The 53,856-nt window shown below is 58.6% G+C and carries 50 protein-coding genes, 9 pseudogenes and 1 riboswitch; of the genes and pseudogenes, 28 read left to right on the top strand and 31 right to left on the bottom strand.

Translation table 11 applies throughout. The annotated features are described in order from the left end of the window. Positions 1 to 216: 216 nt before the first annotated feature. From CIT25_RS30380 to CIT25_RS30370, 3 genes are read right to left on the bottom strand one after another with little or no spacing between them, the layout of a single operon-like run. The gene (locus tag CIT25_RS30380; protein ID WP_095488815.1) at positions 217 to 2,109 is read right to left on the bottom strand and encodes a DEAD/DEAH box helicase; all 1,893 of its coding nucleotides are present in this window, start codon (positions 2,107 to 2,109) and stop codon (positions 217 to 219) included. Then, positions 2,106 to 3,425, bottom strand: a complete 1,320-nt coding sequence (locus tag CIT25_RS30375; RefSeq protein WP_095488814.1) for a ParB N-terminal domain-containing protein — start codon at positions 3,423 to 3,425, stop codon at positions 2,106 to 2,108. Before CIT25_RS30375 ends, CIT25_RS30380 begins: the two co-directional genes overlap by 4 nt. Next, entirely contained in the window at positions 3,422 to 4,267 is an 846-nt protein-coding gene (locus CIT25_RS30370) for a hypothetical protein (RefSeq protein WP_158302694.1), read from the bottom strand. Before CIT25_RS30370 ends, CIT25_RS30375 begins: the two co-directional genes overlap by 4 nt. Positions 4,268 to 5,137: 870 nt before the next feature. On the opposite strand from CIT25_RS30370, the gene CIT25_RS37265 reads away from it, so the two are divergent. From CIT25_RS37265 to CIT25_RS30350, 3 genes are all read left to right on the top strand, one after another. Continuing rightward, on the top strand, positions 5,138 to 6,061 hold the full coding sequence (locus CIT25_RS37265) for an HNH endonuclease (RefSeq protein WP_206073020.1): 924 nt from the start codon (positions 5,138 to 5,140) through the stop codon (positions 6,059 to 6,061). A 481-nt stretch (positions 6,062 to 6,542) separates the two neighbouring features. Beyond that, entirely contained in the window at positions 6,543 to 7,061 is a 519-nt protein-coding gene (locus CIT25_RS30355; RefSeq protein ID WP_245330070.1) for an integrase domain-containing protein, read from the top strand. Between the two features lie 719 nt (positions 7,062 to 7,780). After that, positions 7,781 to 9,541: a DEAD/DEAH box-containing ATP-dependent helicase gene (locus CIT25_RS30350; RefSeq protein ID WP_095488811.1), complete on the top strand. Its 1,761-nt coding sequence runs from the start codon at positions 7,781 to 7,783 to the stop codon at positions 9,539 to 9,541. Here CIT25_RS30350 and CIT25_RS30345 read toward each other — a convergent pair. The 8 genes from CIT25_RS30345 to CIT25_RS30310 all read right to left on the bottom strand — a co-directional run bounded on the left by CIT25_RS30345 (position 9,538) and on the right by CIT25_RS30310 (position 18,412). After that, positions 9,538 to 10,245 carry an IS6 family transposase gene (locus tag CIT25_RS30345; protein ID WP_095488810.1) on the bottom strand — a complete coding sequence of 236 codons (708 nt, stop codon included), beginning with the start codon at positions 10,243 to 10,245 and terminating at the stop codon, positions 9,538 to 9,540. The two genes, CIT25_RS30350 and CIT25_RS30345, sit on opposite strands and share 4 nt — an antisense overlap. Before the next feature lie 148 nt (positions 10,246 to 10,393). Next, positions 10,394 to 11,686: a class-III pyridoxal-phosphate-dependent aminotransferase gene (locus CIT25_RS30340; protein ID WP_245330069.1), complete on the bottom strand. Its 1,293-nt coding sequence runs from the start codon at positions 11,684 to 11,686 to the stop codon at positions 10,394 to 10,396. Further along, positions 11,683 to 12,930, bottom strand: coding sequence for an alkaline phosphatase family protein (locus tag CIT25_RS30335; protein ID WP_095488808.1), 1,248 nt, complete (start codon positions 12,928 to 12,930; stop codon positions 11,683 to 11,685). The genes CIT25_RS30340 and CIT25_RS30335 overlap by 4 nt, the downstream gene beginning before the upstream one ends. 45 nt (positions 12,931 to 12,975) lie before the next feature. Further along, positions 12,976 to 13,998 carry an ABC transporter ATP-binding protein gene (locus CIT25_RS30330; protein WP_095488807.1) on the bottom strand — a complete coding sequence of 341 codons (1,023 nt, stop codon included), beginning with the start codon at positions 13,996 to 13,998 and terminating at the stop codon, positions 12,976 to 12,978. Next, on the bottom strand, positions 13,995 to 15,005 hold the full coding sequence (locus tag CIT25_RS30325) for an ABC transporter ATP-binding protein (protein WP_095488806.1): 1,011 nt from the start codon (positions 15,003 to 15,005) through the stop codon (positions 13,995 to 13,997). Before CIT25_RS30325 ends, CIT25_RS30330 begins: the two co-directional genes overlap by 4 nt. Continuing rightward, the gene (locus tag CIT25_RS30320) at positions 15,002 to 16,525 is read right to left on the bottom strand and encodes an ABC transporter substrate-binding protein (protein WP_245330068.1); all 1,524 of its coding nucleotides are present in this window, start codon (positions 16,523 to 16,525) and stop codon (positions 15,002 to 15,004) included. The genes CIT25_RS30325 and CIT25_RS30320 overlap by 4 nt, the downstream gene beginning before the upstream one ends. Before the next feature lie 55 nt (positions 16,526 to 16,580). After that, complete coding sequence (locus CIT25_RS30315; protein WP_095488804.1) at positions 16,581 to 17,495, bottom strand: ABC transporter permease; 915 nt, start codon at positions 17,493 to 17,495, stop codon at positions 16,581 to 16,583. After that, positions 17,492 to 18,412, bottom strand: a complete 921-nt coding sequence (locus tag CIT25_RS30310) for an ABC transporter permease (protein WP_095488803.1) — start codon at positions 18,410 to 18,412, stop codon at positions 17,492 to 17,494. Before CIT25_RS30310 ends, CIT25_RS30315 begins: the two co-directional genes overlap by 4 nt. 295 nt (positions 18,413 to 18,707) lie before the next feature. On the opposite strand from CIT25_RS30310, the gene CIT25_RS30305 reads away from it, so the two are divergent. Next, on the top strand, positions 18,708 to 19,571 hold the full coding sequence (locus CIT25_RS30305) for a DeoR/GlpR family DNA-binding transcription regulator (protein WP_095488802.1): 864 nt from the start codon (positions 18,708 to 18,710) through the stop codon (positions 19,569 to 19,571). A gap of 558 nt (positions 19,572 to 20,129) precedes the next feature. Here the strand turns inward: CIT25_RS30305 and CIT25_RS30300 are convergent. The 3 genes from CIT25_RS30300 to CIT25_RS30290 form a co-directional block, all read right to left on the bottom strand. Further along, positions 20,130 to 21,200 carry a GHMP family kinase ATP-binding protein gene (locus tag CIT25_RS30300; protein WP_095488801.1) on the bottom strand — a complete coding sequence of 357 codons (1,071 nt, stop codon included), beginning with the start codon at positions 21,198 to 21,200 and terminating at the stop codon, positions 20,130 to 20,132. 102 nt (positions 21,201 to 21,302) lie between these two features. Next, on the bottom strand, positions 21,303 to 21,941 hold the full coding sequence (locus tag CIT25_RS30295; RefSeq protein WP_158302693.1) for a CDP-alcohol phosphatidyltransferase family protein: 639 nt from the start codon (positions 21,939 to 21,941) through the stop codon (positions 21,303 to 21,305). Beyond that, the gene (locus CIT25_RS30290; protein ID WP_158302692.1) at positions 21,938 to 22,756 is read right to left on the bottom strand and encodes a phosphocholine cytidylyltransferase family protein; all 819 of its coding nucleotides are present in this window, start codon (positions 22,754 to 22,756) and stop codon (positions 21,938 to 21,940) included. The genes CIT25_RS30295 and CIT25_RS30290 overlap by 4 nt, the downstream gene beginning before the upstream one ends. Before the next feature lie 175 nt (positions 22,757 to 22,931). On the opposite strand from CIT25_RS30290, the gene CIT25_RS30285 reads away from it, so the two are divergent. The 3 genes and pseudogenes from CIT25_RS30285 to CIT25_RS30280 all read left to right on the top strand — a co-directional run bounded on the left by CIT25_RS30285 (position 22,932) and on the right by CIT25_RS30280 (position 25,741). Continuing rightward, the gene (locus tag CIT25_RS30285) at positions 22,932 to 24,752 is read left to right on the top strand and encodes an aminotransferase class I/II-fold pyridoxal phosphate-dependent enzyme (protein WP_245330067.1); all 1,821 of its coding nucleotides are present in this window, start codon (positions 22,932 to 22,934) and stop codon (positions 24,750 to 24,752) included. Positions 24,753 to 24,880: 128 nt separating this feature from the next. Continuing rightward, positions 24,881 to 25,111 (top strand): annotated as a pseudogene (locus CIT25_RS38635) (DeoR family transcriptional regulator); the annotation flags it as partial. An 18-nt stretch (positions 25,112 to 25,129) separates the two neighbouring features. Further along, positions 25,130 to 25,741: a DeoR/GlpR family DNA-binding transcription regulator gene (locus tag CIT25_RS30280; RefSeq protein WP_245330066.1), complete on the top strand. Its 612-nt coding sequence runs from the start codon at positions 25,130 to 25,132 to the stop codon at positions 25,739 to 25,741. Between the two features lie 474 nt (positions 25,742 to 26,215). On the opposite strand, the gene CIT25_RS30270 is transcribed toward CIT25_RS30280, so the two are convergent. Beyond that, positions 26,216 to 27,616 (bottom strand): ISKra4 family transposase, encoded by a 1,401-nt coding sequence (locus CIT25_RS30270; protein ID WP_095488818.1) that lies wholly within the window; start codon positions 27,614 to 27,616, stop codon positions 26,216 to 26,218. A gap of 413 nt (positions 27,617 to 28,029) precedes the next feature. Between CIT25_RS30270 and CIT25_RS30265 the strand changes: the two genes are divergently transcribed. After that, positions 28,030 to 28,335: a tyrosine-type recombinase/integrase gene (locus CIT25_RS30265; protein ID WP_280953401.1), complete on the top strand. Its 306-nt coding sequence runs from the start codon at positions 28,030 to 28,032 to the stop codon at positions 28,333 to 28,335. Positions 28,336 to 28,390: 55 nt separating this feature from the next. Here CIT25_RS30265 and CIT25_RS30260 read toward each other — a convergent pair whose 3' ends face one another. Continuing rightward, positions 28,391 to 29,101 (bottom strand): plasmid pRiA4b ORF-3 family protein, encoded by a 711-nt coding sequence (locus tag CIT25_RS30260; protein ID WP_245330065.1) that lies wholly within the window; start codon positions 29,099 to 29,101, stop codon positions 28,391 to 28,393. Positions 29,102 to 30,004: 903 nt separating this feature from the next. Between CIT25_RS30260 and CIT25_RS30255 the strand changes: the two genes are divergently transcribed. Further along, positions 30,005 to 30,679, top strand: a complete 675-nt coding sequence (locus CIT25_RS30255; protein WP_095488796.1) for a RolB family protein — start codon at positions 30,005 to 30,007, stop codon at positions 30,677 to 30,679. Between the two features lie 785 nt (positions 30,680 to 31,464). On the opposite strand, the gene CIT25_RS30250 is transcribed toward CIT25_RS30255, so the two are convergent. Continuing rightward, positions 31,465 to 31,755, bottom strand: a complete 291-nt coding sequence (locus CIT25_RS30250) for a DDE-type integrase/transposase/recombinase (RefSeq protein WP_425351765.1) — start codon at positions 31,753 to 31,755, stop codon at positions 31,465 to 31,467. Here CIT25_RS30250 and CIT25_RS30245 point away from each other — a divergent pair. After that, entirely contained in the window at positions 31,726 to 31,959 is a 234-nt protein-coding gene (locus CIT25_RS30245; RefSeq protein WP_095488795.1) for a DUF6429 family protein, read from the top strand. The two genes, CIT25_RS30250 and CIT25_RS30245, sit on opposite strands and share 30 nt — an antisense overlap. On the opposite strand, the gene tnpC is transcribed toward CIT25_RS30245, so the two are convergent. Both tnpC and tnpB (CIT25_RS30235) read right to left on the bottom strand, forming a co-directional pair. Next, positions 31,940 to 33,574, bottom strand: a complete 1,635-nt coding sequence (gene tnpC / locus CIT25_RS30240) for an IS66 family transposase (RefSeq protein ID WP_095488794.1) — start codon at positions 33,572 to 33,574, stop codon at positions 31,940 to 31,942. The genes CIT25_RS30245 and tnpC overlap by 20 nt on opposite strands. Before the next feature lie 44 nt (positions 33,575 to 33,618). Further along, positions 33,619 to 33,771, bottom strand: a complete 153-nt coding sequence (tnpB, locus tag CIT25_RS30235; protein ID WP_245330064.1) for an IS66 family insertion sequence element accessory protein TnpB — start codon at positions 33,769 to 33,771, stop codon at positions 33,619 to 33,621. Between the two features lie 38 nt (positions 33,772 to 33,809). Between tnpB (CIT25_RS30235) and CIT25_RS38630 the strand changes: the two genes are divergently transcribed. The 6 genes and pseudogenes from CIT25_RS38630 (at position 33,810) to CIT25_RS30215 (ending at position 37,842) form a co-directional block, all read left to right on the top strand. Beyond that, a complete protein-coding gene (locus CIT25_RS38630) occupies positions 33,810 to 34,085 on the top strand; it encodes a DUF5372 family protein (protein WP_158302690.1) in 276 nt (91 codons plus the stop codon). Positions 34,086 to 34,271: 186 nt separating this feature from the next. Continuing rightward, positions 34,272 to 34,724 (top strand): helix-turn-helix domain-containing protein, encoded by a 453-nt coding sequence (locus CIT25_RS30230; RefSeq protein WP_245330063.1) that lies wholly within the window; start codon positions 34,272 to 34,274, stop codon positions 34,722 to 34,724. Then, positions 34,721 to 35,023, top strand: coding sequence for a hypothetical protein (locus CIT25_RS37260; protein WP_095488791.1), 303 nt, complete (start codon positions 34,721 to 34,723; stop codon positions 35,021 to 35,023). Before CIT25_RS30230 ends, CIT25_RS37260 begins: the two co-directional genes overlap by 4 nt. Then, positions 35,020 to 35,409 (top strand): annotated as a pseudogene (locus CIT25_RS30220) (recombinase family protein); the annotation flags it as partial. The gene CIT25_RS37260 and the pseudogene CIT25_RS30220, both read left to right, overlap by 4 nt. A gap of 82 nt (positions 35,410 to 35,491) precedes the next feature. After that, entirely contained in the window at positions 35,492 to 35,782 is a 291-nt protein-coding gene (locus CIT25_RS36615; protein ID WP_128178335.1) for a hypothetical protein, read from the top strand. Continuing rightward, the gene (locus CIT25_RS30215) at positions 35,779 to 37,842 is read left to right on the top strand and encodes a recombinase family protein (RefSeq protein WP_095488790.1); all 2,064 of its coding nucleotides are present in this window, start codon (positions 35,779 to 35,781) and stop codon (positions 37,840 to 37,842) included. Before CIT25_RS36615 ends, CIT25_RS30215 begins: the two co-directional genes overlap by 4 nt. Positions 37,843 to 37,847: 5 nt before the next feature. On the opposite strand, the gene CIT25_RS37855 is transcribed toward CIT25_RS30215, so the two are convergent. After that, complete coding sequence (locus tag CIT25_RS37855) at positions 37,848 to 38,216, bottom strand: hypothetical protein (RefSeq protein WP_245330072.1); 369 nt, start codon at positions 38,214 to 38,216, stop codon at positions 37,848 to 37,850. Here CIT25_RS37855 and CIT25_RS30210 point away from each other — a divergent pair. Beyond that, positions 38,198 to 39,571 (top strand): recombinase family protein, encoded by a 1,374-nt coding sequence (locus CIT25_RS30210; protein ID WP_245330062.1) that lies wholly within the window; start codon positions 38,198 to 38,200, stop codon positions 39,569 to 39,571. The two genes, CIT25_RS37855 and CIT25_RS30210, sit on opposite strands and share 19 nt — an antisense overlap. Here CIT25_RS30210 and istA (CIT25_RS30205) read toward each other — a convergent pair. The 3 genes from istA (CIT25_RS30205) to CIT25_RS36610 form a co-directional block, all read right to left on the bottom strand. After that, positions 39,566 to 40,348, bottom strand: a complete 783-nt coding sequence (gene istA, locus CIT25_RS30205; protein WP_245330061.1) for an IS21 family transposase — start codon at positions 40,346 to 40,348, stop codon at positions 39,566 to 39,568. The two genes, CIT25_RS30210 and istA (CIT25_RS30205), sit on opposite strands and share 6 nt — an antisense overlap. Positions 40,349 to 40,456: 108 nt before the next feature. After that, entirely contained in the window at positions 40,457 to 40,714 is a 258-nt protein-coding gene (locus tag CIT25_RS30200; RefSeq protein WP_095488789.1) for a hypothetical protein, read from the bottom strand. Between the two features lie 14 nt (positions 40,715 to 40,728). Beyond that, entirely contained in the window at positions 40,729 to 40,902 is a 174-nt protein-coding gene (locus tag CIT25_RS36610; RefSeq protein WP_158302689.1) for a hypothetical protein, read from the bottom strand. Between the two features lie 480 nt (positions 40,903 to 41,382). Here CIT25_RS36610 and CIT25_RS30195 point away from each other — a divergent pair, with 480 nt between their 5' ends. The 4 genes and pseudogenes from CIT25_RS30195 to tnpB (CIT25_RS30180) all read left to right on the top strand — a co-directional run bounded on the left by CIT25_RS30195 (position 41,383) and on the right by tnpB (CIT25_RS30180) (position 43,514). Beyond that, entirely contained in the window at positions 41,383 to 42,132 is a 750-nt protein-coding gene (locus tag CIT25_RS30195) for a response regulator transcription factor (protein ID WP_095488788.1), read from the top strand. A 193-nt stretch (positions 42,133 to 42,325) separates the two neighbouring features. Next, positions 42,326 to 42,824 (top strand): annotated as a pseudogene (locus CIT25_RS30190) (IS6 family transposase); the annotation flags it as partial. A gap of 76 nt (positions 42,825 to 42,900) precedes the next feature. After that, positions 42,901 to 43,272 carry an IS66-like element accessory protein TnpA gene (gene tnpA / locus CIT25_RS30185; RefSeq protein WP_128310051.1) on the top strand — a complete coding sequence of 124 codons (372 nt, stop codon included), beginning with the start codon at positions 42,901 to 42,903 and terminating at the stop codon, positions 43,270 to 43,272. Next, positions 43,269 to 43,514 carry an IS66 family insertion sequence element accessory protein TnpB gene (tnpB, locus tag CIT25_RS30180; RefSeq protein ID WP_095488786.1) on the top strand — a complete coding sequence of 82 codons (246 nt, stop codon included), beginning with the start codon at positions 43,269 to 43,271 and terminating at the stop codon, positions 43,512 to 43,514. Before tnpA ends, tnpB (CIT25_RS30180) begins: the two co-directional genes overlap by 4 nt. Here the strand turns inward: tnpB (CIT25_RS30180) and CIT25_RS30175 are convergent. The 8 genes and pseudogenes from CIT25_RS30175 to istA (CIT25_RS36600) form a co-directional block, all read right to left on the bottom strand. Then, on the bottom strand, positions 43,507 to 44,307 hold the full coding sequence (locus CIT25_RS30175; protein ID WP_245330060.1) for a helix-turn-helix domain-containing protein: 801 nt from the start codon (positions 44,305 to 44,307) through the stop codon (positions 43,507 to 43,509). The genes tnpB (CIT25_RS30180) and CIT25_RS30175 overlap by 8 nt on opposite strands. 195 nt (positions 44,308 to 44,502) lie before the next feature. Beyond that, a complete protein-coding gene (gene istB, locus CIT25_RS30170; protein WP_095488785.1) occupies positions 44,503 to 45,255 on the bottom strand; it encodes an IS21-like element helper ATPase IstB in 753 nt (250 codons plus the stop codon). A gap of 22 nt (positions 45,256 to 45,277) precedes the next feature. Beyond that, positions 45,278 to 45,607: pseudogene (locus CIT25_RS38625) on the bottom strand (IS21 family transposase); the annotation flags it as partial. 45 nt (positions 45,608 to 45,652) lie between these two features. Continuing rightward, positions 45,653 to 45,904: pseudogene (locus CIT25_RS38620) on the bottom strand (Mu transposase domain-containing protein); the annotation flags it as partial. Between the two features lie 137 nt (positions 45,905 to 46,041). Then, the gene (gene istB / locus CIT25_RS30160) at positions 46,042 to 46,815 is read right to left on the bottom strand and encodes an IS21-like element helper ATPase IstB (protein WP_128178206.1); all 774 of its coding nucleotides are present in this window, start codon (positions 46,813 to 46,815) and stop codon (positions 46,042 to 46,044) included. Continuing rightward, on the bottom strand, positions 46,812 to 47,087 hold the full coding sequence (locus CIT25_RS38615; RefSeq protein ID WP_425351764.1) for a Mu transposase domain-containing protein: 276 nt from the start codon (positions 47,085 to 47,087) through the stop codon (positions 46,812 to 46,814). Before CIT25_RS38615 ends, istB (CIT25_RS30160) begins: the two co-directional genes overlap by 4 nt. Beyond that, positions 47,003 to 48,070: an IS21 family transposase gene (gene istA, locus CIT25_RS30155; protein ID WP_095488782.1), complete on the bottom strand. Its 1,068-nt coding sequence runs from the start codon at positions 48,068 to 48,070 to the stop codon at positions 47,003 to 47,005. The genes CIT25_RS38615 and istA (CIT25_RS30155) overlap by 85 nt, the downstream gene beginning before the upstream one ends. A gap of 96 nt (positions 48,071 to 48,166) precedes the next feature. Beyond that, a pseudogene (istA, locus tag CIT25_RS36600) lies at positions 48,167 to 48,709 on the bottom strand (IS21 family transposase); the annotation flags it as partial. Between istA (CIT25_RS36600) and CIT25_RS36595 the strand changes: the two are divergent. The 7 genes and pseudogenes from CIT25_RS36595 to CIT25_RS30120 all read left to right on the top strand — a co-directional run. Then, a pseudogene (locus CIT25_RS36595) lies at positions 48,695 to 49,320 on the top strand (GTP-binding protein); the annotation flags it as partial. The pseudogenes istA (CIT25_RS36600) and CIT25_RS36595 overlap by 15 nt on opposite strands. A gap of 130 nt (positions 49,321 to 49,450) precedes the next feature. Beyond that, positions 49,451 to 49,655, top strand: a riboswitch (cobalamin riboswitch). Between the two features lie 86 nt (positions 49,656 to 49,741). Beyond that, positions 49,742 to 50,140: a DUF1636 family protein gene (locus tag CIT25_RS30140; RefSeq protein WP_095488781.1), complete on the top strand. Its 399-nt coding sequence runs from the start codon at positions 49,742 to 49,744 to the stop codon at positions 50,138 to 50,140. Then, on the top strand, positions 50,140 to 50,931 hold the full coding sequence (locus CIT25_RS30135) for an ABC transporter ATP-binding protein (RefSeq protein WP_095488780.1): 792 nt from the start codon (positions 50,140 to 50,142) through the stop codon (positions 50,929 to 50,931). The genes CIT25_RS30140 and CIT25_RS30135 overlap by 1 nt, the downstream gene beginning before the upstream one ends. A 19-nt stretch (positions 50,932 to 50,950) precedes the next feature. After that, the gene (locus CIT25_RS30130; RefSeq protein ID WP_095488779.1) at positions 50,951 to 51,898 is read left to right on the top strand and encodes an ABC transporter substrate-binding protein; all 948 of its coding nucleotides are present in this window, start codon (positions 50,951 to 50,953) and stop codon (positions 51,896 to 51,898) included. A gap of 23 nt (positions 51,899 to 51,921) precedes the next feature. Then, the gene (locus CIT25_RS30125; protein WP_095488816.1) at positions 51,922 to 52,911 is read left to right on the top strand and encodes a FecCD family ABC transporter permease; all 990 of its coding nucleotides are present in this window, start codon (positions 51,922 to 51,924) and stop codon (positions 52,909 to 52,911) included. Between the two features lie 203 nt (positions 52,912 to 53,114). After that, a pseudogene (locus CIT25_RS37255) lies at positions 53,115 to 53,294 on the top strand (SOS response-associated peptidase family protein); the annotation flags it as partial. Then, positions 53,289 to 53,588: pseudogene (locus CIT25_RS30120) on the top strand (integrase core domain-containing protein); the annotation flags it as partial. The pseudogenes CIT25_RS37255 and CIT25_RS30120, both read left to right, overlap by 6 nt. Between the last annotated feature and the right edge of the window lie 268 nt (positions 53,589 to 53,856).

Below are 53,856 nucleotides of genomic sequence, written 5' to 3'. Positions count from 1 at the left end.
TCATCTGCAAAATCTGGGCAAAAGAGCCCGAACGGTTCCGACTCGATCCCACCCATCAAATGCCGGGACTAAACACCTAGGACGTCAGTTGAGGCGGCCATGATGGTTGACTTCCCGCTCGCGGATATCACCCAAGAGTTGAAGTCACCTGAAGGCCTCAGCCGCGCACTGTAGGCCAGCAGGAAGGCAGCATGACAGCGTCCGCGACTTGGCAACTCATACATCTATGGTTCCGACGTGTGCGGCTACGGCCTGCCAATCATCCTCGAACGCAGGTGCACCGCCTTCGCCCTCATCTGGAGAAGGTAGTGAGATCTGGACTAGGCCGGGATCATCCATCAAACGGGAAAGCGCCCTGACCTTGTCGTGAAGCCTTCCGTCAACCGTATTGTCGATGGTGTTCGAGCTGATGAGTAGCGTGAAGCGCGTTTTTACATCCGCCGACAGCCCAAGCCTGTGAATGCGATCCTGGCTCTGCAGGAAGTGGCCCGCATTGAACGTCCTATCCAGGAACACAGCGTTGTGACACCAGTGATGGAGGCTGATGCCCTCGCCGCAGGCTGCAGGATTTGCCAGGAGCGCAACGCAGTGGGCATCATGTCGGAACCGCCGAAATTCATTCTCGCGCGTTAGGTCGCCAGGGGGAGCACCGTCGTCGGAGGGAACCCCTCCATGCACTATTGCCGGCTGATATTGCGCAAGCATGCGAGCCAACACCTTGAGGTTGCGCACGAAGTTGGACCAGATCAGGACCTTCTCGCCGCGTTCGGCTGCTGCCGCTACAATGGAAAGCACTTGTTGGTATTTCCACGGCGTCTCAAAGTTTTTGTAGCTTTGTAGCAGGTTGACGAGCGGCTCGCTGCTCGACAACTCGAGCGGCGGGTGAAGGAATCCTGGATCATCACTCTCATCCGAACCGGCCGTTAACAGCATGGGGTTTGTCGCGGCCTCGAGCAGGTACATTACTATGCGGCCAAGGCGCTGCATCTCGTGCCGACCGCGGTCGGGAAGCGAAAAAGTGGCGCGGTAGCGACCCACGAGCGCATCATAGATCGCGTTTTGAATGGGTCCCATTTGTCTGCGGATAACCTCGAACGTTGTGGGAGGCAGCTCCAGCTCGCTCTTGGGAGTTCGAACGAAGTACCGCGTAATCGCTGCGTGAGTCTCGCCGAGAACATTCGGATCGCGCCCCAGCCTTTCGATGTAAGCAGACCTCGGAAGAATCTGGCGATCCTGGCCCGGGTATAGGAACTTCACCAGAGCCACTAGATCGTGCGCGCCTTGGGGGGCCGGCGTACCAGTTAGCACGTCTCGGCGATGAGCCGCATAGGCTAAATCCAACACAGCACGACCATGCACCCCCGAAGCGCCGCGCTTCACGCGATGGGCTTCGTCGAGCACAACCTTGGCAGCCCCATTCGCTACGAAGGCTCTGATAATGTCATAATCGCTTGCGACGCGATTGTAATTTGAGAGCAGGATCTCCGTGTCTTGCGGGATAATTGTTTCGGGACCCCCAAAGATTACAACGCGCGGTGGCTTTTTGAAGCAAGCGACTGCATCCTCATCCCAGGCTCCGAAGGCGGCGATTGGCGCAACGACCATAAGACGGTCGATACTTCCTCGAGCGCGACCCAAAGCAAATGCCGCCAGCGCCACCGTCGTCTTACCCGCTCCAGGAACCGAAAAGTCCGCAGCATGCGGCAGACGCATGAGGCGGGCGAGATTTCTCAGTTGAAAGGGCTTCAAATTCCTTTTGAACCCGGCGGCCTCAAGCTCGGCCGCGAGGGCCTCAAGCTCGGTTTCGCTTGCCTCACCGGCTTCGATCGCCACGGAACGGGCACGGCGATCATCAGCCATTAATCGCAACTGTGATGTGAGGGTCGGTCCTAGCTCAACCCGCTCTGCAAACACTGCCCGAATGTCGCGCAGGACATCGAGTTCCGCCATGAACACATCCGGGTGCACCACTGACTGCCGTGCCGATCCAGTGAGGATGCCGCGTGCAAAGGCTTCCTGCAGCCGGGCCCAGGCACCAGGATTCGTATCGTCCAAGCGATCGACGACGACCGTCGGACGGTCCTGCCGATAGAGCTCGGCACGGATCATCCGCGTGCCTCGAGCTTGCTCACTTCGGCCTTGAGCGCGGCCACCTTGGTTTGGAAGTCGGCTTCATTCCATCCGTCAAAGCTACGCGCCCGTTCAAGCGCAGCAGCTGCGCGGCCAACCTGCTCCTTGGCGGCGGCAAGACGGCTCAATGGAGCCACGAGCGCCTTTGCGTCCTTAGAATCCTCATCGGCTTCCTGTGCCGCGACGGCGACGGCAGCCCCTACGGAAGCAATTAGATCGGATACGACAGCGTTCTTGCCATCTGCGAGAGTCACTATCTCTTCGCTGCGCTTGCGCGCGAAGAAGGCGAGGATATCGGAAAGGTCCTCTTCCTGTGCTGCATCACCGAGGGCGTCATCGAGAACATCGCCGCCATTGTTGGGCACATTATGCCTGATGGCACAAAGCAGCGGTGCGATTGTCGGATCCGATTCCAATTCCTGCCTGACTAGTGCGGCGGCATCCGGCCGCTGAAGGTGGCGAAGATCGCGGTAGTTGACCCCGGTCAGCGTGCCAAGGAAGTAGGCGCCCCGAACGGAATTGGCCTCAGCCTTAGGCTTAGTTCGGATGTGCCTAGTGAGTTCCTCAAAAGCCGACTCGTTCTCATCAAAGTCGGCGTGGTGGCGAGTGCCGTCTGACAGTGCCACCAGCTGATGCAGCTGCTGCAGCTTTTCATACTGCGCCCGAACCTTGGGTACATCCTTGTGCATCCTCGCCGCGACTCGATCCCAGTTCTGGGCTTCGCGGTTGAACAGTTCCTCGATCAAGAGCGCTTCATTGACCCACGAATAGTCTTCGCGGAAGTCACGTGCGATCTGCAGCTCAGTCTCGAGATCGACGAGTTCATCCATGGTCGCATCGGCCGGAAGGACGAGGCAGCGGACATATCGAGAAGGCGCATGCTGATCGTCTAAATAGAGGCTACGAAGCGCAGCGGACCTACGGTTGCCGTTTACAAGAACGCCCTCCGCAGTAGCTACGGCCGGCTCCTGCTGACCACGTTCTCTCAGATCAGCCTTGAGATCATCGAAGCCCGGCTGAGATTTCAGGATACGAAGCTGCGCCGCTTGTGCTTCCGACCCCATCGGGTCCGCCGAAAACAGGTCTGGGCGCCCCTTCGTCTCAATCTCTCGCATCTGCTCAGCCTTAGTCCGGTGGTTCAGAGTGGAGAGCCGCACCCACGTCACCTCTAGGTCCACCAGCGGCAGTTCGCGATCTGGCCGCGACCACGCGGCCAGCAGCGCGCGTCGTTTCGACGAGCTCTGGCGCGCGACAAGGTGTTGGACTCGTTCCTGGTCTAACACAGGGTTCATCATTTTGAGCTCCTGAAGGTCGTCAACCGTCCCGGACCAAACCGGGAGGCGACTGTGGTCCTGATGCCGCGGACGCCTTGGTGAAACCCGATGTACCCGGTCAAAACACTTGCATTGCCTGCATCGACATTGAACGCCGAGAGCAGAACTGCCGGGAATCGCCGCTGGCGGCGACCGTCCCAGTTGAAGGCAGGTCCTTGGCCCCGCTCCGGCATGATCCAGATACACGGAGGAGGAATGCGGTTTCCGCCAATCTCCACCGCCCGGCCCATCTTTGGGCACGGTCGAAGGTCTGACCCGCAGAGGTCATTGTGGAAGATGATGCCATCAAGCGTATCTGGTGCATCCGAGAAAAAGCGACGGCGGAGTCGGTTGACCCCTTTGAAAACATGTTCTCCGGGTTCCGAGGCCAGACTCGGGCACAACCACCAAAGGTAGGTCTCGACAGCCCATGAGGGAACAGACCATGCAACGCTGCTGTGAGCGCCATCGGGACACCCCTTCTGTATGATGGCTACGTTACCAATTTCAGGCACGGCCAGTTGGTAAATCGTATCCTTCCCGTAGACTGGGCGAACCACACTGGCTATCGCGCCCACAGCCAACATATGATCGAAAATCATACCCAGAAAGTCACGCCGATCGGCATTGCTGGCGGCCGTGCTGCCGCGAAGCTTCTCGATCGCGGCAGGAAGGGCCAATCTAAACTCGTCCGCCGAAAGTCCTCGCTGATAAAGGTATTGCGGGTCATCGGCGATGCCGCTGACGATTTCGGCAACGCGATTAACCACCTCCTCCGGTGGCGCCCCCCGATGACGACATGGTGCAGCTTCTTCACCAGCCATTAATCACCCCCCCATATCGCCGGTATTTAACGCGCCGGCCGACGCGATGTGTTCAAGCGTTATAATGATGTGAGGGACGGACTGCAAAGAGTCGGCCTCAACAAAACGATGTTCGCGGCTATTATTTGTCAGGAGTTCTGGCTTTCGCGCCCGCCTCTCTCATTGAAAACGGGTACACTCTGAACCGATGCGGGAGAGAGCACTAAGCGCGGGCCGCAGCACTGTCGCTTTGCAGTTAATGATGAGAGTGGCTTGTCAACGATTTCAGTATGTTAGCTATACACCTAATTTGAGAATGTGCACTTAATTTAATGATCGAGCCCGGCCATTGGCATTTAATTTGAGAATCAACGTCAACACCTTATCGGCCTAGTACTTCTCGAAGACGGATCATGGGATTCAATGGATTCACGGCCTTTCAGCAAATACGATTGCATCTAATTCGAGAATCCGAACTTCAATATTCTCAAATTAGATGCCAATCCTGGTCGAAACGACTGCCTTCTTACAGTTAACTGCCAAGCGACAGATTTGATCTGAAGGCGGCAACTGAACTCATGGAACGTCAGATACTATACCCTGCTTGCCAAGTCAATCTTACTCTTCAAATAATGTAATTATTTCAAGTCTATAACAGAATGCGATGTGGTTCTGGACTCAACGTTTACGCGTTCAGAAGCTCACCATTTTTGAGATGGCAGGCTTACAACGGGTGGTTTCTCGGTTAAGCGGAGATTGCAGAATGCGAGGCGGTTCTAAGCTGCCCATATGCACCGACTCCGCGACGACCCTGCGCCAATGCGGAGGCTGAGGGCACTGAGATGGTTCATCTTAGGCTAATCGCAGCAACTACCATTTTGGAGGGATAATTTGGAATACAAGCTACACAGGATCGCACCCAATTCAGAAGGCTGGGTTCGCCCGTCACGCGGCAGATTGAGCCAGAAGGGGGTCGGCAGCTTCGTTCATGAACACGGGTTCGGGCACGAGGACTGGAATTTCAATATTGATTTCGCGATCGATGGACAGGTCCTCGGCTACACGGTAGCGCTTCCTGCCAAGAAATATGAGGGCCAGAGATTTGGCCTTGTCCTAGCGACCTTCGATGCTGGCGGCTGGCGAGCGGCAGGCTATTACGACGGAGCCATATTACTTGATAAACCCGCCGCTCCGTCAGCCTCAGCGGTGGAGCAGATGGCGGTTGATGTTTTCGAACTCGCCAAAATCAATCAGGTTGCCCATCGATACATGAACCAAACACTTACCCAGATAGAGAACTCCATCCGAAGCGATTTTGTGTACTTTCGTTGGGCGGTCCCAAAAGATCGGATTGTCGTATTCCGGGAGTCGCTACCAATACCGCCAAACATTTTCGAGCCCGGCCGGCAAAGGATGGTAACTTCGTACAACTTGTCCGAAGAGCAGTTCAGGGCGATCACGAAGCTAGGAGCAGATGCTAGTGGAAGAGAGGGTGAGCGTTCCGAAGAAGAAGGCGCGCGCAGGCTCAGGCTTCATTGGGCCATTGAACGGAAGCCGCAACTGGTCGCCGCTTTCAAGGCGAGCCTGACTTCATTCGCATGCACGGTTTGCGGCTTTGATTTCGAGAGAACTTATAAGGAGCGCGGCATTGGCTTCATCGAATGCCACCATACGAAGCCCGTGGCAGAAATACGGCCCGGCGAAAAGACGCGATTGAGCGACCTTCGTGCGGTCTGCTCAAACTGTCACCAGATGCTACACCGCAAACCCATGCTCACGGTCGAAGAACTCAGGGATGTAGTGGAAGGGAAATAAGCTGAACGTTCATCCTTTGCCCGACGGCTCAAAGACTATCACGTGGCAGTTGTGCAGGACTATGGCTAAGGCGAGCACCGGCATCGGCTGCCGCTCGATAACCGGGTGAAGTCGGCGCGAATCCGAGGCAGAGAAGGGGGCGCCCAGAGTGTTACTTTTCAGCATGTCGCTTGGCCGCTCGGTCCGCACGTCAACGCGATCCGGGCCGAGAGGTGTTCGTTGACCGCGCTATCGACACCGCCATCACCAGAACGGCCAAGTTGGGCGAGGCCGATGTGCCAACGCAACCGGGACGGCTCTTACGGCACTCAAAACACCGTCGGCGCGGCTTGGCCGCAAATGGCCAACGACCTCGCGGACCTCGGCTACAAGCTGCCGTCCGCCGGTTCCCTCAAACCCAAGCATGTCGAGGCGCTTGTAGAAAGTGGCTCGATTCCGATACCTCGGATGCCAGTATCCGCAACCGCCTCACCTGGCTGCGATGGTGGGCGGAGAAGGTCAACAAGGTCAATGTCGTCAACCGCGACAATGCCGCGTACGGCGTCGCCGAACGTGGCGAAGTCACGCGCAACCGTGCCCCAGACCCTCAACCAGGCCAAGCTTGGCACGATCGAGTGCCCCTCATATCAAGGCGTCGGTTCTCCTCCAAGTGGCGTTTGGCCTGCGGCGCAAAGAGGCCATGATGTTGCAGCCGCAGGCGGCCATTCGTGCCGATCATATCGCCTTGCAGGTAAGCTGGACGAAAGGGGGCCGGGCACGGACCGTGCCCGTCACCACGCTGGAACAGTGGCATGTCCTTGAACCCATCATGCGCCTTGTCCCCGGTGGCGGGTCCCTGATTCCCGCGCAAATGAGTTATGTCGAACACCTCAAGCGGTTCGAGTACCAGACACTCAAGGCGGTCTCCGCAAACAACGGATTCCGCCACGCCTATCCGCGACGGCGTCTGCTACATCGGCCTCGTATTCAAGAGAAAGAACAACCCCGCCGACAACAATGAGGCTTGCTGCGGGGCGCAGATTTTCCTGCATACCGGCGAAGGTATTGTGTTCAAGGGTGCTGTGGCGCATTCGGGTCTGATCGCCTCGGGGAGTTTCACCTCTCTAAGGAAAAGCTGCGGAGATCGTCAGCCGCTGCGCTGACAGCTACATCAGTGGGCACGGCAAGCCGCCGCAGGAGATTTTTATCCACGGCCGCGGTTCAATGGTGCGGAGAGTGAGGGCTTCCGCAGCGCGGTTCCGGCGGGAACAACTATTTCCGGCATCCAGATTACCAAGCCGAATGACCTCAAGCTTTTTCGCGAAGGCGGGCGTGCAGTTTTGCGGGGCCTAGCGCTTGAGATCGACCATCGCAACGCATTTTGAGAGGTTCCAACGCCCTTGAAGGTGCTCATTGTTTTTGGTGACACGCGGCTCCATCAGGTGGCTGGCTGATGTTCTCGCTCTGACGAAGCTGAACTTCAATGCGCGCCTTTTCAGCGACGGTTAGCCGGACACTCTGCGATTTGCCGACGACATCGGGGAAATCTTGACCGCGATACCGGGCGTGGGGTCGAAACCGCTATCGTTTCGGCACTACATTTAGCCAGCAATGACGCCTGCAAAGGTTAGGCGGCACTGGGCGCAGCTTTCCATATTATATTTTATGGTTCTCGCTTCCGTATTTGGTTGCACATAGCAGCCCAATCCAAGAATAAGAACAATCGGCAGGGAGATGGGAATGGTCACGAACTACCAGGATCAGATCGAACGGGTTTCGAGCGAAAGCCTCGACGTTTTCGAGAGAATTTCCAAGGACGCACGTTCGGCGCTTGGCGAGCCATACTCCACCGGCCCGACGGCGCTCGCCAGCGTGAACACCTTTACGTCAGGCGAAGCCGTCAGGGCCCTGGGCAACGTCGACAGCGCAAACCGCCGTGCTCTCGAACTGCTCGCCAAAGAACCGGCCATCGCCAGGGTGGTAGCACGTCAGGACGATGGAAAGATCGTCATCTATTACATTTGCCGTGGAACGGCTTCAGGAAGCCCCGGCGGAGACAAACGCTTCGCTGGACGCAATTCGTTGATGGGCCGGCTGGCGTCCTTGGATGTGGGCGACGATTTCGATATCCGAACCCCTGGTGGCGTTCAGTCTGTCGAGATCATCGAGAAGGCGATCCTTCATCCTCATGAGCGCCAGGGCCAGTGGGACTCGCGTAACTCCATTCTGGAGGGCGAATTCTACGGGCCCATTACCGTCATCTCCATGCTCGATGCACTCGCCGTGCATATTGCCGTCGGGGAAGATAGCTCCATCCTCGACAGTATTTTGGCTATCGATGAGCAAGCAACCAACATCATTGAAGGCATCCGGCGCAGTGTCATCACGAAGATGGGCCTGCGTGACCAACCGATCCTGGATCGCTATCAGGACGAGATTTTCCGGTTGCCCCTCAACAGTCAGTTGCTGATTATAGGACCGCCCGGCACGGGCAAAACCACGACCTTGATCCGGCGTTTGGGACAGAAGGTCGATCGTGTCTATCTTGATGACGATGAACGGCGCTTGACCGACAACAGCAGTGCCGACAATGCCGTGGATCACTCTCACAGTTGGCTGATGTTCACTCCCACGGACCTGCTCAAGCAGTATCTCAAGGAGGCCTTCGCGCGCGAAAACATTGCTGCGCCCGACCAGAAGATCGCGACATGGTCAAGCTTTCGGCAAGGCCTGGCGCGAAACAGGTTTCGCATCCTCAAAGCTTCTGACGGCGGCGGACCTTTCATCATGAAGGAAGGTGAATCCTATGTCCTTCCTGACGTGCTCAACAAGCAAACAGCTTGGTATGAGGATTTTGTAAGCTGGCAGGCCGGCGACTACTGGGAGGATTTAGGCGGTGCAGCCGACCTCCTTGAAAAGAATGGAAACTCGGAAACCGCGCGCCTCGGGCGGAGGCTTAGAGAGGCCGTCGTCGCGGAAACGCCTACCATTTCGCTTCCTCGCGCCTTACTGGAACTGGTGAGCGTTTCCTCTGACGTTGAAGGTCTCCTCTCCAGCATGAGGGAAGAAACCGACACCGCGTTGCGGCGGCGCCTCAATACTCAGGTCAATCAGGACCGAAAATTTCTCGAAGGCCTGGCGGCATTTATCGACGGGCTCAATACGCCCGACGACGACAATGACGAGCAAGACGGCGACGAGGACGAAGATGTCCAGACCCAGGCACCTCGTCCGCGCATGGCGGCAACTGCGGCAGCCTATATGCGAAATCTGCGCAGCCAGGCCCGGGCGCGCTTTGGTCGACGTACATTGGGCCGAACCACGCGATCTGGCCGTATTGCGGAATGGATAGGCGACCGCACTTTATCCGAGGACGAGCTGCGTGCGATAGGCGAGAGCCTGCAAATCCAGACGGCGCTCCGAAAGTTCACCAATCCTATCCGGGGTGCTGTCAGACCAATTCGAACCAGTCGCAGTTCGCCAAGAATTTGTGAAGTCTAGGCCGAGCCGAGGCTGCGCCACTCGGCGAGAGCGGCGGCCCGTTTAAGCTTGAAATTGTCGCGAGTGTAGAGATGGCGTTCCTGGTTAAAGTGGTTTTGGACGGACGAATGGACTGCGGCGAATTTCTGCAAACATCGCATCTGCCGGAAGCGCTGCATGGCTCGTTCTCGTCGTCGGAATGGCAGGTGTGAATTCTCCGCTCGATTGTTCATCCAGCGCCCGGTTTGCTGGCGATCGGCAGTTCCAATTTCCTTCAGGGCCGCGCCGTAGGACCTTAGCTTGTCCGTCACGATGGTCTTCGGAGAACCATTTCGTTTCATTGATTTCTTGAGGAATTTCAGTGCTGCCCTGCGATCCCGCCTCTTTGAAACAAAGGCTTCGAGTATCTCCCCTTCGTGATCCACGGCCCGCCAAAGGTAATGGGTCTCGCCGTTGATCTTCACGAACACCTCGTCCAGATGCCACTGCCATTGCGGCCAGGCCCGCATCCGTTGCGCTCGCTTCCGGCGGATTTCAGCCGCGAACATCGGGCCAAACCGGTTCCACCAGAACCGGATTGTCTCATGGCTGACATCGATGCCGCGCTCGTGCAGCAGATCCTCGACATTGCGCAGCGAGAGAGGAAAGCGGACGTACAGCATCACCGCCAATCGGATGATCTCGGGTGACGTCTTGAAGTAACGGAACGGGCTGGGTTTGGTCATCCTTCGACGCTAGAAGCCCACCCTGCACGCTTCAACCTAGTTTCCTCTGACATGACCGACGAAACAGCTCTCGCCGCATAACCGCCCACACAGTTCCTCATGCTCCCCCTGACACCGGATCCCGGTGGAGCCAGTAAGGCGAATTAATTCACGGGTGGGCGATCAATTCGCGAATGCGCGGTAAAGCGGCATTGAACCGATGGGCTACCTCCTTCGCCAATGTCTTGGTCATGAGGACGCCCGGCTTAAATTGAAGGATCCGCGTGTCGAGCGACGAGAAGATCGCCCAGATGCCATGTTCGTAGAGGGCTTTCGAAGCGTGAACCGCGCCGTCGGGATGGTTGAATTCCACTCCCATGACCACGCCCTTTTGTCGTAGCCCGCAAATGACATCCCCATGGGTCTGGATCATTTCGGCGAACGCGTCGGCAAAAAAATGCGTCAGGAAGTTAACGTTGGCCAGAACGTTCGTTCGGGCAAGGATCTCGAGAACCTTCAGCGCAACGATGCAGCCGACCTCCGAACCGCCCGTTGTCGATATATGTGCCGCACCGTCCTCTTCCATCCATGCACCGGAGCGTTTGGTCAGCATTGTTACCGCGAAGGGATAAACGCCACCGCTGAGACCCTTTGCACTTACAAAAATGTCGGGCTGGACGCCAAAGGTTTGCCACCCCCACATCTGCCCGGTACGCATAAGGCCAGTCTGCACCTCATCGGCAATATAGAGTGCTCCATGGCGTTTGCAGAGTTCCTTCACCGCGCGATTGTAGCCGTCATTGGGCATCGGAAATCCGTACGTCGCAGGAATAGTCTCGATGATCACAGCAGCGACGTCGCTTGAAGACAGTGCCTGCTCCATCGCCTCCAGATCGTTGAACGGGACCTGCATAAACTCGTCCGGACGATCCGATAGAAATATCTTTGAGAACCGCGCGTCACCGGTTGCCACCGATAGGCCGGAGTGGCCGTGATAGCCCTTGATTATCGAGACGATCTTGCGACGCCTGGTGGCGTAGCGTGCCGATTTAATAGCAACGTCGATCGCCTCTGCGCCGCCTGGCGAGAAGAAGGCATAGTCGAAACCCGGACTGACCTTCACCAACGCCTCAGCCAGCGCCGCTCGTGGCATCGAAGGAAACCAGTGATTTCCGATATCGAAGTGATCGAGCGCAGACTTTAGCGTTTCGATAATCTCAGGATTCCGATGGCCGAAGTTGAAGGTACCTCCATTGATATGGAGATCGATCAGCCGGCGGCCATCCATGTCAAAAATTTCATAGCCTTCGCGCTTATCGATAACGAGATCGATACCGGCATCACGCCAGAAGCGAGTTTTCCCAGGATTCCAATATCGGCTCGACTTTTCGAGAACCTCTTCCTTCGAAGAGAACTTGAATATTCCATAATCGAACATGTGATCTTCAGCAGGCAAGCTCATATTATGGAAGATCCCATGGCTTCGCGGTCTCTCTTGTCCGCCGGCAACCCTAAAATGTAAGTTAGAGCCGGATAGAAATCCTCCGCGACCGCGGATTCGACCAACCTCTGGCAGATGCCGGCGCCATAGAAGATGGCGAACCGATCGTCGGCAGGGGTGCCGGGGCACAGTCCGTGCGAGGAAATATAGCGGGGCCGGCCCAAAGGACTTCCGCCATCATTGCGGCTCCGCGAGATTTCGAAGCTGTGGCGGTGCGGTGCCGCATAGGCGGCTATTGAGGACCTCACCGCCGCTGGAACATGGTCGTTACCGATGTATTCGGCGCCAAACTCCTTCAAGCGGGAGGTAATCTTGTCGCGGTGCGCTTCGTTCTGGACCACGACGTGCAGGGTTGCGCCTTCGGGTTCGCAAAGCACGCCGGGCAGGGCGATATCGGTGAAAATCGCAGTCTCGATCGGGCTATGACCGTGGTCGCTCGCCACGGCGATGACATATTCGTCCAGCCTTCCGGCGCGTTCGAGCCGCTGGTGCAACTCGCCGACCAGAAAATCGGCCATCGCCAGCGACCAATGCGAAGCCTCACTCTCGTAGCCGAAGTAATGCTGAATTACATCCGGCATCTCGATCTCGGTGAGAATGAGATCCGGCGGCGTGTCGGAGCAGGCAAGATCGGCAACGTCCCGCATGATCTGCTGGTCGCAGGCCATCCCAAGCAGATGCTGCAATCCCGGCTCGTCTTCAGCGATCCCCCCATTGCTGACCGGCATGGTCACGAGGTGCCCATCCCTTCCGCGCGGAACGAGAAGACGGGAAACCCAGTCCGGATTGAGGACCTTAACGAACCGGCATCCTTCCATAAAGTCGCGCAACCACCATGGCGCCTCGTAAATGTCGGTGTCGTCTGGGTCCACCATTGCATGGCCGATGCAGGCAACCTTCAAACCCGCCTCGCGGGCGCGGCGGGCAATGGTCGGCGCCAGCACATCGTCCGGCCTTGCGGCGCGGAAATTCGTGCCGTCGAAGATGTGGTTTCCGAAGATCCCGTGCTCCTGTGAGGGTTTTCCCGTGATCATGCTGGTTCGCCCCGGTAAGGAGGTGCCCGGCACCGGGCAGGACATCCGCCGAACCAGCGTTCCGCTCTGCGCCAGGCCGCTCAAATACGGCAGTCGCTGAGCTTGCGTTTCAAAGTAGTCGGCACTCATGCCGTCGATAAGAATCACGATCAGCTTTCGTTTTTGCTGCATGATTTGGCTCCATTGGTGAACAGAATTGTCGCAGGCCGGTCCGTGTCAGGACGCGGTCAGGTGAATGCAGGCCGCGAAGTGATTGGGGCCGACAGGACGCATTGGGGGCTCATTGGCGGAACATTCGGCGGTGGCTGACGGACACCGGGTACGAAAGACACAGCCGGTCGGCGGATCAACTGGGCTCGGCAGATCGCCAAGCAATCGAATGCGTTGCCGGGGCTGTCCCTCACCAACAAACGGGGCGGCCGACAAGAGCGCCTGCGTGTATGGATGTGCCGCTCTTTCATACAGGGCGGCTGCCGGCGCGCTTTCTACGATCTTTCCGAGATACATCACCAGCACGCGGTCGGCGATGAAGCGGACCACAGACAGGTCGTGCGAAATGAAGAGCATACCGACGTTGAGCCGATCCCGAATGTCCAGCAGCAGATTGAGGATCTGTGCCTGGACCGATAGATCCAAGGCGGAGACGGGCTCATCGGCGACGAGGAACTGCGGGCCTGCGGCTAGAGCGCGCGCGATGCCGACACGTTGCCGCTGGCCTCCGCTAAGTGTGTGAGGGTACCGATCGGCGAACTCGCTTCCCAGTCCGACCTGCTGCAAGAGCTCGAAAATTCGGTCGCGCCGGACCGCCCCAACCGCCAAACCATGGATCGTAAGGGCCTCGCCGACGAGATCGCCGATGGTCATGCGCTCATTTAGGCTGTCATACGGGTCTTGGAAAATAATCTGCATGCGCCTGCGAAACCGGCGAAGCTCACGCGCTGAAAGACCCATCAGGTCAACGCCGTCAAATTTGATGCTGCCGGCAGAGGATTCAACCAGCCTCAACAAACAGCGGCCGGTGGTCGTTTTGCCCGAACCTGATTCACCCACCAGCCCGACGATTTCGCCTGGAAAGACCTGAAGCGACACGCCGGCCACTGCCTTCAGTGTTGCCGTCGGGCGCCCCAACAGTCCGTGGCGGACGGGGAAGCTCTTTTGAAGATTCGCTACTTCGAGCAGAGGCGGCAAAGGGGTTGTCGCTTCAGAGGCTGCCAGTTGATTGGTGCGAAGAACGTTCACGCGCGCACCCGTAGATCCATATCCTGAGCAATATTGTGCCAGTGCAGGCAGCGGACGCGGCGGCCATCGCCGGCCTCTGTCAACGCCGGCAACGTCTGAGCACAATCCGCCTTCGCTTCCTGGCAGCGAGGGTGGAACGCGCAACCAGTGGGCAGCGAGCGAGGATTGGGAACAGCGCCCGGGATTGCCGCAAGCCGATGGCCCTTCGCAAACTGCGGTAAAGAGCGCAGCAGGCCTTGGGTGTACGGCATGCGTGGCCGCGCCAGAAGGCTTTGCGTGTCGGCCTCCTCCACGACACGGCCAGCGTAGAGGACAATGGCGCGGTGAGCGATTTCTGCCACAACGCCGAGATCGTGCGTGATGAACAGAACGGCCATGCCGGTGCGATGTTGAATGTCGGCAATCAGATCTAGAATTTGCGCCTGCACCGTGACGTCGAGCGCGGTCGTTGGCTCATCGCCAATCAAGAGCTTCGGTTGGCACGCCAAGGCGGCTGCAATCACCACCCGTTGGCGCATACCGCCCGAGAGTTCATGCGGATATTCTCCAAGACGGCGGCCCGGGTCGGGCATACCGACCATTTCCAGCATTTCGGCCGCCCGCTTCATCGCAGCGCGGCGGTCCAGCCGTTCGTGCTGTCGAATGACCTCGGCGATCTGTTCCCCGATTGTGTAGACCGGGTTGAGAGCGCTCAATGACTCCTGGAAGATCATGGCAATGTCCCTGCCACGCAACCGTCGCATACGTTTTTCGCTCGCTGTGACCAGGTCTTCGCCGCCGAACAAGACGCGCCCGCCCGAAATCCGGCCGCGGCCGGGCGGCAACAGGCGCAGCATCGACAAACCGATCGTTGATTTGCCTGAACCGGACTCACCAAGCAGGCCGAGTGTCTCGCCCGGTCGGATTTCGAACGAGACCCCGTTTACAGCGTGCACCGGTCCATGGGAGGTAAGGAACTGCGTGTGCAGTTCCTCCACCCGTAGAATGGCATCACGCCTGTCGTTCATTGCCCTGCCCCGACCGCGAAATTGCCCGGCCGGAAATCCATTACGTAGTTGGTGTAGGGCTGCCACTTTATGTCATGGCGCACCCCATAAAAGTCCGGCACGCGATAAAGGACGGTTCCAGGTGCTTGGTCCTCAAAATTGTCCAGCACCTTCTGGTAGAGAGAAAACCGCTCCTTTTTGTCGAGCGTCGTGGCCGCCTTACGGCCAAGCTCCTGAAACGCCTCATTGCCGTCCCAAAGCGCCGTGGTTGTCCAGCTCCACATAATCGTGACATTTGGATCGGGCAGATCAGCCCAGTCGGACAGGTTGCGAACCTCGATGCCGGGATCGTCGTTGGAGATTTCGTAGAAGTTCTCGTTGACTTGTACCTTTGCATTCACACCGATCTTCTGCCACATCGAGACAATCGCTTCGGCCGCGGCTAGGCCGTTGGTGTAATAGACGGGGCTTGTGATGAAATCGATCTCTTCGCCTTTGTAACCGGATTGCGCAATAAGCTCTCGGGCACGCTCCGGATCGTATGCGAACTTGGGGCGTTCGGCGTTGTACAGGTCGCCCCATTCGGCATACTGATGGCTATGCAGCACCTCAGCCTTGCCATTCCAAAGTGCCTTTGAAAGCAGTTCACGATCGATCGCCAGGTTGAGACCCTGACGGAACCGCTTATCGGCCATCACCGGATTGGATGTCCGGTAGTTGAGCACCTGGCTGTTCGCCATTACGCTGCGAACGTCGCAGCAGCCCAGGGTCTCAATCGCCGGAATCTGATCCGGGGTTACATTGTTGATTATGCCGACTTCGCCGTTAGCCAGCGCCGTGATACGCGCTGACAAATCGGGTATCTCGCGGAATACCAGCTTGTCCGCTGGCGGCTTGCCTTGCCAGTATTGGGGAAAGGCTTCCAGAATGACGCGGTCGTCGTCGATGGACTGAACAAACCGGTAGGGACCGGCGCCTATCGGCTTCTGTCCGAAGGCATCAAAGCCGACCTTCTCGAAGTAGTCCTTCGGGACGATGCTGCTTGCGGGAAACGTCAGCATCATTTCGATTGTCGGATCGGGTTTCTTTGTGACGATGCGAACCGTCAAGTCGTCGGGTGTTTCTACGCGGGCGATGTTCTCATACTGGAACTGGGATCGGCCGTACTGAGACTTCGGATCCAGGATGCGATCGAAAGTAAACTTTACGTCCTTGCTGGTCAGCGGGTCGCCATTGTGGAACGTGGAGCCTGCTCTGAGCTTCACTTCCAGCGTATGATCATCAACACGGCGCCAGCTCTCCGCCAAGGCCGGCACCAGCTCTCCACCGGTACCTTTACCATCAGCTTGGAAATCGCGGCGAATGAGAGTGTCGAATATAGCATTGCTGAGCGGTATGCCGGTGTTGCCGGTTTCAATTGCCGGGTCAAACAGCGGCCTCACCTCCTGCATGCCGACTATGAGATCTTCAGCGACTGCAAATTGGACGCTGGCAAGGCACATGCCGGCAGCTAGCATTGCAAAGCGGATTGGTCGTAACATCATCGTTTCCTTGGGTTGGGGTTGATAGTTTCGGGAGTGCCCCGATCGCTCTTGTTCAGGAACTGAGCCTTCGGTCGAACAGGTCGCGCAACCAGTCACCAAGCAGCGAGACGGCCATCGTTATCATCACGATGAAAGCGGTCGGGATCGCTGCCAGACACCAGTTGGAAATCAGATAATTTCGGGCTTCTCCGAGCATGGCGCCGAGCGAAGTGTTCGGCGGCTGAATGCCGACGCCGAGAAAGGACAGCGCCGATTCCAGAATGACCACGGAGCTGAAATTAATCGTTGCGAGCACCGTGAGCGGCGAAACCAAGCCGGGTAGCACGTGCCGAAACGCCACTCTCAGCGGCGACGCTCCGAGTGCGCGGGCGGACTCGACAAAGGTTCGGCTTTTAATGACCAAGACTTGGGATCTTACGACCCGGGCATATTTGTCGTATTCGGAGATGCCCACAATAAGGATAAGCACCAGCGGACTTGATCCGGTCAACGCTACTGCTGCCAGCGCAAGAAGCGTGAGCGGCACAGACGCCTGGGCGTCGACCAGGAGCATGAACATGTTGTCGATGCGGCGGCCGGCCAAGCCACTGGCCAGACCAGCCAGACCCCCGGTCACCACTCCGACGATAACGCCTAGGGAGGCAATGATCAGCGTCGTACGCAGCGCAAAGAGCAGTCTCGACAATACGTCGCGGCCGAGATGGTCCGTGCCCAAAGGATGCGACCATGCGCCGCCTAGAAACACCGGGGGCTGGAGTCGCACCAAGAGGTCTTGGTCTCCGGATCCGTAAGGGGCCAATAGCGGCGCAAGAACGGCGACGAGACAGAGCATTACAATCGTGACCGCCGCCATCCGGATGAGCGCGGGCATCCGCCGGAAGTGATTCCATTGCAAGAGCGATTGCATGCGCTTGGAGAGAGCTATCAAGCGACTGCCTTCAGGGACGAGTTGGCCGTGCACGCTCATGACGCCCTCGCCTGGATTCTTGGATCAAGGAGGCCGCACCCGACATCGACAAAAACGTTGGCGATAATCACCGTCGCCGCGACGGCCAAGACCCCGAACTGCAACATGGGAAAGTCGCGCTGCATCACGGCCGCGACCAGCAGCCGGCCGGCCCCTGGCCACGCAAACACCACCTCCACCACGACCGCACCCCCAATGAGCGTGCCGACTTGCAGACCGATGACTGTCAACACCGGCAGCAATGCATTGCGCAGAGCGTGCTTGATGATCACCTTGGAAGGCGGCAGCCCCTTGGCGCGAACGAAGCGGATGTAGTCTTGACCGAGGACATCGAGAAGACTGCTACGCGTTAGCCGCGAGATGCTGGCAATACTCGCAATCCCCAACGTCAGAACTGGCAGGATGTAGTGCGGCCAGCTGCCGGTGCCCCCGCTCGGCAGCAACCGCAGCGTCAGGCTAAAGAGCAGGATGAACACAATTCCCAACACAAAATTGGGCACCGCTTGGCCTACGAAGGTCAGTGCCATCAGCCCTCGATCCACAGGACTGTTGGGCTTGACCGCAGCGATTGTGCCAATGGGAAGCCCGATGAGAATGGCCAGCAGCAGTGAAGGCAATGCGAGATTGAGTGTGGCCGGCAACCGCTCGAGATACATCTCGGTGACCATGCGGCCACTGAAGAAGCTATGACCGAAGTCCCCATCCGCAAGACCGGATAGATAATCGACATATTGCGTCACAAGTGGCCGGTCGAGCCCAAGTTGATGCCGCAGCACTTCGCGCTTCACCTCGGGGGTGTTGGGCGGCAAGATATGGTAGGTGGGATCGCCACTCATTCGGGTGGCGGTAAATACGACCGTCACGACGATCCAAAGCGTCAATGCGGCACGAATGCTGCGTTGGAGCACGAAGGTCATGTTTGCTTCCACTGTCCAAGGGGCTCTACGCCGCCTGGCGTGCCGCACGCCCGCGCAGATGGGCCCAGACGGTAAGGCAGGCGCTCCGTCGTCCATGCTTGCAACGTCATTCAAAACATCTCTCGTTGACCGCCCCTGCACGATAGTGTGGTTTTGTTACCGTTTTTTGACAAATACGAGTGGCGATTCGGATATCGCCGCAAATTCGTGGATCATACCGGGCACATTCGGTCATGCGCGTGACAAGGTCGATTGATATGTTTACTGATGCTTCTCGCGAACGGAGAGAATAGGCATGACCAATTTTGAACCGCAGAATCCTATTGCGAATGAGACGCCAGCACCGGGATCCGGTGAGCCGGCAGGCACAATCCTTGCGGCAAGTCGGCAGCGGCAGATTCTCGACCTTCTTGCAGCACGTCAGGAGATACAGGTAGGCACCCTGTCGAGCGAACTGCAGGTTTCGGTCGAAACGATCCGCCGCGACCTCAGGGGGCTTGAAGAAACGGGCAAGCTCAAACGGGTACACGGCGGTGCCGTACTCCTCCGGCCGAACGAGGAGCTGCCCTATTCGACTCGGATGGAGTCACTCCGGGAGGAAAAGGAACGGATCGCCCGATCCTGTCTCGACTATCTCGATCTCCGTGAAGACCAGCTTGTATTCGTTGGAGGAGGCTCCACAACTTTGCCTTTGGCGCGAATGCTGGCGCGGGGCCCACGAATGCGTTTTGTCACCAACACGATTGATGTCGCCTATACACTCGCGGCAACAGGAGAGCATGACGTGGTTTTGACAGGGGGCCGGCTGCTCGGCGAATACGAACTGCTAGCGGGATATGACACGTTGAACGCTGTCACGAGACGTCTGTTTGATTTGGTGGTGACGGGCACGAATGCCATTGATGCGAAGCTCGGGTTCCTGGAATATGAGGAACCGGAGGCTCACCTGCACAAGGCTCTTGCGCAGCACTCACGCCGATATGTAGTTGTTGCCGACCACACAAAGTTCGGCAGATCGGCCAGCTACGCTGCTCTCCCGCTCGGTGCAGTTGAGATGGTTGTCACCGATGCGGCTCCGGCCCCAGAGTACCAGCGCACGTTCGAAAAAGCCGGCGTCCGCGCTGTGTGGCCCCTCGATCACAATAGAAGAAAGTATTGAGTGATCGCGCCACCCGCACAGTCTCATCCAAAAGCAACCCGTTGGTCGTCGGCTACCCCCGACCGCCTTACAGGCATGACCGCATGACCAACCGGTCATACCAACGCGCGTGATTTCCGTCTCGATACTTTCACTGGCTGCGACGTATCATGATGGCTCCGCGCCGAGGAACTCACTTCACTGCGACCGTGCAGACGTCCGCTGCTGGGTGGTGCGCTTCAACGAGCGGGTCGGACGATCTCCTCAATGGGAATGCACCCGCAGCCGGTCCAGGCTGAAAATTAGCTAGCCCAACGACAACCCATACTGTAATCGCCCCTCGGGATGGGCCTTTTCTGGCAAGGAAGCGTCGCCTGACTTTCGGCTATAGGATCGCCTGCCGAAGGTGCATTTTGCGCCCCCACAGCGATGGGTATGCACACATGCACGAAATTTGCCGCGGCGTCTTCCTCTCGGTAAAGGCGAGAACTTCAACTTTGCGGCCTGCTGGACGGCCAACGCGTGATTACAGGGGCCTTCCCTGATATCTGCGAAGCTCCGAAATCTTGCGATTTGGTACTAATTCATTCTTGGGAAAAATGTCGGCACTACTCCGATTTCGCGAAGGCCACCCATGACGGAGACCACTTTCCGATCTGTATCTGGAAGATCCGGCGGTAGCAGGATTCCAATCATCCGTCCGCTATGTGCCACCTGAAGGCCGACCGCAGAGCGGCTCAGCAATAACACATCCTCGAAGCGCGGCTGTGGCAGATGGGCCTGGTTCATTTTAGCGCTTTGGCTGGCCACCTGGCCGATCAGTTCAAGGCGCGCCTCAGCGATCGCCTTGGCCAAAAGCAAGCGAAGATACCCGAAGTGCTCGATCTCTGACGGGGAGTAGCGAGCCGGTTTGATTCGGGTGGTAAAAACCGGAGCGTTCGGGTCGCTGTTGAAGCTTATAAGTCCTAATTCAGGCAGTTTTCTAGGAAACATCTCAAGGACATGGCCCTCTCGATGAGCGACAAGCGGAGTACGGGGACTGAACATCGTACCATCACTTGCATTTTCTGCCTCGACTGCGATGCGGAAATACTGCGAAGCGTTCAACCTGAGGCCAAACAACTTAGCGACGGCGCGGAGCGCAGCAAGCACGTCAGCTGTCGACGCGCCCATCCCGAACCCATCCACTATGTTGCTTTTAAGCCGGACAGTACAGGGTCGGATCCTTTCGGGATTTAATACCGACAGCCGCCGTATCGCCGCGAGAACCTTTAGTTTTCCTGGCGGATCGACCGAGAAATGTGGCGCGGCCGTCTCGGCAGCCCAAGCAACGGCTTGGAGGTGCGGATGAGGCATCGTAACGAGTCCGCGATGGAGCCGACCAAATTGATCCTTGAAGGCCCCTTGTAGCACTTCGCCATGATGGCCCGGCGCAAAACCAAGTGCGACATGTTGTTGATGCGTCGTGGCTCTTGTGCGTCCGCGGCAGTTACTGGAGGATGCAACTTGGGGCAACTGATTTGGCCGATCTTTCGTTGAGAGAATATGTGTATCCTCTGGCATTTGGCGAACCACCTCAAAAGCACATACCGCGTTGCAGGCGACGATGAGATCGCCGTGCTGATTGACTGGCAGCAAGATGCTAAACAAATGCCTTGCTGCGAAAGCGAGTTCGCACTCTTTTTTGCGATTTAGCGAGGGCGCAAATTAGCAGTTGTAAAGCTACGTATAACGTTCTTCAGGCAGGCGGCCTCATGTTAGCTCCCATAACAAAAAGCACATTGCCGCGATATAGAGCAATACAGCCGGTACTATCTTCGGGCTCTCTCGCGGGAAATAAAATGGAGAAACATTCGCCACGGCGAAAAGGACATATAGCGCGGCCACCTTTGACCAAATCGCCTGCATTTGCAGCCAGCTTGCGAGCGCGACAACCGCAGCCATGGCAAGTACATTATGAGCAATAGGCAACCCCAAAACTTTCCCGTCGGGTGTGGCGCCATATACGTTGAAAAAGCTCAGGCGGAGGATCCCCGTGCAAGCAATGAACATCGCTGCGACATAGTTCAGGACCGAGTCGGGCGAAACACAAACGACGACAACCATGGGGTAAATCGCGCTGCTGACGAGATCTGCAAACGAGTCCAGATTCGCGCCGATTTCATTCATATGGGGCGCCCGGGAGCGCATCCATGTGGCAACCCAACCATCGACCCAATCTGATGCGACTGCAAATAGCGCGAAGATCAGCGACAGCTCATACTTTCCTTTGATCGTACTTATTATTGCGATGACGGACATGCAAAGCCCAAACAGGGTAATAATATTCGGGAGATCCATCAAAGCAGCCACCATGCTGCGTGGTCGTTCTTCTAAGGATGTAATTCTCACGTTCCGGCTCCTTTTTTCTTCCTGCCACTGTCAGAGTCCTCGGGACCGGTTGCCTGGTGGGTTGCCGCGAAGGTGGAAAAGTAGACCTGAGCCCGTCCGTAGTCCTGCAAGTCATCAATTTCGATCCAGCGCGATCCATGGCAAGCGACAGCATGGACGTCATCCGCAGTTTTGGCGATGAGATCCCTCAAAGCTTCTTCGTAAAACATGGATAAGTCTCCCCGATCGATCGCTTCGCTCATCGACGAGAGGAGATGCCCTTGAAGAAAATCGCTCGAGAACCTCTGGATGCTCAAGGTCTTCTGAAACGGTGGTTTCGGAGCTGCCGCGCATTCATCCCCGCGGATCAGTTTGATTTGGGTGATCCGCTGACTGGCGTCGCTGATCACAACCGTTCCAGTCATGCCCGGAATATACCTGTCCACTGCGACGATGTTCGGGTGCGGGCTGTTCAAGCACTTAAAGATGACATCTTTGTCGAAGAAAACGTCTCCATCCAGGATAAACGACGGCCGGTCAAGCAGTGCGCGAGCGTTCCAAAGTGAGACTAAATTGTTTGTAGACTCGAAAAGCGGCGCGTCGACGTAACGTATGTGCAAGGAGTAGAACGTCTTTCCGATCTGCTGTTTTATCATCTCGCCAAGATGGCCGATCACAATGGTGACGTCGGTGACGCCGGCGTCAGCCAGGCACCGGAGGGTATTGACCAGTATAGGTATTCCATTCACCGGGAGGAGTGCTTTTGGAATGGAACGAGTAAGTTCGCCAAGCCGTCTTCCGAGACCAGCTGCCAGCACCACCGCCGAGCGTGTCATGGGTCGGCTAGGACGTTGTATTGTCATTAATACACCTCAATACACCTCGAGCCCCGCTCGACGCGTATCGCTAGGATCCGACTTGAATGCGGCGTAAGCAACTATCTGATCTGGTAGTAGATGGAGCGTGGAGCCCCGCGTAGTCTTGGGGTGTTTATCGTTGAGGGAGATGGGAATGGTCCAGAGCTTGGCGATCGTTGTTACCGACCCGCGGCAGATGATTTCAACCTGGAATGATCGCTTCTCAGTAGCCCTGGGCTTCGTCAGTGGCACGTCTGTTCTGAGACGCCTACTATCTCAATTGGCGCTCGCTGGCGTGCAGAAGACGATTGTCCTGGCCCTGAAAAGTATGGGCGACGTGGGCAGCGACTTTGGCGGCGACCTGAATGGGATGGAACTCTGCTTCCGCGTTTTGCCTACGCCAAACGCCGGGCGCCTCGTTGACGCAGCAACGGCAGAGGAAATTGCCGACGCTGATGGCGACGTTTTGGTGTTCACTGAGAATCTGGTCATCGACTTCTCATTAATCGAGCGCCTGTTGCGATCGTCAGACCACAATGCTGTCGTCGTCGACAAATCACACGCCAAGCGATCGCTACGCATTCTAGCGGACAAGGAAATGCGCGTAAAAGCAACCCTCCCCAAATGCTCGGTAACCCAGAAAAACGCTTCCGAAGATTTGGCCCCCGTAGGCCTTTATAAGTTCGAGCCTGCGCTTCTTCGCTCGATTGCTCGAAACCGGCAGCATCGCTTGAACGACGATCTCGAATTCTTTGAAGTCGCATTAGGGATTCACGCGCGTCAGATCCACGTCATGCATGCCGAACCACAGCGCGTGATGACGGTGAACGATGCCGTTGACCTTGAGGCGGCCAATTTCGCGTTCAGCTCCGATACCGATCAGTTCGCGACCGTTGAACGCCTACATGGGGGTTATTGGCGATATCCGGTGCGCGAGCACATCTTGCTCTGCAACTGCCATTTTCCTCCCGCCGCACTGTTTGATCGGCTTAGTGAACGCTTGCCGGAACTCCTTCATCTTTATCCTTCGGGTCACCGAGAAATTGCCTCCCGTGTAGCGGCGATGGCTGACCTTCCAGCTGAGTATCTTGCCATCGGCAACGGCACGAGCGAGCTGATCAAGGCCCTGTACGGCCACCTCAAGCCTAGAGTCGTTATCCCAACGCCAACATTCGTTGAATATCAAAATGCGTTGGCACCGAATAAAGTCATTTCCTTCAAGCTTCCGGCCGACAATTTTGACCTCGACGTGGATGAGTTCGGACGCTTTGCTAAGGCGAGGGAAGCGTCAGTTGCGGTTGTCGTCAACCCAAACAATCCGACAGGGCGTCTCGTGTCGGTAGAGGACCTCAGGAGGTTGGCGTCGTCCCTTGCCACGGCAAAATGCCGGCTTGTGATCGACGAGTCCTTCATCGAGTTTTCAGACGCCGGCAAGGAAAATTCGCTCGAGGGCTTCCTGAGCGAATATCCCAACACCATCATTCTAAAAAGCCTCGGCAAGATTTTTGGATTGGGTGGCGCCCGGCTCGGCTATCTCGCGTCCGCAGACAACCAGCTCGTCCATGAAGTTCGACGGCACCTTCCGCTTTGGAATATAAACGGCATTGCTGAATATCTCCTTTGGCTTCTGCCGGAATTTCGCGACGAGTGGAAGGCGAGCCTTCGACACACCCGAGCAGGCATTGCGTCCTTCTCTCGTATGTTAAGCGCTATTCCAGGTTTTAAGGTGCTCCCGTCCCAGGCAAACTATCTCTTTTGCCGAATCCCGGACGCGTGGACTGGCGCGAAACACGCTGCTGAAGTGCTTGCGACCCAACACGGGGTGTTGGTCAGGCATTGCGGATATCAATCCATGAGAGATGGCGATCGATATTTGCGCCTGACGGCACGCACGGATGAGGACAACAGCTATCTTGTGTCGGCTCTCCGTCAGATCAACGACGAATTTGGTTCTCGGCAGGCAGCATCATCTTGATGCTTGTGCCATTTTCTTTTTTTGGAACGAGGAAGCTCGGTGCCGATCGAGTATTTCGTGAAAGTGAAAGGAAGGTACAGATGTCATATTCTGTGACGGCTACGCGTTGCCGCAGAGGAGTTTAGCCTGTGCGTCGCCCGCAACACAATACTAATACGGCTGCGATAGACCATCTCACGCGCGCGCCGACAGAGTTGAGTGCGACTCGGCACCGCCGTATCGTAGAGTTGTTGGCGGAGACGGCGGAACTGCACGTCGATGATCTATCTAGAATCTTCGCAGTGTCTCCAGAGACAATTCGACGTGACCTGAGGCTACTTGAACAGAAAGGGGCGTTGCGTCGGGTTCATGGAGGCGCAGTGCTCTGCCAGGAGATTTTGGTACAATCTTACCAGCAGCGGATGGCGCTATTAACGCCAGTTAAAGAGGTCATCCCCGAGCAAATCTTGCAGCTCAGCGTCCATGCAGAAGGACAGACGATATTTATCGGCGGCGGTTCTACGATGCTTGCATTGGCAAAGCGGATGTCAGACCGGGATTCCGCAATATTTGTCACAAACGGAACCAATGTTGCAGTGACCTTAAAGCGTTCCGGAGTTCACAGTGTTGTTCTGACTGGAGGGCAAGTTCATGGTGGACACGAACTCCTAACCGGCAACCATGTCTTGGAGACGGTAAGGAGGTTCAACTTTGACGTGGCTTATATCGACGCAGACGCTTTAGATGCTGACTTGGGCCTGTTAGACCGTCTCGAATCGGAATCTCTTTTACATCGTTTAATCGCGAGGCACTCCCGAAGATATGTGGTTGCAATTGACCATGCGAAATTCGAAGCCTCCGCTCCTTTCGCAAGCGTTCCTCTCCCGGAAATTGATGTGCTTGTTACAGACCGTGAGCCTTCGGAAGTCGTGAAGAATGGCCTTCAACTCGCCGGCGTTCGGCTTGTACATCCCGATAGCCTGAACGGCCCGCCTTGTCGGGCGAAATGAGAAACTGGGGTGGGTTGAGGATACATGTAAGGACTGGTCATAAGGGAATTTCGAACGGGAGATCGCGTGGAACTAACGGGTTGGGCATGTCATTCATGTCGAGACCGTATTTTCCGAAGCGACGAATATGTTTTCTGATGTAGGGACTGCTAGGAGCCTGTCTACGTATTGGGGCTGAGGGGCAGAAGGCGATGCGATGCGGGTAGACAGGCCGATTGCGGCGTGATTCTTTGAGTGATGAGCAAGACGTTTCGCCCTTGGCTGATCGATCAGCCGCGGCGCTGTCACATTGTTTGAAGCGTGGACGCGCGGAAGCCCACAGCTGTTTTCAGGCAATCTGCAACGCCGCGGCCTTCCATTCTGCCATGGCATTGAGGCGGTGAGTTCGGATCTGCGTGGCGGACCTGTTTGAGCGGGAGGGGACGAAGAGATTGCGTATGGCGGAGAAGGGGAGCATAAGGATTTGTGGGGCGGTCAAGCGGCGCGGACCATTTCGCCGTTCTCGTGATTGTCGTTCGCCATGCCGCGATACCATTGCCGGAAGGTCGAGCGCAGGGAGCCGTCGAGGGTCTGCGTGCGGGTTTGCAGCAAAAGATGTGCGCCGATCCTGCTCCACTGCATCTGCTGTTTCTTGGCGAACCGCTTGGAGATGACGGCGTTAACGGTGGCCTCGACGAAGGCCGAGGAGATGCGTTCTCCGGACCGGTAGCGTTCGCCGTAATTGATCAGGCTGGCACTGTTGGAGGCGATGTAGGTCTGGAACTCCCCGATAGCGGTCAGGAACTTGCGCATGTTCGGATAGCCTGTTTCGAAACCTTCCGCGTGGAATCGCAGGCCGGCGATTTCGTCACGGGCACGATAGACGTTACCATGCCAGAGATGCCATTTGATCCTGCGCAGGGTTTCAAGCAGGTCCTGTCCGGCCTGTTCGTCGTGGTTTTCGAGCCCTTGAGCGAACTGGCGAAGGACCGTGATGCGCATGGTGATATGGAACCAGTCGAGGACATGCTCGCTCGCCGGGGCGATCATCTCGGCGAGCGAGCGGACTTCTTCCCCACCGTCGGTGATGAAGGTGATATCCTGATTGGCTTGGACGCCCTGCTTCTTGAGATGGTCGAGAATGCGCCGTTGCGGCCTGCGATCATAGCCGTGGACGAAACCTATGTAGCGCGGAGCGCCGACTTCAGGCAGCGAGCGGCCGACGATCAGCTCGAAATTCTTCTTCCGGTCGTCACGGTCGCGGATGTAGCCGCCATCCAGGCCGATGACGATGCGGCCATCGGGAACAGGCAGGTTCATCCAGTCGCGCGGGCAGGCATCCTGCATGAAGGATACCCGCTCTTCCGTCAACTCCCGCTCGATGCGGCGAGCGGTGCGCAGCGCATGCTGCCGGACTGTTGTGGCGTTGGCGCCGCAATCGATCGGCAGCACGTCGGCCAGCAACTCGGCCGCGGCGGCATAGGGCACGAGCGAGGCCCACCGGGTTTCCAGATAGAGGCGTTCGGGCGCGATGTGGTCTGGGATCAGTGTCCGCAACGGCGAGACCGTTGCAGGGCTGCTCGCGCCGTCCGTTCGCGGCAGGAAATAGCGCGGGCTTTTCAGGCGCACGTCGCCGAATAGCGTATGAAAGGTGACGGGATAGCTTCCCTTGCTGCGCAGGCGACGCCCATCAAGCTCGCGGTTTTCGCTCAGCCAAAGTTCCACCTGCGTCTCCACCATCGCCTGCTGCAATTTCGCAAGAAGGCTTTTCGCCTCCGACAACGACAGACCGAGATCCTCGGCCCCTTTCGTCACCTTCACCAGATCGGCGACCGTCTCGGTCGCGATTCTTTCGCCATCGTCATCTATCATCTGCAATACTAGCCGCGCCCGCATGTCGTCTTCCCGCATCGAGTTTTCCAGAATGACCGGAGTGGAAAAACTGATTGCGCCCGTGACGCCCGTTTCTCCTCTGCGGCCTGCCGGAAACGCTGATAAAGACCATCAGTTAGCAATCCGAAAATCGTCCGGTAACCCGACATGACCTCGATAAAGCGGGCCGCAAACGCCATCGCAACAATCCTGATCCAGGAAGGGATCGACTACCTGCAAAGCACGGCGGTCATCAAACGCGCCTGCACAGGCCTGGCCGGTGATCGCCGCCGGAACGGCGGAGGGTCGAGGAGGAACTTGACCGTCATCAACCATGCTTATGACGCCGGCGGAACGACAGGTCTGTTGCTCCAGACCCTGCTCGAAACCGGGGTGCATACCGATCCGCCGGGAACTGGCGCAGACGCTCCGGCTTCATATCGGCGTCCGCCATGCCCTACACCTACAGCCGCCAGCGCATCGGCCAGATCGTTCCCCAGATTTCAGGGAAGGCCCGGATCACCAAGCGGGTCTATCCGCACCTTCTGCACTACACCATGGCGACGAAACTGAGGTGGCTCGTCATGGACATCACCGATGTGCAGCGTTTCCTTGGCCACGAGAATATCGAGACGACGCGACATTGCGCCGGAACTACGGCCGCGACCTGCGCCGGAAATTCGATCAGATCACGGACCAAGGCTGCGCAGGCCTTGTTCGGGCGTCCGGCACACTCGCGGTGATGATGCCACCTTCTGGGGGCCAACCTGCTTTCGATAGATCAGGTCGCCAGGTCCGTCACATCTGCTGGTGCATGAGGATCAGATGTTCGCTCTGCCGCAGGCGATCATTCACTTTCCGCTCCTCGAACGACTGGCCCAGCAGAGTAGCTCGGCCTTTGATCCGAAAGAGCAATTCCTGCAATTCCCCAGCGCGGTCCGGATCATCGAGGACCGCAAGGGACCGGGTGTCGCCGATTTCCGTGATGAATTCCAATGCTGTGGCGAGATCCTCATGGAGGTCAGGCCCGAGCGCCTCGTCCCTCTGCCACATCCAGGCTCCCGGTCCACCACAATCCTCAGGCGGACAGTTGCTTTCGCCGCCCGTACACGCCGGATAGTGAGCGCCGTGTTTGACAGGCCGGCGCTCCTCTAGCCGGACCTCGTGCTCCCAGGGGGTGTTGAGGTCGTACTCATACAGGAACCGGCTGCCCTTACGCAGTTGCAGATTGCCAAGTGTGACAACCGGAGAGCGGGCACCCGCCTCCCACGAGCCGTACCGCACCGTGTGAATGACGAACTGGTAAAGGTGTATGCCTTCCCATCCCATCGCGACCTGAAGGACGCCATGAAACTCGCGTAGCGTCATCGTCGAGGGAACCTGAACCCTACGCCACACCATCGGGCTCACGTCGTGCAGCCAGATGCGGAATTGCAGGATGGAAATCTCATCCTCCGAGGCTGCCGCCTCTCCGGCAGTTTTCGTCGCTGCCCGTTTTGCCCTTTTCAAATCCGCCGGCCCCGTCGAAATTCAATGGTGACGACATACTCCGGTCCAGCCCGCCCCACAAATCCTCATGCTCCCGAAATTCCACTTAACCCCCTGTTCAAATTTCCCGAACCAGCTCTCTCTTTGCCGCCTACAACGCAGCAGCCCTTCCAACTAAGCTCATGGTCCCAAAATCGGGGTCCATTTCACGTGCGTGTGCCGGGACCGACNTTTCCCGAACCAGCTCTCTCTTTGCCGCCTACAACGCAGCAGCCCTTCCAACTAAGCTCATGGTCCCAAAATCGGGGTCCATTTCACGTGCGTGTGCCGGGACCGACCTGTTCGAAGTCAGGAGTATCGGCTTCGCCGTTTACGCCGCGAGTGCACGAATGCACAAAGAAAGAAAGAAAGAAAGAAAGAAAGGCGACATCGCTATAGATCCTGCCCCCCACCGAGCCGAGCCGAGCCGCCCCTGTTCTGCTCGCCATTGGGTGCTGTCGCTGTCTACAATTGCGGTCCAATAAGGAAGAGCCGCCCCTGTTCTGCATATCCTGCCCAATGCGGGGCCCACAGCCCAATGCGGGGGCCAACAGCATCTCCCCACCGAATAACTTTCCACTCTCTTTAAATGGCGCCTTTTCGCGTAGTCAACGTGTTGCATATAAATCAATTATAGCCAATCACTCAATATCACAGATTCCACGGGCGATGGAGTCATCTACTCTGGCTCTTCCAGAATACGTAGAGGACTTTTCTGGCTGTTGCAACGAATGTGACGTGTTGTTGACTTGCCCCTATACAGAACGCTAAAGTCACGCCCCGTGAACTCTCGTGAGGGTTAACGGATGCACAGAACCAGTGCCCTCTATATAAACCAGTGACACCTATAATTGCCATACAGTGAATTAGACACACAACTTTACCATGGCAGACAACTATCCAACCTACGAGCGCCCCAGATTTGACAGCATCTGCCTAACGGGGATGCCCAAACACGACCTCTGCGACGGCCTTAATGAGGCAGTCAAAAAATATCGTGCTTACCTCAAGCGGGTCATGAAGGCTCAGGTCAATTGGGTGGCTGAGGCGCGGGCTTATGAACAAGCTAAGGGACTTCCTCCAAAAAATTTTACTGCATTGGAAACGGGGCCCTGCATGACAGAAACTCCACTCTTTGGCTATTGTGAACCTATCGAACTTGAACGCGTCCCTGTTTGTGCTCCAAACCCCCCCCTCTTGTATGTCTTTTTGCCCACAGATGTGGTAGAATCCTGTGTTGAACACAGGAACTTAGAAGCAGTCCCAACTAAATATTTTCCTGGGGTGGTGCTGGCGATGGACCTCTGGCCATACAATGAGGTCATCACTTCTAAATCTATAGCTAGTAAGTACCACGACCGATGGTGCAGTACAGTCGAGCGTGAACATATCAAGTCTTTCCTCGCCATCTTTCCCACTAGCCAGTTCACTTCCGAAGGAAACGGTGTATGGACCCGCTGTATAACAAGGGGGCACTTCGACATCGTCGCCCACGGACAGATGATTTGGCCCTCCTCTACGCCCGCCACTGACTGGCCGAGCGCATCTGGTTGGGATTAGTGGCGCAACCCTCGCCACTATACGCTAATGTTATTCCTGGATCATCGTAGAAATACCATTTCCTCCTTAATTGTCTTTGATTTCGTTGTATTTGTTGTATTGTTATTTTCGTTTCCATTTCTTCGTTCTGCTTTGCAATCGAGGAAATGCATGTTGTTGTGCTGCACTTTATTCAAATAAAAGGCCAGGATTATTACTAATTATGATGTTCTTTACGCTCAATTAACCAATTTGATGTATAAATGGATCGCAGCGTTATGCGCTATAAAGCCTATGACTATAACTCGTTGATCGCAATGATCGCCATTGATATGCCATATCTAGAGCAATCAAATGCGCCAGGATATTGGCAATTGGATAATCTGACTCTACACTCTAACAAATTTTCGGAAAGTCGTTTCTTATTCTTAGCACCGAGATCATTAAAAACTATCATTCAATCCTAGATGTAAATGTCCCAAAATTTTAATTTTGGAACATTTACATCAGGATATATCCTGCCGCCGCCGCCTCGATGAGGTCCGCGATTCGGGTGGAGCCTGTCAGAAATTTCTGCGGTTAACGGTCCACGGCGTGTCGGGTTGTCGGGTGGAGCAGCAGCAACCGGCTCTTCTTGAACGTGAGCGCAACGAATAGCCCCAGGGCTTTCGTGATTGACTAATTTGGTTTCTGGCTCTCGGTCAGAACTTCTGCTTTGCCCGCCGGACCGCTTCATATGACACGTCGATACAGGCTCTGTCGCAAACTTGGAAATGGGATAGTGAACGGCCATTTCGGCCTGTCCGTCAGGCGGCGAGGATGTCGAACTGCTCGGCGATCGATGGACTGGGATTGTAGGCATACCGCGCCTGTCGCTTGCGCATCATATGGATCATCTCGATGCCGGAGAGGATAACCACGGTGCTCGCCTGCGACTTGAAGCCGAGCATGGATCGAATGCGGCGCTTGATACGCCTGTGATCCTGTTCGATCCGATTATTGAGATACCGGCTTTTGGTATCCATCCGGTCTGGGTGCGGCGGTGCTGTCTGTGTTAAGCTGCAGCGATGGAGATCGATACCGACAAGATCGATGATGCGGTCCTGGCACTGCTTTGGCTGACCCTGCACAATGAACGGTGCGCCTGGAAGTGCTTTGACTGGGACGTGACGGATCGACTTCACCGGAAGGGATTGATTGCCGACCCGGTTAACAAGGCAAAATCCTTGGTATTGACGGACGAGGGTCTTCGGCGCTCGAAGGAACTGTTTCGCGCGCTGTTTACGCGGCCGACGCCATGAGCGCCCGAGCGGGCCGCCAGTTCCATGGCAGCAGGCCCTCGAGCCGTGTGATCGGCGTGTCGGCGATGCGGGAGAGGACGTCGGCAAGCCAAGCCTGCGGATCGACGTCGTTGAGCTTGGCGGTGTTGATCAGCGTCGCCATGAAGGCAGCCCGATCGGCACCGCGATCGGAGCCCGCGAACAACCAAGCTTTTCTGCCGAGAGCAAAACCACGCAGCGCGCGTTCGGCCGCGTTGTTGGTCAGGCAAATCCGGCCATCGCCGAGGAAGGTCGTGAACCCTTCCCAGCGCTTCAGTATATAGTCGATTGGCTCGGCGACCGGAGAGCTGCGCGACAGTCTTGCCCGCTCTGCCCGCATCCAGGCCTCAAGTTCGGTGGCGAGAAGACGGCTTTCCTGCCGGCGTTCCAGACGTTCGCCTGCGGAAAGCCCGTTGATCTCGCGCTCGATATCGAACAAGGCGTCGATGCGTTTGACCGCCTCAAGCGCGATCGGCGAGATCGGCGCGGCGTTCTTTCCACGCTTGGCATTCGTGGCGATGTCGGCAAGCACGAAGAACTTGCGGCGCGCATGCGCCCAGCACAGCGCCTGGGTCAGCGGGCCGGGGTCACGGTCCATCTTGAACAGCGGATTGTAACCGCCATAGGCATCGGCCTGCAGAATGCCGGTGAAGCTCCGCAAATGACGCTCGGGATGTTCCTGCCGCCGATCGCGCGAGGCATAGTAGAGTGCTCCCGGCGGCGATGTTCCGCCGAACGACCGGTCATCCCTGACATAGGTCCAGATGCGCCCAGTATCGGTCTTGCCCTTCGCCAGAATCGGCACGGTCGTGTCATCGCCATGCAGACGCTCGGCGGCAAGCACATGCGCCTCGATCAGCGCGTGCACCGGCTTGAGCGCCGCGGCACAAGCGCCAACCTGGTCGGCCAGTGTGGAAAGGCTGAGGTCGATGCCTTCGCGGGCATAGCGCTCGCTCTGCCGGTTCAGCGGCTGGTGCTGGGCGAACTTCTCGAACAGGATCATCGCCAAAAGGTTCGGCCCGGCAAAGCCGCGCGGCGTCACATGGAAGGGCGCCGGCGGCTGCGAGATCTTCTCGCATTCGCGGCAAGAGAACTTCTCGCGCACGGTCTGGATCACCTTCCACTGGCGCGGGATCACCTCCAGCGTCTCGGTAACGTCCTCGCCAAGCTTGGCCAGCCTGCCCGAACCGCAACACGGGCAGTTCGCCGGCGCGGCTATCACCACGCGCTCACGCGGCAGATGTTCGGGGAAAGGCTTGCGCGACGGTCGCTTGCGCTCGAACGCCCTGACCGTCGAGGAGCGTGCCGTCAGTTCCGCCTCCAATTCGTCCTGGCTAGCGTCGACTTCCAACTCCTCAAGCTGCAATTCCATCTGTTCGAGAAGCCGCGCCTTGCGCTCCGAGCGGCTGCCATGGATCTCGCGCTTCAGCTTCTCGATCTCCAGCCTGAGCCGCGCGATCAGCGCATCCGAATGCGAGTTCACGGCCTGCGCGCGGGCAGCGAGTGCTTGCGCCTCACGGCGGGCGGCGCGCTCCGCGAGGATCATCGCGTGCGCACTGGCAAGGTCACCGGGAAGCTGATCGGCCGCGTCGGTCATGGCGCGATGGAATCATATTCGCTCCTCCATGCCAACGATTTTGCTCATCCCGCCGAGCTCGGACGCCAGGTTTTTTGCGGCATGCGCCAGTCGATGCCTTCGAGCAGATAGCCAAGCTGCGCCGGCGTGATCACCACCGTGCCGTCGGCCGCCGATGGCCAAATAAAACGCCCGCGCTCCAGCTTCTTGTACCTCACTTGGGAATGCAGACTCTACGAACGCAGATACGCAATTAGTGCGGATCACGCATCCGTTTCATCCTCTGTTCTCGCGGCTGCTGCCATGTGTCGGCAGACGATACAATCGGCATGGCGAACGCCTTTTGCTGCAGGCCGACGATAGCGCCGTATGGTCGGTTCCTCCGCAATGGACTGATCTTGCGAGCCCGGATCCAGAAGTTGTCATGGGGAATGGGAGGGCGCTCTTGCGTACTGTCGACTTGCTGGAACTGGCCAGTCTGGTCGGGCGCCTTTCTGGTAAGTCGGCTTCGCGATCACTCGACAAGCTGTAAGGATAATTATGCCGCTTCTGTAAGGCAGATTATGCCGCTGGAGGATTTACATGATGGGCATATCCCGACATTCCGGCTACACTCTCAGTGTTGATCACGCAAGCCGCCTTGACAACGATGTTAATGGCGGCATAAATATATTTACGATTATGCTTCTTTCCGCACTCGGAGCCGGCGATGTCTGCGATGTCCGACAGCAAGCGCTCGAAGACGGATGCCCTCATCGAAGAAGGCACCTTCAATCCAAGCCCCGAGAAGGTGGGCGATCCGAAGTTCCGGGGCAGCGAGTTCTTCGATCCGCACGACGCCGTGCAGGTCAGATACGAGATGCTGCGGCGCGTCTCCATCGACAACGTGTCGGTGACGGTGGCGTCCGACGAGTATGGCGTTTCCAGGCCGACCTACTATCAGGCAAGGGCGAGCTTCGACGCAGCCGGGATTGCGGGACTAGTACCAAAGAAGCCGGGCCCCCGCGGTCCCCACAAGATCGACGACGAAGTCCTGGCGTTTCTTCAGGCGCAGTTGGCCCCGGGCGAACCCGTTCGTGCTCGGGAACTGGCGAAGCTGGTCCGCTGCGAACTCGATGTCGAGCTTCATCCCAGGACGATCGAGCGGGTATTAAAAAAAACCGGCAGGTGAACATTGCCGCGACATCGGCGCGTTCGTCGATCCTGTCGTCGGCCATTGCGGCCCAGTATGAGGTGCTGCGCGGGGCAGCCCTCGGCGAAGCTCTGCCGCTCAAGGCCCGTAGCGGCCTCATGCTCTTTCTGCGCCGGGGCATGTGGGGGTGGGCACAGACGCTGGCCGCAGCAGCAAATCCCCCGCAAGAACAAAGTCATCCACCGTCGACCGCCTGGCCGACGCACGGCGGGCACGCAGCCGTCGTTCACGTCCTTGCGATAATAGCCATGAGCATCCACGACCGGAGATCACCATGAATGCGCACCTTAAAGTCCAGTCTCATCACGTCGAACGCAGCGCCTACCTGTACATCCGCCAATCCTCGATGCGGCAAGTCATCGAGAACACCGAGAGCGCCAGGCGGCAATATGCGCTTCGTGGACGTGCGGTCGCCCTCGGCTGGCGGGATGAGCAGATTATCGTCGTCGACAATGATCAGGGCGAATCCGGTGCTTCGGCGGCCTGGCGCGAGGGGTTTCAGCGCCTGGTCAGCGACGTCGGCATGGGGCGCGCCGGGATCGTGATGGGGCTCGAAGTCTCCCGGCTGGCGCGCAACAATGCAGACTGGCAGCGTCTGCTGGAGATTTGCGCTCTTGCCGACACCCTCATCCTCGATGAGGATGGCGTCTACGAACACACATCTTAATGCCCCAATTAGATTTGGGGATGATCAACGGATAACAGTTGCCGATCCGACGCACCCACTTTATGGGCGCGATTTCATTTTGGCGGGCAGACCGAGCGGCGCCGACCCCTATCGTCAGCTTCTTGTCGTTTACCGCGATGATGTTTTCCTGAAGATTCCGATCTCGGCCACCAATCTGTATCCATCGGCACCAGATCTGCCGTTAGCCAAGCTTTCAACTACGAGCGTTCGCGATTTTATTCGCCTTGTCTGCTCTGCAAAGGCGCAGGCGCCGCAAAGTTCCTTCGATATACCTGAGCATGATAGCCTGACGTCAGAAACCGAATCACCCCTATCGGACCCGCATGGTTCTCTGGAGGGCGAGCCATGATGTCGGATCTGATAACGACCCAGCATTTGTGCCGAAAAGCCGTGATTTACATCCGGCAATCGACACCACATCAGATGGTCAACAACCAGGAAAGCCTGCGGCTGCAATATGCATTGCATCAGCGTGCGGGAGATCTCGGCTGGGACGAAAACAATATCGAAGTGATCGACGCGGACCTTGGCCAGAGTGGAGCTGCGGCGGCTCACCGGGCCGGCTTCAAAGATCTCCTTGGACGCGTCACATTGGGTGAAGTTGGCATCGTTCTCTCGTATGAAGTGACACGGCTTGCCCGCAATTGTTCCGATTGGTACCCGCTCCTCGATTTATGCGGCTATCGGCAATGCCTCATCGGCGACCGCGACGGAATTTACGATCCGGGCTCGGCCAACGGGCGCTTGTTGCTTGGCCTGAAGGGTACGATCTCGGAAGTAGAATTGCACACGCTTCGTGGCCGCCTGACAGCCGGTTTGCTCAGCAAGGCTAAGCGGGGCGAGCTGGCATTGCTATTACCAGCCGGGTTGGAGCGGGACGCCAATGGTGTCGTGATGAAGGATTCAAACCAGGAAGTGCAGGACCGGATTGCCCTGATATTCTCTGCATTTTGGGAGTTGGGCACCGTCGGAAAAGTGATCCGTTCCTTGCGGGATCGTGCGCTCACCATACCGCGGCGAAATCGATTTGGCGACGTTATCTGGCGCGTCCCAACTGCCAGCATGCTTGCCGGGATGTTGAAGAACCCGGCCTATGCCGGCGCCTTTGTCTATGGCCGCACCCAGTCCTGTCACACCAGATATGCAAGTGGTAAGATCATCTCGCGACGCCGGCCAATGGCAGAGTGGAAAATCGTAGTGAAAGACCGTTATCCTGCTTATCTCGATTGGGAGCGTTACGAGCGGATCCAGACCATGCTGACTGACAATCATGCTGAATACCGACGAAACCAGACACGCGGTGCGCCGCGTGATGGCGCGGCGGTGTTGCAAGGCATTGTCTGGTGCGGGCGATGCGGCCATAAAATGGGCGTTGAATACAAGAACGGCAACCGTTACGTCTGCAACTTCCTGGCACGCAGCCAGGGCGGAGCCCTATGCCAGCATTTGCCAGCCGATCCCATCGACGCCCGCGTCGTTGAGGCCTTCTTCGCGGCGGCCAGTCCGGCTGAGTTGGCCGAGTTGATGCACGCCAAAGATGCTCGTCAGCAGGCAGACGAGGCTTTTGAGCGCGCTGAAGAGCAGCAGATCAAACGGCTGCGTTATCAAGCGCTGCTCGCAGAACGGCAATACGATCGGGTTGACCCAGACAATCGGCTGATCGCGGCAGAGTTGGAGCGCCGTTGGGAGAGGGCTCTGCGTGAGCTTCGTCAAGCGGAGGATGCACTTGAGCGCCATCGCGCGATGCAAAGTCAATCTGACGATCTGACGCCGACAGAACAGAATGATTTTATCGCTGCCAGTTCGCAACTTCCTGAATTTTGGCAGAGACCTGACATAGAGTGGGGACGCAAGAAAGCCTTAATACGCAGCTTGATCGACAAAGTGATCCTGCAACGGGTGGTCCGAGATCGGATTACGATCCGCATCGTTTGGCGAGGCGGTGAAGTTACCGAACGCGAGGTCGAGCCGAGAGTTCATGCCTTGAGCGCCCTGTCTCGCGGCGCCGAGATGGAGGTCCGGCTGCTCGAACTGGCTCATCAAGGGCTCGACGACACGGCAATAGCTGCCAGACTGACTAAGGAAGGTTTCCGCTCACCGCGCCGCAGCTACGTTCCTGTGCGCACCGTCCAGGTCGTCCGACAAGGCCATCGCGTATTGAGGCAGTCTACACCAGCCCGCTCTCACCACATTCCCGGGTGGCTATCGGTGTCTGAATTAGCGATGGCGGCGGACGTTTCTCGCTCCTGGATACGGCATCGAATCCGCAATGGCGTGATCAGTATCCACCAAAGCGCCACTCACAAACGCGTTCTGTTTCCAGATGCCGCTGCAACAATCGCCGCAATAAAAGAGCTCAAATCCGGCGTGCGGCAACACCTCGACTTTACTCAATCCGCTACCGAATGAGGGTATCAACATGATAGTTCGTACGACCCGGCCAGCTTCAACGACAGACTTCTTTGGGTTTGAAAGGAACGATGTCGGAAGCGGAGTTGCACTTCCTCAAGGCGCGCATGCGCGGCGGCCAACTCAACAAGGCAAGCCGCGGCGATCTGAAGATAGGCCCGCCCGTGGGCTTGGTCTACTTGCCCGATGGCACCCTCGCACTCGACCCGGACGCCGAGGTGCAGGCCGCGCTCCGCATGGTGTTCACCACCTTCGAGCGCCTGGGCAGCGCAACCAGAACCGTCAAGTTCTTCCTCGACGAAGGCACCCTGTTCCCGCGGCGACTGCGCAAGGGACTGCACAAAGGCGAACTCATGTGGGCGCCGCCACGGCACGCCCGCATCCTCTCCAGGTCCTGCATAATCCGAGATATGCCGGCGCCTTCGTCTACGGTCGAACGCGTGGACGGCCCCGGCCGGGCGGCGGCGTCTCGCAGATCAAGGTGGATATGGCTGACTGGCGGTTCGTCATGCCCGACCTGCATCCGGGCTATATCGACTGGGAGCGCTTCAAGGCCAACCAGGAGCGTCTCGCCACCAATGCGCAAGCCTACGGAATGCAGCGCCGCGCCGGGCCGGTCCGCGAAGGATCCGCCTTGCTCCAGGGCAGAGTTCTCTGCGGCCTTTGCGGCGGGCGCATGGGCGTCCATTACAGCCAGGAGCATGGTCAGCCTGTCCCGACCTATATCTGCCAGGAAACCGCCACCCGCCGTGGCGGCAAGGTCTGCCAGTCCGTGCCCGGCAAAGTCGTCGACCCGGCGGTGGGTGCATTGCTTGTCGAGCTGATGACGCCGATGACCCTTGAGGTCACCCTGGCGGTGCAGCGCGAGCTTGAGGCACGCGCCGCCGAGATGGACACGTTGCGCCGACAGCATATCGAGCGGACGCGTCATGACGCCGAGCTCGCCCGGCGCCGCTACATGAAGGTCGATCCCGACAATCGCCTCGTTGCCGACACTCTCGAGGCCGAGTGGAACGAGAAGCTGCGGCTCCACACCGACGTTGTCGAGGACTATGAACGACGCGCGCCCGAGGAAGCCGCCGCCCTCGACGCCGAGACGCAGCAACGCGTCCGCGATCTTGCCGAGCAGTTCCCGCGGATCTGGAGCGATGCCCGCATCGATGTCCGCGAGCGCAAGCGTATCCTGCGGCTGCTGGTCGCCGATGTCACCTTAATCAAGGCCGAGACGATTACCGCAAACGTGCGGCTCTCCGGCGGGGCGACCCGAACCTTGACGCTGGACCGGCCGCTGCCGATCTTCCAGATCCGTAAATCCAAGCCCGACTTGATCGCCGAGGTCGACCGCTTGCTCGACCGTTATTGCGATCGCGAGGTCGCCGACATCTTCAATGAACGCGGTCTGCGGACCTGGGACGGCAAGCCGTTCAATCTCAAGAAAATCGCTTTCATCCGCCGAACTTATAACCTGCCCGGTCGTCGCCAGCGCCTGCGCGATTGTGGTATGCTCACCACCCAGGAAGTGGCCGAACGCTTCGAGATCGCCGAGACCACCGTGCATCAATGGGGACGTCAGGGGCTCATCACCAAAGTCTACAGCGACAATCTCAGCCGGGGTCTGTGGGATATTCCTTCCCACCTCGAGATCATCAAAGGTCGCCCAGGCTGTAACGCTAATCCCGCCCGCCCTGCCTCCATTACCGTGCCATCAGCCGAACAGGACGCACTATGAAACCTTCGCCTTGTCCTTCGGCCGTCGCGGCCGTGCCGGAAGAACGCCGACGCCATAATGGGATGCCATCATGCCGTAGCTGCGATTGATCTCGGGATCGTAGAAGCTGGCGCGGCTGACACCCGACTTCAGATTGTCGGGGACGATCAGGCGGGGAACGCCATCAAAGAAACGAAACATCCTGACGTGTGAACCAATCCAATCAGGCAGTGTCTGGGTCCAGGTGGCTTCGGCATAGGTGAAGCTGGACGCTCCCAGCACTGCCACAAAGATCTCCGCCTCACGAATCTCGCCGGTGTCTCGATCAACGATCGGGATCTTCTTGCCGGAATAGTCGACGAAGCCCTTGTCGTCGGCGGCGTGTTCCTGGCGCATCGTCGGGGAAAGCCGCTGTTCGAAGCTGCGAAAGAGCTCGCAGAACCGGCTGTAGCCATATCCGTCGGGATGACTTCCTCGATACTCCTCCCACAAGATGAGGAGCGTGACGCCCGGCTTCTTGAGCTCCACGGCAAGATTGGCCCAGTTCGGCTCTGTGCGCCGCCGCGTGCCCTGTTTGACGCCATTGCGAGCGAAGAGTTTGTTCTCAAGCGCGTCATCGGTCAGCTCGCTTGGCAGGGGCCAGCTCAACCCGATTGCCGCTGCGCGCTGCAGATTATCCTGCACCGTACTGCGTGCTATTCCCAGCACGACCGCAATCTCGCGGGAGCTGGTCCCGCTTCCGGCAAGCCGAAGCATTTGTCTCAACTGTCTCATGGTCAGCCTTCTCTTTGCCGGCATCAAAATCTCCTCGTCCGTAGCGAGGTATTTGATGCCAAAGTTGCTGACCCAGGAGGTGATCTTCAGTGCCGAAAACTGGCCGGTCTTTGGTTGGAACGCTGGCCGGCTTCAAATCGGAATGCCGTCCGGATTTTGATCGGAATCCCGTCCGGTCATTCCCTGGAATCCGCAGTCATTGCCCAATTGCGTGCACAGGCCGTTGACCGCACCGTGGCGGGCCCCGGTGTCGTCGACGCTGATCCAACCGGCCGAAGCGAGCCCGGCCGTCAGAACCTGCCTCGCTTCGGCGACGAAGGCGTCGATCTTGCTGGTCAGGATCCGCACGACCTGGCGCTTGGAGATCGACACACCGAAGTCGCGCAGCAACCCGACGATCCGATCTATTTCGATTGACCCTGGTGATAAAGTGACAGCACCAGACGCCGAAGTTCCAAACCGAAGTGCCCGTCGACCCCGTCCGGCAGCGCAGCGACGACGATCCGGCCATCCGGCAGGCGCCCGCGGTCCCGATGATAGCGGACCACCCGCACCCCGATCGTCAGATCCTGCACCACGAAGCTTGTCCGCCCCAGAAACCGCGAGCCCGGTGGCGGCTCATAACAAAGACGGCGTTCTTCGGTGACGATCGCCCGGCTCGAGCACGCCGCTTGGGACCGTTGCCGGAGGCGAGCTCTGCTTGGACTGCTCCATCCCGCTTGGCTTCTGCTTCGGGCGCGGCGGTAGACCTTTTAGACGCCGAATCTCATCTTTCAAAGCCGCCCCGGCGACGAAATGGCGCGGAAAACTCCAACCCGATTCGAGGGGCGTTTAGCGGAGGTAGACGAACGCGAACAGCAAAAGGCCACGGCACTTGCCCAACGCGTTAAGCGGCAGCGCTACGAAATCAAGTTCCTTCGGTTACAGCCGCAATCCCAAGGCCGTGCAAATTGGAGGCGGCTGCTGCACCCAAATGCGTCCAGCTAAGCAGCGAACTGCAGTTGGAAGGTTGCGGCCAGACCAGCACCGACTAGGTGGGCGCGAGTGGAGAAAAAAATATGAATGAAGCATGCAAGACAGTAAACGTCCTTATAGTCGACGATGATCTTGCGTTTATCAAAACAGTGGAACTGCACCTGCAGAGGTGCGATATGTCAACCACTGTGGCACATACGCACGCGAAAGCGTTGGAACTACGCGAAAAGCGAGAGCCGGACGTCATCATCGCCAGTTTGGATTTTGATCACAGTGGTGGCGCCGAAATCTTGCGCAATCTCCGCGACGGCGGGAGCATACCCATCGTCGTCACTGGGAACCACCGCAGCGAGAACGATATGTTGGCCTGGCTAGAAGCCGGTGCAGACGAGTATTTGAGTAAGCCGTTGTCAATGCTCGAGCTTTCGATGCGCATCAACGCCCTTGTCAGACGGCGTTTGGCCACCTCCGTGCAAAACCAGCCAAAGACAGAATCGGGAAGATGGTTGTTCGGCGGATGGGAGCTCCGCTTGAGGACTCGACAGCTCCGACACCCTTCGGGCAGGCCAGTACCGCTCACAAAGGGAGAATACACTCTTCTGGTTGCCTTCCTCGAGGCGGCCAATCAGCCATTGTCCCGAGAATACCTTCAACGGGCCACCCGCATTCACGAGGACATCTTCGATCGCAGCGTCGATGTTCAGGTTCTGCGCTTGCGCCGAAAGATCGAAGTGGATGCGCGTGCACCACAAATAATAAAGACCGCGCGGGGCATCGGTTATGTGTTCAGTATAGACGCCAAGCGGGCTTATACCAAGAGTCATGGGGTTTGACCCAGGGCAACGAACTTGGGTCAACGCGCTTTTTGGATTGCGGTTGATCTGATCCATAAGGCTCCCATGATTCGGAGCCGTGCCATGACCATTGCCGCCCTGGAAGGGTTTGAGAAGCCACGTGGCTCTGTCGCAAACCTTTCGGTAAGCGGGGCATGTCATGGAACGCTCCTCAGCTATGGAGGAGCACGTGATGTTCAAGGGCCGTCATTTCGACCAGTCGGTGATCCTCCTGTGCGTGCGCTGGTACTTGGCCTACAATCTGAGCCTGCGCGATCTGGAAGAGATGATGGCCGAACGCGGCTTGAAGGTCGACCACTCCACCGTGCATCGCTGGGTCGCTCACTTCTCGCCGCAGCTGCTGGAGCGCTTCAACCGGCGCAAGCGTGCGGTCGGCAGCAAGTGGCATATGGACGAGACGTACATCAAGGTCCGCGGCCAGTGGATGTATCTTTACCGCGCCATCGACAGCCTCGGCGACACCGTCGAATTCAAATTTCAGCGAAAACCGTGACCTGGTGGCGGCCAAACGCTTCCTCCGCAAGGCGCTGGCGCGCCATGGCCAGCCGGAGCGCATCGTCATCGACGGCAGCCAGACCAATCACGAGGCAATCCTTTCCTGCGACGCTGAAAGCCGCCTGCGGCAGCGATCGCGGCGACCACTGAAGCCGATCCGCATCCGCAAAAGCCGTATCCCCACGGTGACGGCCGCCTTGCTGAGGTAGGCTGAAGGCTGCAAGTCCTAGTGCAAGCACTAGGAGTAGCCCTGTGACGAAGCATCAGATCGAAGTGATCACGTCGGTCGAGCGGCGCCGGCGCTGGTCTCGGGAAGAGAAGGAGCGGCTGGTCGCTGCGACGTTCGAGCCTGGGGCCAGTGTTTCGGAGATCGCGCGATCGGCGAGCCTTCATGTGAGCCAGCTTTTCCGGTGGCGCAAGGAGCTCTGCCAGATCTCCGCGCCGTCCGTGCCGCAGCTTGTTCCCGTGGAGGTCGTCGAGGCGCAGCCAGCGCCGATCTCCCGACCGCGCAAGAAGAGCAGCATGGTGACGATCGAGCTTGGCGGTGCCCGTCGCCTGCGGATTGAGAGTGATATCGATACCGAGGCGCTCGGCCGGATTCTTGATGTGCTGGAGCGGCGATGATCCCGGTCCCGAGCGGTGTGAAGGTGTGGCTCGCCACTGGCTATACGGACATGCGCAAGGGTTTCCCCGGCCTCGCATTGATGGTGCAGGAGACGTTGAAGCGCAATCCGCACAGCGGCCATTTGTTTTGTTTCCGCGGGCGTCGAGGAGGGCTGATCAAGGTGATCTGGCATGACGGCCAGGGTGCCTGCCTGTTTACGAACGATCTGCATTCATACTACGTCCCTTTCGTCTTCAGTTGAGAGTTTTTGCCTGGCTGGCATTTTGCCTTCGTGCGGCAGCGCGATCGACGAGCCGGTTCCATCGGCTGCATTGTTTTTGCGGTAGATCCGAAACGGGAAGTTCGTACAGGCAATAGTGCCCGTTGTAGGCGTGGCTGGTGATGAGGCCATGCTTGGCCCATCTGGTGACGGTGTGCTCGTGGATATTGAGACGCGCGGCCGCTTCCTGTTTTGTCAGCATTCCACGTTCCCGCAGACGGTCATAGCGAGAGCGCAGCTTGTATTGGTGAACGAGATAGGCAACTCGCAAGGCCGTGAAGCGGGCGTTGTGGCGACCGCGGCGTGCGGCCTCGCCCGGACGGTATCCTTTCTGGTTGAGCAGTTCTGCGATCTCGGAATAGATGTGGTCGTCGAGGAGTTTATCGACCAGTTCGACGATGCCGGGCTGCGTCTTGACCTGCTGGGCGGAAGATTTTGGGCTCAGGGTGGTGAGCGTCTGGATCTTGCCGCCTTTGAATCGCACGTGAACCTTGGTGGTTCCTTCCGCCGGTAGCTTGACGAGAGTGACATCCTCGATGATGTGGGCAAGCAGTCGCTTGCGTTCGCGGTTCGGGGTATCGGGATCCGCCCAGAGCTTGTTGAAATCCACCGTCATTGCGACCAGCCGCTCGCGGACAGCTTCATCAAGGATGAATTGATCGTGCTCCCGGGCACGCTCGCGATCTTCGCGGGCCTTGGCCAAAATACGGAGCTTCTCGTTCCATTCGCCTTCGAGCGTGTCGGCGACGAGACGATTATCGGGATCGACCAGCATGAAACGGCGCTGGGCGTGATCGGCCTCGATCTTGGCGCGCTCGACCGCGCGGCAGCGTAGCCGATCTGCTTCTTCATGCCGGGCTTGGATCTCCTTGCGGACGTCGAGTGCGCATTTCGCTGATCGTGGGCAGTGATTTCACGCGATCGTGGGCAGCAGAAGCCTGACCGACGGTTGCTATGAGTTCACTGGTTTTTAGTCGGCGTCAAGCGCTTGCTTGCCAGCTATTTTCCGCAAGCTTTCGCCGGTCATGTTGATGCGGTGAGCATTGTGAACGAGGCGGTCGAGGATGGCGTCGGCAAGGGTGGGATCGTCGCCGATGACTTCGTGCCACTGATCGACGGGCACTTGGCTTGTTACGATGGTGGAGGCCCGCCCGTTGCGGTCTTCAAGCATCTCCAGCAGATCGATGCGCTGGCTTTGAGTGAGCACCGAGATGCCCCAGTCGTCCAATATCAGCAGCTCGACGCGAGCGAGAGACTTGAGCATGCGGGCATGGCGACCGTCGCCACGAGCCAGCGCCATTGCCTCGAACAGGCGCGGGACACGTTGGTAGGAGACGGAGCGCCCGTCCCGGCAGGCTTTGTGGCCCAGGGCACAGGCAAGCCACGATTTTCCCACGCCGCATGGGCCTGTAATTGCCAAATTATTGTGCCGAGAGATCCAGTCGCCGGCGGCAAGCCTGGCAAGAAGGGCGCGGTCGATGCCGCGCGGGATGCGCAGATCGATATCTTCCACGCAAGCATTCTGCCGCAGGGCGGCAAATTTGAGACGGGCGGTCATGCGCTTGGTGTCACGTTCCGCCGCTTCCCTGTCTGCCATGATGCCGATGCGCTCCTCGAAGGTTAGGGCCGCAAGATCGGGCGAGCTTCTCTGTTCCTCGAAGGCTTTGGCCATGCCGGCCAGGCCAAGGGCGAGGAGGCGTTCATGAGTAGGGTGTGCGAGCATTTTTCTCTCCTGATGATGAGGGTCAGTGGAAGTAGGAGCGGCCACGGATGTTGCCGTGGCGTAGGGGTTTGGGCTCGGGTTCCGGGTCCGCGAAGGCGCGGTCCAAGCCAGACTTGAGGATGGAGCGAATGGAGCCAACAGAGCGGGCCTGGATGGTGTTTCCACGCCGGCAGGCTGCTTCCAGACGGGCAGCGCCGTAGGTTTTCTGCAGGGCGAAGATGCCCAGGCAAGTGCGGAACCCTTGCTCGGGATGAGGCCGAGCCATCATGATCGCCGTGGTCAGGGCTGCCGTGGACGGACCTATTTTCTCCGCTACGAAGCTGATCCGTGTCGGCGTCCAGGAGGCGTGCCGCCGATGGGCGCTGGGCATGTGATCGGCAAGCGTGGCATGGTTGCGCCGGCCCGGGGACTTGGCGTGGCTGGCAACCCGTTCGCCCTTGTAGAAGGCTTCCACAGTGCGATCGGCGATGCGGACATCGACGAGCTCGCGGATCAGGCGATAGGGCACCGAATACCAGTTGCCGTCGACTTCGACATGATAGTCGGGCGCCACCCGACAGCGTTTCCATAGGGCGAAGGCATAAGGCTCGGCCGGCAGAGGTCTCAGCGCCGGAGCGTCCACTGCGGCAAACAGTTCGGCCCGGCTCATGCCATATGTCAAGCGACGGCCAGTTTTACGAGCTAAGGCGACACCCATTCTTACGTTCTCCTGGCAGTAGGCTGATGCAAGGCGCGCGGACCGTAAGAGTCGGCGCGCGCCTTGCATCGGCCGGTGTGTGGGGCTGATCAGGCGTTTGCGATCCTGAGAGCCTCTTCCAGATCGCGCAGGCGGTAAGATCGTCCCTTGATGTTGAGCACGTTTGAATGGTGCAAGAGTCGATCGAGGATGGCGATGGCCAGGATCTCGTCGCCGGCGAGCAATTCGGTCCAGTCGCGGATGCTTTTGTTGGTGGTGATCAGGATGGCGCCGCGGCCATATCTATAGGTAATCAGGCGAAAGAAGAGACTGGCCTCTTCTCGGGTCATGGGCTCGAAGCCGAGCTCGTCGATGATGAGCAAGGCCATGTTCATGTAGCGTCGACGCTTCAGGCGCGAGGGCGGCAGTCCAGCATCGACCTTGAGCGCGGTCATGAGTTCGTCAAAGCGATAATAGAGAACCGAGAAACCCAGTTCGATGGCGCGTGTCCCCAGGGCGACTGACAGGTGGGTCTTTCCGACGCCAGGCGGGCCTTGCATCAGCACGGTCTCGGCGTTGCGGATCCAGGCGCCCGTGGCCAAGGTGTCGATCCGCGAGCGCTCGATCGCCGGCTGGAAGGCGAAGTCGAAATTCTCCAGGGTCTGGCCTGTCGGGAGTCCCGACATCTTCAACGAGACCTTCACCCGCCGCTCCTCACGTCCAGAGCATTCGCTCTCCAGCAGGCGATCCAGAAAGGCGTGGGGGGCGATCTCCTTGGCCACGGCTTCGGCCAGGAGGTAGTCGAGATGACCGGCGGCGTAGGTCAAGCCGAGCGTGTTCAGTTTGGTGCGCGTACGGTCAATATCGAGCTTGGGTGTACTCATCGGGCGACCTCCGCAAGGGCGGCGTAGAGATCGATCGAGCGCTGGGCGACCGGGGTGGAAGCCAGCTCTTGGATTCTGGCGCCCATGCGCCCGAGGGGCGGCGGCGCCTTGACCCGGTCGGTGCTGGGGCCATCGTAATGCGCCTGGTCGATCACCAGTCGGGAGTCCGTCTTGCGAGGATGAACGGCTATGGTCTCGCAAGCCTTGAGGATCTGAACACTCGTGGCCGTTCCTCGAATCTCCACCTGCTGGCCAACAAAGCGAAACGGCACGCTGTACTGACGCCCCTCGAACGCCACCAAGCCGTGACGCCGACGCTGCGTGTGGCGACGGCATCAAACGGCTCGGGCAGGGTCGCTGGCACAGGCGTCAGCCTTTGCGCCTCATCCCTCCAGGCTTCGGAGACGCTCGTTCCTGTCGCCGGGCACCGGCGCTGCTGCGACAAGGCCTCGAGGCGAGCATCCGTCCAACTCTGCAGATCGGACAAATCCGAAAATGATCGGCCGTAAGGCTCGAGCGCCATGCGCTGATCGCGAACCCGGCGCTCGACCTTGCCCTTCGCCTGGGGTTGGCGCGGCGCACAGGCGTCGATGTGAAAGCGCATCATCAAGCCATAGCGCCGGTAGGTGGCGTTGATCGTGCCCCAGGCGCCGGCCCCGTGAGCAATGGCTGTCTTCTCATTGTCAATCCGCACGGTCGCCGCGACGCCGCCCAGACGGGTGAAGCAGGCCGAGTGGCACGACAGCCATGACAGCATGTCCTTGGCTGTCGACCAGACGATCGCCTCCTTACGGCTCCACGAAAGTACCATGTGCAGGGCCAGCAGATCGATCGGCACATTCCCGATAAGAACGCCTGGAAAATGCGCCCAATCCACCTGCGCCTGCGCCCCGGCTGGCGTCTCCACCCGGCGCCGCGCACGGAGCGCCGGGGCTGGATAGGCGCTCTTCCAGAACCGCTCGATGGAGCGGAGGCTGCCATCATAGCCATGTTCCACGCACAACCATTCGTGAAGCGCAGCAAGGTTGAGTGCGACGCTCGTTTGCTGGGAGCGCCAGTGCTCGATCGCCTCGCGCAACGCTTCAGCCTTGAAAGGCTGCCGTGAACGACCGTCCACCGCGCCGGTCTTCATCCGGGCCACGTGGTAACGGACCGTTCCCTCAGTCACTCCAAGAAGACGAGCAATCTCGCTCTTCGCTGTGCCCCGCGCCAATGCCTTGATTGCCATGCGCGCCTCCAGGTCGAGCCGCCTCATCTGCCCCTCCAGATCCCTCAAAGGTCTGGAGCAACAAGATCAGCCGAAGACGACTGCTCGTAAATCTGGATGTCGCCTTATCCTTCACATCGCACGTCGCCCTACACCATAGGCCCGCATGATCCGCCCATTGAGATCGGCGACCAGCTCACCGATCGCCTGATTGAGTTCAACCAGGCTGAAGAAGCGGCGGTTGCGAAGGCGCGCCAGCACCCATCTCTGGGCAATTTGGACCGAAACTTCGACTTTTGCCTTATCGCGGGCCTTGTACGGCCGGGCTGGCAGGATTGTGGTGCCATAGTGCCGGGCCATATCCTGGTACGTACGGTTGAGGCCGGGATCATAGCGGTCGGGGTTGGTCACAGCCGCCTTGAGATTGTCGCAGACCGTGATGGTCGCCACTCCGCCGAAGGCGGCGAACATGCCGACATGGCAGCCGATCCAGTCGCCCAGCCCTTCGCTCGGCCGAGCCTCGCAGTAAACATAGCTGGAGGCTCCCAATGCGCCGACGAACAACTTCATAGCCTGAGCTTCGCCCGTTATCGGGTCGACGATATCGATGGTGTCGCCGGCGTAGTCGACAAACACCTTCTCACCGGCGGCGTGGCGTTGGCGCATCGTTGGCGACACGCGCTGCTTCCGATCGTGCGCTCGCTCAATCCCGACGCCGAACTGATCGAGACAGATTTCGCTCGGGTCCCGCTGGACAAGGTTCTGAACACAGGCCGTTTTGATTTCGAGAAGGCCGAGCAGCATCCGCTCTGGTTCAAGGAACTGAACGGCTTCAAGGACCACGTGCCCGAGACCGAAGAATACGGCATCCGCTCATTCGTCTATCGCGAGCGCCGCCCCTTAGATCCGATGAAGCTCAAGGCCTTCATCAACAAGTCCTGGCCCGGCATTGTGCGAGCGAAGGGCTTCTTCTGGCTGGCAACGCGTCCGCACTATGTCGGCGAAATCAGCCAAGCAGGAGCACTGATCCGCACCGGCAAGCGCGGTCTTTGGTGGGCCTCCGTACCGAAGAACCAGTGGCCGGATCATCCGGAATGGAAGGCCGCAATGAAACCTATCTCGACCCGATCTGGGGAGACCGAAGGCAAGAGATCGTTTTCATCGGCTGCGACCCGATGGATGAACGCCAAATCCGCTCCGACCTCGATGCCTGCCTCGTCAAGGAAAAGAACTTCATACCCGGCCACTGGCGCGATCTTCCGGATCCATTCCCGAGCTGGGAAAGGCAGGCTGCATGAGCGCTGACGCTCTAGCTGGGTTTCCGACTGAAAATGTTGGCAACGCAGTCCACTGGTTGGCTGCCAGGCACTGTGCGGATGTCCAGTTCGCGACTGCGATGAACCGCCGTTGCAACGACGTGTCGACTCCAATAGCCTTCTTCGCGATGGTTCCGCGGTGCGCAAGCGCCGGGGTGAAAAGGGAACATGGTGAAGCCTTTCAGGCCAATGCCATGGCTGCCCCCGCAACTGTAAGCGGCGAGCAAAATCCGACACGCCACTGGCCGGAAGGCCGGGAAGGCAGGATGGCGCTGAGACCCGCGAGCCAGGAGACCTGCCATCAGCGAGAATTGACCGGACGGGGTGTGCCGGGAGGAAGCTCGAAGGCGGCCTCAATCCGTCATGCGCGCCATCCTTCCGTGCCTTGAAGAGAAGGTGACGGATGGAGAGCGTCGATTTAGGGCACAGTCCCGAGCACAGCATCATCGTCTGCATCCGCTGCCCCGGCCGGCGTGCGATTGACGGGAACCCCGGCTTGCGACTGATATCTATGCTGAATGCCGTACTGGACGGGGAGCCGGGCCGCCGGTTCCACATAGCCGAAGCCGACTGCATGGCCGGATGCGACAGACCGCTGACCGTTGCCTACACAGCCGGCGGCAAGGCCAGCTACCTCTTCGGCGACATCGATTCGGACCGTGACGCTCCCCACCTGATCGACTTCGCACACCTCTATCATGGGCTGCCGAATGGTTGGTGCAGGGAGGGCGAGCGTCCCCTTGGTCTCGCCGGCAAGACGCTGGCGCGCATTCCTGCGGTCCTCGCCGCGCGGGTCGCGTGATGAGCACCGTCATGCTCGAGGCGCACGATGTCGGTTTCCGTTCCCTGGCAGGGCAAAGCCTGGTCGAGGATGTGAGCCTGAGGGTGGAGGCGGGCGACCGGCTGGCAATCATCGGGCCGAACGGCGCCGGCAAGACGACGCTGCTCAGGATGCTCGCGGGAATGGTTCGGCCGGGTTTGGGTGAGATCAGGCTTGGAGGCCGCCGTCTCGACCATCTCGCCGCTATCGATCGTGCCCGCAAGATCGCCGTGGTCGGCCAGTCTGACCAACCGGATCCGCGCCTTGCGGTGATAGACTATGTCGAGCTTGGCAGGGTTCCGCATGTCGGCTTGCGGAGAAGGAGCGAGGAACGCGACATTGTCGTCGAGGCTCTGAAGCGGACGGGCATGTTGAAAATGCTTGACCGCGTGATCGGCTCGCTGTCGGGCGGGGAGCGCCAGCGTGCCCAGATCGCCCGCGCCATCGCGCAGGAGCCGAAGGTTCTTTTCCTTGACGAGCCCACCAACCATCTCGACCCCCGGGCGCGGGCGGAGATTCTGGAACTGGTCGCGGAACTGGGTGTCGCGGTTGTCGCCGTCCTGCATGATCTGTCGCTTGTCGCTCCGTTCGCCTCCCGTGTCGCGGTGATGAACGGGGGACGTCTGGTTGGCCTCGATTCACCGGCCAGGACGCTGACGCCGGCCCTCGTTCGCGAAGTCTTTTCCGTCGACGTGCTGCGTCTGCCGCACCCCGTGGAGGACCGTGAACTCACGATCTTTGACATTCCCATCCGCCTTTCCGTCTACCCCTGATCCACTGGAGGATTTGCACTTGAAACGTCTTCTCATCTGTCTTGCCGCTACGCTTGTCACCTCCGCCGGCTGGGCCTTCCCGGTGACCGTCGACAGTTGCGGCACGCCGCTGACTTTCGATGCTGCGCCGAAGCGCGCCGTTATCCATGACCTCAACATGACCGAAATGGCCTTTGCGCTCGGCCTGCAGCCCTCCATCGTCGGCCTGACCGGCATTACGGGCTGGTACAAGGTCGGGCCTGAGTTCACGGCCGAACAGGGCTCGATCCCCGAGCTTGCTCCCAAATATCCGACGCTGGAGAACCTGATTTCGGTCGAGCCCGACTTCTTCTTCGCCGGCTGGTATTACGGTATGAAGCCGGGCGGCGATGTGACACCCGACACGCTTTCCCCGCACGGTATCAAGACACTGGTGCTGACCGAAAGCTGCGTCCATCTCGACAAGAACCGGCCGGCTTCGTCGATGGACCTGCTCTATGGCGACGTGGAAAAGCTCGGCAAAGTCTTCGGCAAGGAAGTCGAGGCAGGAAAACTGGTCGCCGGCTGGAAAGAGAGGCTTGCCGACATCACGGCCAAGGTCGGAGACAACAAGGGCACGCGGGTGTTCCTCTACGATTCCGGCGAGGACAAGCCTTTCACCGCCGGCAAGTTCGCCATCCCGACTGCCATGATCTCGGCCGCGGGCGGCGAGAACATCATGGCCGACATGGAGACGAGCTGGGGCAACGCGGATTGGGAAACGGTTGCCACCCGCAATCCAGAGTTCCTGATCCTGCTCGATTATCAGGACGATGCCGGTTACCAGAAACTGCTCGATTTCCTGAAGGCGCATCCGGCGATGAAGGAGACCGATGCGGTGAAGAACGAGCGCTTCGTAGCACTACGCTATGCCGAGCTGACGCCCGGTCCAGCCAATATCGAAGCGATCGACAAGATCGCCAAGGCGATGCATCCCGAAGCCTTCTGAGCGTGACGCCCAGATTCTATGGCATGGCGATCGGCACAGGCGTCGCGACGGCGATCGTTCTTGCGCTTCTGTCGATCGCCTGGGGCTCGACGCTCATCCCGCTGCGAGACGTAGTAGCTTCGCTGGCCTATGCGACAGGACTCGGCGGTGAAGCACCCTCGGGCCCGGTGGGAAAGATCGTCGTGGACCTGCGTCTGCCGCGGACGCTGCTGGCGATCTGCGTGGGGACAGGCCTCGGCGTGGTCGGCGCGCTGCTCCAGACCGTCACACGCAACGATCTCGCGGATCCCTTCCTGTTCGGCCTGTCGTCGGGGGCGGCAGGCGCGGTGTCGGTCATCACCGTGTTCGGTGACCACTTCGGCACCTGGACTCTGCCGATCGCCGCCTTCACCGGCGGCATGCTTGCGGCCATCATCGTCTTGCTGCTGGTCAGCCGCATCCATGGCCAGGGGCCGGAGCGGCTGATCCTTGCCGGGCTCGCCGTCTCCTTCCTGTTCACTGCGCTCACCAACTATCTGGTCTTCTCCGGCGACCAGCGCGCGGCGCATTCCGTGCTGTTCTGGACCATGGGCGGACTCGGCCTTGCCCGCTGGGACAATATCGGGCTCGCATCACTTGGTGCCGCGGGTGTCGTCGTCTTCGCGCTAGGCAACCACCGCAAGCTCGATGCTTTCCTCGCCGGAGAGAACACGGCCGAGAGCCTCGGCGTGCAGGTGGCTCGCTTCCGTATGCTCACCTTCGTGGTAGCCGCATTCGCGTCCGCCATTCTGGTCGCGGTGGCGGGCGTCATCGGCTTCGTTGGCCTGATGATTCCGCACCTCGCCCGCCGTGTGGCAGGCCAGTTGCATCTGCGCCTGGTCGTCGCCTGTGCGGTGTTCGGAGCAGTGTTGCTTCTTGCCAGCGACCTCTTCGCCCGAACCCTGCTTCCGCCGCAGGAACTGCCGATCGGCATCGTGACGAGTTCCATTGGCGCATTCTTCGTGGTTTCGATGCTCATCAACAACCGGCTTTGACGTCGCGGATACAACCGGGGAAGGTCGACGCTATTCGCACCGCCGTTCTTGATGCTCGTCCTCGGGACGAGCATGCACAAGATCTGGTCCAGCTTACAACGAAGGTCCGCCGTGCTGCGCTCTTTTGAATGGCTCCGCACGGCCGCACGGCGGACCTCACTGCAGCGCCGGTTCCAAAAGTGTTGCATGTCCACATAACTGCGTTCACAGATTCGATAGATCCCAAGAAGAAGCGAAAAGACAAGTGGCTCTTCACAAAGAAGGACGAGCCGATCTTCTGCATTGCTGGAATCTGGCGTGACACACCGGAGGTCGGCGAAGCCTTCACCATGCTGACGATGGAGCCTGGGCCCGATATCGCGCCCTATCATGACAGGCAGATTGGGTCGATCAAATACACCGAGCGCCTGGCCGAGGTCGGCGTCGAGCCGTCGGTTGGCAGTGTCGGCGATTCCTACGACAATGCGCTCGCCGAGACGATCAACGGCCTATACAAGGCTGAAGTGATCCATCGGCGCGGGCCGTGGCGCTCCTTCGAGGCCGTCGAGTTCGCGACCCTGGAGTGGGTCGACTGGTTCAACAATCGCCGGCTGCTGGAGCCCATCGGCAACATCCCGCCGGCGGAAGCCGAGGCACGCTACTACGCCATGCTCGAAGAGCCGGCCATGGCAGCGTGACTCAAACGAAACGGCCTCCGGCAAACCCGGCGCGGTTCAGACCGCTTGCCTAAACCCACACCAATAAAAGACCCGTGCACCAACGCCGGTGCACTCCAATCCCATCCGGTTAGTTCTTGGAAACGCAGCATGCTTGAACTGACGTACAAACGAACGAGTGCACAAATGCACAAACGACTAAAGGTGACAAAGCCATATATCCTGCCAAGCCAAGCCAAGCCAAGCCAAGCCAAGCCAAGCCAAGCCAAGCCAAGCCAAGCCAAGCCAA

It is taken from the genome of Mesorhizobium mediterraneum, assembly GCF_002284565.1.
GTDB classification, from domain to species: Bacteria; Pseudomonadota; Alphaproteobacteria; order Rhizobiales; family Rhizobiaceae; genus Mesorhizobium; species Mesorhizobium mediterraneum.
This window is presented reverse-complemented; position numbering and strand designations above follow the sequence as displayed.

Excerpts from the sequence above, each read along its gene's own strand:
- CIT25_RS30345 (WP_095488810.1), bottom strand. The coding sequence starts at position 10,245 with ATGACCAAACCCAGCCCGTTCCGTTACTTCAAGACGTCACCCGAGATC.
- CIT25_RS30335 (WP_095488808.1), bottom strand. The coding sequence starts at position 12,930 with ATGCAGCAAAAACGAAAGCTGATCGTGATTCTTATCGACGGCATGAGT.
- CIT25_RS30350 (WP_095488811.1), top strand. The coding sequence starts at position 7,781 with ATGGTCACGAACTACCAGGATCAGATCGAACGGGTTTCGAGCGAAAGC.
- CIT25_RS30305 (WP_095488802.1), top strand. The coding sequence starts at position 18,708 with ATGACCAATTTTGAACCGCAGAATCCTATTGCGAATGAGACGCCAGCA.
- tnpB (WP_095488786.1), top strand. The coding sequence starts at position 43,269 with ATGATCCCGGTCCCGAGCGGTGTGAAGGTGTGGCTCGCCACTGGCTAT.
- CIT25_RS30285 (WP_245330067.1), top strand. The coding sequence starts at position 22,932 with ATGGTCCAGAGCTTGGCGATCGTTGTTACCGACCCGCGGCAGATGATT.
- CIT25_RS30375 (WP_095488814.1), bottom strand. The coding sequence starts at position 3,425 with ATGATGAACCCTGTGTTAGACCAGGAACGAGTCCAACACCTTGTCGCG.
- CIT25_RS30290 (WP_158302692.1), bottom strand. The coding sequence starts at position 22,756 with ATGACACGCTCGGCGGTGGTGCTGGCAGCTGGTCTCGGAAGACGGCTT.
- CIT25_RS30255 (WP_095488796.1), top strand. The coding sequence starts at position 30,005 with ATGGCAGACAACTATCCAACCTACGAGCGCCCCAGATTTGACAGCATC.
- CIT25_RS30315 (WP_095488804.1), bottom strand. The coding sequence starts at position 17,495 with ATGAGCGTGCACGGCCAACTCGTCCCTGAAGGCAGTCGCTTGATAGCT.
- tnpC (WP_095488794.1), bottom strand. The coding sequence starts at position 33,574 with ATGACCGACGCGGCCGATCAGCTTCCCGGTGACCTTGCCAGTGCGCAC.
- istA (WP_245330061.1), bottom strand. The coding sequence starts at position 40,348 with ATGCCGGCAAAGAGAAGGCTGACCATGAGACAGTTGAGACAAATGCTT.
- CIT25_RS30370 (WP_158302694.1), bottom strand. The coding sequence starts at position 4,267 with ATGGCTGGTGAAGAAGCTGCACCATGTCGTCATCGGGGGGCGCCACCG.
- istB (WP_095488785.1), bottom strand. The coding sequence starts at position 45,255 with ATGCTCGCACACCCTACTCATGAACGCCTCCTCGCCCTTGGCCTGGCC.
- CIT25_RS30340 (WP_245330069.1), bottom strand. The coding sequence starts at position 11,686 with ATGAGCTTGCCTGCTGAAGATCACATGTTCGATTATGGAATATTCAAG.
- CIT25_RS30175 (WP_245330060.1), bottom strand. The coding sequence starts at position 44,307 with ATGCTGGTCGATCCCGATAATCGTCTCGTCGCCGACACGCTCGAAGGC.
- CIT25_RS30125 (WP_095488816.1), top strand. The coding sequence starts at position 51,922 with ATGGCGATCGGCACAGGCGTCGCGACGGCGATCGTTCTTGCGCTTCTG.
- CIT25_RS30135 (WP_095488780.1), top strand. The coding sequence starts at position 50,140 with ATGAGCACCGTCATGCTCGAGGCGCACGATGTCGGTTTCCGTTCCCTG.
- CIT25_RS30310 (WP_095488803.1), bottom strand. The coding sequence starts at position 18,412 with ATGACCTTCGTGCTCCAACGCAGCATTCGTGCCGCATTGACGCTTTGG.
- CIT25_RS30270 (WP_095488818.1), bottom strand. The coding sequence starts at position 27,616 with ATGCGGGCGCGGCTAGTATTGCAGATGATAGATGACGATGGCGAAAGA.
- CIT25_RS30230 (WP_245330063.1), top strand. The coding sequence starts at position 34,272 with ATGTCCGACAGCAAGCGCTCGAAGACGGATGCCCTCATCGAAGAAGGC.
- CIT25_RS30325 (WP_095488806.1), bottom strand. The coding sequence starts at position 15,005 with ATGAACGACAGGCGTGATGCCATTCTACGGGTGGAGGAACTGCACACG.
- CIT25_RS30195 (WP_095488788.1), top strand. The coding sequence starts at position 41,383 with ATGAATGAAGCATGCAAGACAGTAAACGTCCTTATAGTCGACGATGAT.
- CIT25_RS30355 (WP_245330070.1), top strand. The coding sequence starts at position 6,543 with ATGGTGGGCGGAGAAGGTCAACAAGGTCAATGTCGTCAACCGCGACAA.
- CIT25_RS30215 (WP_095488790.1), top strand. The coding sequence starts at position 35,779 with ATGATGTCGGATCTGATAACGACCCAGCATTTGTGCCGAAAAGCCGTG.
- CIT25_RS30140 (WP_095488781.1), top strand. The coding sequence starts at position 49,742 with ATGGAGAGCGTCGATTTAGGGCACAGTCCCGAGCACAGCATCATCGTC.
- istB (WP_128178206.1), bottom strand. The coding sequence starts at position 46,815 with ATGAGTACACCCAAGCTCGATATTGACCGTACGCGCACCAAACTGAAC.
- CIT25_RS30320 (WP_245330068.1), bottom strand. The coding sequence starts at position 16,525 with ATGTTACGACCAATCCGCTTTGCAATGCTAGCTGCCGGCATGTGCCTT.
- CIT25_RS30380 (WP_095488815.1), bottom strand. The coding sequence starts at position 2,109 with ATGATCCGTGCCGAGCTCTATCGGCAGGACCGTCCGACGGTCGTCGTC.
- istA (WP_095488782.1), bottom strand. The coding sequence starts at position 48,070 with ATGAGGCGGCTCGACCTGGAGGCGCGCATGGCAATCAAGGCATTGGCG.
- CIT25_RS30245 (WP_095488795.1), top strand. The coding sequence starts at position 31,726 with ATGGAGATCGATACCGACAAGATCGATGATGCGGTCCTGGCACTGCTT.